The organism is Variovorax sp. PDC80, assembly GCF_900115375.1.
GTDB lineage: Bacteria > Pseudomonadota > Gammaproteobacteria > Burkholderiales > Burkholderiaceae_C > Variovorax.
In genome coordinates this window covers 168,235-225,742 of the sequence record NZ_FOWG01000014.1, presented here as the reverse complement: position 1 = coordinate 225,742, position 57,508 = coordinate 168,235, and the positions used below count along the sequence as shown (strand labels likewise).

The 57,508-nt window shown below is 71.6% G+C and carries 46 protein-coding genes (2 of these 46 running past the window's edge); 32 read left to right on the top strand and 14 right to left on the bottom strand.

What is annotated here, in order from left to right:
* From BM109_RS33150 to BM109_RS33140, 3 genes are all read left to right on the top strand, one after another.
* A protein-coding gene (locus BM109_RS33150; protein ID WP_093352623.1) for an RNA polymerase sigma factor crosses the window boundary here: on the top strand, positions 1 to 65 show its end. Its footprint begins 454 nt before the window's first position; 65 of the gene's 519 nt are visible here — the last part of the coding sequence; its start codon lies off the left edge, out of view; it ends in the stop codon at positions 63 to 65.
* A gap of 55 nt (positions 66 to 120) precedes the next feature.
* Entirely contained in the window at positions 121 to 1,155 is a 1,035-nt protein-coding gene (locus tag BM109_RS33145) for a FecR family protein (protein WP_093352620.1), read from the top strand.
* 163 nt (positions 1,156 to 1,318) lie between these two features.
* Complete coding sequence (locus BM109_RS33140; protein WP_093352618.1) at positions 1,319 to 12,715, top strand: filamentous haemagglutinin family protein; 11,397 nt, start codon at positions 1,319 to 1,321, stop codon at positions 12,713 to 12,715.
* A gap of 16 nt (positions 12,716 to 12,731) precedes the next feature.
* Here the strand turns inward: BM109_RS33140 and BM109_RS33135 are convergent, their stop codons facing one another.
* Genes BM109_RS33135 through BM109_RS33120 form a run of 4 tightly spaced genes read right to left on the bottom strand, consistent with a single transcriptional unit; the run spans position 12,732 to position 17,719 of the window.
* Positions 12,732 to 15,044 carry a molybdopterin guanine dinucleotide-containing S/N-oxide reductase gene (locus BM109_RS33135; RefSeq protein WP_093352615.1) on the bottom strand — a complete coding sequence of 771 codons (2,313 nt, stop codon included), beginning with the start codon at positions 15,042 to 15,044 and terminating at the stop codon, positions 12,732 to 12,734.
* A 22-nt stretch (positions 15,045 to 15,066) separates the two neighbouring features.
* Complete coding sequence (locus tag BM109_RS33130; RefSeq protein WP_093352613.1) at positions 15,067 to 16,074, bottom strand: NrtA/SsuA/CpmA family ABC transporter substrate-binding protein; 1,008 nt, start codon at positions 16,072 to 16,074, stop codon at positions 15,067 to 15,069.
* Positions 16,075 to 16,115: 41 nt separating this feature from the next.
* On the bottom strand, positions 16,116 to 16,850 hold the full coding sequence (locus tag BM109_RS33125; RefSeq protein WP_057591211.1) for an ABC transporter ATP-binding protein: 735 nt from the start codon (positions 16,848 to 16,850) through the stop codon (positions 16,116 to 16,118).
* Positions 16,847 to 17,719, bottom strand: coding sequence for an ABC transporter permease subunit (locus BM109_RS33120; RefSeq protein ID WP_093352702.1), 873 nt, complete (start codon positions 17,717 to 17,719; stop codon positions 16,847 to 16,849). Before BM109_RS33120 ends, BM109_RS33125 begins: the two co-directional genes overlap by 4 nt.
* Before the next feature lie 215 nt (positions 17,720 to 17,934).
* Here BM109_RS33120 and BM109_RS33115 point away from each other — a divergent pair, with 215 nt between their 5' ends.
* The 5 genes from BM109_RS33115 to BM109_RS33095 all read left to right on the top strand — a co-directional run bounded on the left by BM109_RS33115 (position 17,935) and on the right by BM109_RS33095 (position 24,961).
* Positions 17,935 to 19,617, top strand: a complete 1,683-nt coding sequence (locus BM109_RS33115) for a M14 family metallopeptidase (RefSeq protein ID WP_093352610.1) — start codon at positions 17,935 to 17,937, stop codon at positions 19,615 to 19,617.
* 218 nt (positions 19,618 to 19,835) lie between these two features.
* Positions 19,836 to 21,479, top strand: coding sequence for an ABC transporter substrate-binding protein (locus tag BM109_RS33110; RefSeq protein WP_093352608.1), 1,644 nt, complete (start codon positions 19,836 to 19,838; stop codon positions 21,477 to 21,479).
* A 7-nt stretch (positions 21,480 to 21,486) separates the two neighbouring features.
* Positions 21,487 to 22,404, top strand: a complete 918-nt coding sequence (locus BM109_RS33105) for an ABC transporter permease (protein WP_093352605.1) — start codon at positions 21,487 to 21,489, stop codon at positions 22,402 to 22,404.
* On the top strand, positions 22,401 to 23,276 hold the full coding sequence (locus tag BM109_RS33100) for an ABC transporter permease (RefSeq protein WP_093352603.1): 876 nt from the start codon (positions 22,401 to 22,403) through the stop codon (positions 23,274 to 23,276). The genes BM109_RS33105 and BM109_RS33100 overlap by 4 nt, the downstream gene beginning before the upstream one ends.
* Positions 23,273 to 24,961 (top strand): dipeptide ABC transporter ATP-binding protein, encoded by a 1,689-nt coding sequence (locus BM109_RS33095; protein WP_093352600.1) that lies wholly within the window; start codon positions 23,273 to 23,275, stop codon positions 24,959 to 24,961. Before BM109_RS33100 ends, BM109_RS33095 begins: the two co-directional genes overlap by 4 nt.
* A gap of 9 nt (positions 24,962 to 24,970) precedes the next feature.
* Here the strand turns inward: BM109_RS33095 and BM109_RS33090 are convergent, their stop codons facing one another.
* On the bottom strand, positions 24,971 to 25,996 hold the full coding sequence (locus BM109_RS33090) for an ABC transporter substrate-binding protein (protein ID WP_093352598.1): 1,026 nt from the start codon (positions 25,994 to 25,996) through the stop codon (positions 24,971 to 24,973).
* Between the two features lie 231 nt (positions 25,997 to 26,227).
* Between BM109_RS33090 and BM109_RS33085 the strand changes: the two genes are divergently transcribed.
* The 4 genes from BM109_RS33085 to BM109_RS33070 all read left to right on the top strand — a co-directional run bounded on the left by BM109_RS33085 (position 26,228) and on the right by BM109_RS33070 (position 30,176).
* Entirely contained in the window at positions 26,228 to 27,046 is an 819-nt protein-coding gene (locus tag BM109_RS33085) for a MetQ/NlpA family ABC transporter substrate-binding protein (RefSeq protein WP_093352595.1), read from the top strand.
* Positions 27,043 to 28,155: a methionine ABC transporter ATP-binding protein gene (locus tag BM109_RS33080; RefSeq protein WP_093352700.1), complete on the top strand. Its 1,113-nt coding sequence runs from the start codon at positions 27,043 to 27,045 to the stop codon at positions 28,153 to 28,155. Before BM109_RS33085 ends, BM109_RS33080 begins: the two co-directional genes overlap by 4 nt.
* Entirely contained in the window at positions 28,136 to 28,792 is a 657-nt protein-coding gene (locus BM109_RS33075) for a methionine ABC transporter permease (RefSeq protein ID WP_093352592.1), read from the top strand. Before BM109_RS33080 ends, BM109_RS33075 begins: the two co-directional genes overlap by 20 nt.
* Before the next feature lie 160 nt (positions 28,793 to 28,952).
* A complete protein-coding gene (locus BM109_RS33070) occupies positions 28,953 to 30,176 on the top strand; it encodes an acyl-CoA dehydrogenase family protein (RefSeq protein WP_256222926.1) in 1,224 nt (407 codons plus the stop codon).
* Between the two features lie 27 nt (positions 30,177 to 30,203).
* Here the strand turns inward: BM109_RS33070 and BM109_RS33065 are convergent, their stop codons facing one another.
* Positions 30,204 to 31,445: an acyl-CoA dehydrogenase family protein gene (locus tag BM109_RS33065; protein WP_093352590.1), complete on the bottom strand. Its 1,242-nt coding sequence runs from the start codon at positions 31,443 to 31,445 to the stop codon at positions 30,204 to 30,206.
* 273 nt (positions 31,446 to 31,718) lie between these two features.
* Here BM109_RS33065 and msuE point away from each other — a divergent pair, with 273 nt between their 5' ends.
* Positions 31,719 to 32,315: an FMN reductase gene (msuE, locus tag BM109_RS33060; protein WP_093352586.1), complete on the top strand. Its 597-nt coding sequence runs from the start codon at positions 31,719 to 31,721 to the stop codon at positions 32,313 to 32,315.
* A 24-nt stretch (positions 32,316 to 32,339) separates the two neighbouring features.
* Here msuE and BM109_RS33055 read toward each other — a convergent pair whose 3' ends face one another.
* Positions 32,340 to 32,684 (bottom strand): DUF3088 domain-containing protein, encoded by a 345-nt coding sequence (locus BM109_RS33055; RefSeq protein ID WP_057591200.1) that lies wholly within the window; start codon positions 32,682 to 32,684, stop codon positions 32,340 to 32,342.
* A gap of 131 nt (positions 32,685 to 32,815) precedes the next feature.
* Here BM109_RS33055 and BM109_RS33050 point away from each other — a divergent pair, with 131 nt between their 5' ends.
* From BM109_RS33050 to BM109_RS33025, 6 genes are all read left to right on the top strand, one after another.
* On the top strand, positions 32,816 to 33,889 hold the full coding sequence (locus BM109_RS33050; protein WP_093352584.1) for an LLM class flavin-dependent oxidoreductase: 1,074 nt from the start codon (positions 32,816 to 32,818) through the stop codon (positions 33,887 to 33,889).
* Between the two features lie 15 nt (positions 33,890 to 33,904).
* Positions 33,905 to 35,014 carry an LLM class flavin-dependent oxidoreductase gene (locus BM109_RS33045; RefSeq protein ID WP_093352581.1) on the top strand — a complete coding sequence of 370 codons (1,110 nt, stop codon included), beginning with the start codon at positions 33,905 to 33,907 and terminating at the stop codon, positions 35,012 to 35,014.
* A gap of 31 nt (positions 35,015 to 35,045) precedes the next feature.
* A complete protein-coding gene (locus tag BM109_RS33040; RefSeq protein WP_093352694.1) occupies positions 35,046 to 35,921 on the top strand; it encodes a class I SAM-dependent methyltransferase in 876 nt (291 codons plus the stop codon).
* A gap of 95 nt (positions 35,922 to 36,016) precedes the next feature.
* Positions 36,017 to 37,009 carry a sulfonate ABC transporter substrate-binding protein gene (locus tag BM109_RS33035; RefSeq protein ID WP_256222924.1) on the top strand — a complete coding sequence of 331 codons (993 nt, stop codon included), beginning with the start codon at positions 36,017 to 36,019 and terminating at the stop codon, positions 37,007 to 37,009.
* 102 nt (positions 37,010 to 37,111) lie between these two features.
* Positions 37,112 to 37,531, top strand: coding sequence for a hypothetical protein (locus BM109_RS33030; protein WP_143129304.1), 420 nt, complete (start codon positions 37,112 to 37,114; stop codon positions 37,529 to 37,531).
* 180 nt (positions 37,532 to 37,711) lie between these two features.
* Entirely contained in the window at positions 37,712 to 38,068 is a 357-nt protein-coding gene (locus tag BM109_RS33025; protein WP_093352576.1) for a hypothetical protein, read from the top strand.
* Positions 38,069 to 38,153: 85 nt separating this feature from the next.
* Here the strand turns inward: BM109_RS33025 and BM109_RS33020 are convergent, their stop codons facing one another.
* A complete protein-coding gene (locus BM109_RS33020) occupies positions 38,154 to 38,597 on the bottom strand; it encodes a MarR family winged helix-turn-helix transcriptional regulator (protein WP_256222923.1) in 444 nt (147 codons plus the stop codon).
* 71 nt (positions 38,598 to 38,668) lie between these two features.
* Here BM109_RS33020 and BM109_RS33015 point away from each other — a divergent pair, with 71 nt between their 5' ends.
* Positions 38,669 to 39,808, top strand: coding sequence for an FAD-dependent oxidoreductase (locus tag BM109_RS33015; protein ID WP_177239524.1), 1,140 nt, complete (start codon positions 38,669 to 38,671; stop codon positions 39,806 to 39,808).
* 25 nt (positions 39,809 to 39,833) lie between these two features.
* Here BM109_RS33015 and BM109_RS33010 read toward each other — a convergent pair whose 3' ends face one another.
* Complete coding sequence (locus BM109_RS33010; RefSeq protein WP_093352571.1) at positions 39,834 to 40,214, bottom strand: RidA family protein; 381 nt, start codon at positions 40,212 to 40,214, stop codon at positions 39,834 to 39,836.
* A gap of 162 nt (positions 40,215 to 40,376) precedes the next feature.
* On the opposite strand from BM109_RS33010, the gene BM109_RS33005 reads away from it, so the two are divergent.
* From BM109_RS33005 to BM109_RS32970, 8 genes are all read left to right on the top strand, one after another.
* Entirely contained in the window at positions 40,377 to 40,886 is a 510-nt protein-coding gene (locus tag BM109_RS33005; RefSeq protein WP_093352567.1) for a sigma-70 family RNA polymerase sigma factor, read from the top strand.
* Complete coding sequence (locus BM109_RS33000; RefSeq protein ID WP_256222922.1) at positions 40,879 to 41,868, top strand: FecR domain-containing protein; 990 nt, start codon at positions 40,879 to 40,881, stop codon at positions 41,866 to 41,868. Before BM109_RS33005 ends, BM109_RS33000 begins: the two co-directional genes overlap by 8 nt.
* Positions 41,869 to 42,064: 196 nt before the next feature.
* Positions 42,065 to 44,548: a TonB-dependent siderophore receptor gene (locus tag BM109_RS32995; protein ID WP_093352565.1), complete on the top strand. Its 2,484-nt coding sequence runs from the start codon at positions 42,065 to 42,067 to the stop codon at positions 44,546 to 44,548.
* On the top strand, positions 44,548 to 44,826 hold the full coding sequence (locus BM109_RS32990; protein WP_093352562.1) for a hypothetical protein: 279 nt from the start codon (positions 44,548 to 44,550) through the stop codon (positions 44,824 to 44,826). The genes BM109_RS32995 and BM109_RS32990 overlap by 1 nt, the downstream gene beginning before the upstream one ends.
* The gene (locus BM109_RS32985) at positions 44,813 to 45,109 is read left to right on the top strand and encodes a hypothetical protein (protein ID WP_093352560.1); all 297 of its coding nucleotides are present in this window, start codon (positions 44,813 to 44,815) and stop codon (positions 45,107 to 45,109) included. The genes BM109_RS32990 and BM109_RS32985 overlap by 14 nt, the downstream gene beginning before the upstream one ends.
* A gap of 3 nt (positions 45,110 to 45,112) precedes the next feature.
* Positions 45,113 to 46,699: a PepSY-associated TM helix domain-containing protein gene (locus BM109_RS32980; protein WP_093352557.1), complete on the top strand. Its 1,587-nt coding sequence runs from the start codon at positions 45,113 to 45,115 to the stop codon at positions 46,697 to 46,699.
* 180 nt (positions 46,700 to 46,879) lie between these two features.
* Positions 46,880 to 47,335 carry a surface-adhesin E family protein gene (locus tag BM109_RS32975; RefSeq protein ID WP_256222920.1) on the top strand — a complete coding sequence of 152 codons (456 nt, stop codon included), beginning with the start codon at positions 46,880 to 46,882 and terminating at the stop codon, positions 47,333 to 47,335.
* A gap of 115 nt (positions 47,336 to 47,450) precedes the next feature.
* Entirely contained in the window at positions 47,451 to 47,789 is a 339-nt protein-coding gene (locus tag BM109_RS32970; protein WP_143129302.1) for a hypothetical protein, read from the top strand.
* A 165-nt stretch (positions 47,790 to 47,954) separates the two neighbouring features.
* Here the strand turns inward: BM109_RS32970 and BM109_RS32965 are convergent, their stop codons facing one another.
* Positions 47,955 to 49,466 carry a CoA-acylating methylmalonate-semialdehyde dehydrogenase gene (locus tag BM109_RS32965; protein WP_093352553.1) on the bottom strand — a complete coding sequence of 504 codons (1,512 nt, stop codon included), beginning with the start codon at positions 49,464 to 49,466 and terminating at the stop codon, positions 47,955 to 47,957.
* Positions 49,467 to 49,602: 136 nt separating this feature from the next.
* Between BM109_RS32965 and BM109_RS32960 the strand changes: the two genes are divergently transcribed.
* From BM109_RS32960 to BM109_RS40960, 3 genes are read left to right on the top strand one after another with little or no spacing between them, the layout of a single operon-like run.
* Positions 49,603 to 50,547, top strand: coding sequence for a LysR family transcriptional regulator (locus BM109_RS32960; protein ID WP_057592669.1), 945 nt, complete (start codon positions 49,603 to 49,605; stop codon positions 50,545 to 50,547).
* A 58-nt stretch (positions 50,548 to 50,605) separates the two neighbouring features.
* Positions 50,606 to 51,739: a metallophosphoesterase family protein gene (locus BM109_RS32955; protein ID WP_093352550.1), complete on the top strand. Its 1,134-nt coding sequence runs from the start codon at positions 50,606 to 50,608 to the stop codon at positions 51,737 to 51,739.
* Entirely contained in the window at positions 51,736 to 54,396 is a 2,661-nt protein-coding gene (locus BM109_RS40960; RefSeq protein ID WP_143129301.1) for an AAA family ATPase, read from the top strand. The genes BM109_RS32955 and BM109_RS40960 overlap by 4 nt, the downstream gene beginning before the upstream one ends.
* Positions 54,397 to 54,415: 19 nt before the next feature.
* Here the strand turns inward: BM109_RS40960 and BM109_RS32945 are convergent, their stop codons facing one another.
* The 4 genes from BM109_RS32945 to BM109_RS32930 form a co-directional block, all read right to left on the bottom strand.
* The gene (locus BM109_RS32945; RefSeq protein ID WP_143129300.1) at positions 54,416 to 54,643 is read right to left on the bottom strand and encodes a hypothetical protein; all 228 of its coding nucleotides are present in this window, start codon (positions 54,641 to 54,643) and stop codon (positions 54,416 to 54,418) included.
* A 116-nt stretch (positions 54,644 to 54,759) separates the two neighbouring features.
* The gene (locus BM109_RS32940; protein WP_093352546.1) at positions 54,760 to 55,080 is read right to left on the bottom strand and encodes a DMT family transporter; all 321 of its coding nucleotides are present in this window, start codon (positions 55,078 to 55,080) and stop codon (positions 54,760 to 54,762) included.
* 2 nt (positions 55,081 to 55,082) lie between these two features.
* Positions 55,083 to 55,547, bottom strand: a complete 465-nt coding sequence (locus tag BM109_RS32935) for a carboxymuconolactone decarboxylase family protein (protein WP_093352544.1) — start codon at positions 55,545 to 55,547, stop codon at positions 55,083 to 55,085.
* A 119-nt stretch (positions 55,548 to 55,666) separates the two neighbouring features.
* On the bottom strand, positions 55,667 to 57,088 hold the full coding sequence (locus BM109_RS32930) for a MocR-like pyridoxine biosynthesis transcription factor PdxR (RefSeq protein ID WP_093352541.1): 1,422 nt from the start codon (positions 57,086 to 57,088) through the stop codon (positions 55,667 to 55,669).
* A 144-nt stretch (positions 57,089 to 57,232) separates the two neighbouring features.
* Here BM109_RS32930 and BM109_RS32925 point away from each other — a divergent pair, with 144 nt between their 5' ends.
* Positions 57,233 to 57,508 carry the 5' end (the start) of an FMN-dependent NADH-azoreductase gene (locus BM109_RS32925; RefSeq protein ID WP_093352538.1) on the top strand. Its footprint extends 330 nt past the window's final position, so 276 of the gene's 606 nt are visible here — the first part of the coding sequence; the start codon lies at positions 57,233 to 57,235; the stop codon falls past the right edge of the window.

Below are 57,508 nucleotides of genomic sequence, written 5' to 3'. Positions count from 1 at the left end.
TCGGCCTGGAGCTCAAGCGTGCGCACGAGCACTGCATGGCGCACGGGAACAGGGAAAAAAAATGAAAAGCGTGCCGATTCCGTTCGCGCCGGCGGTCTAGTGGGTGAAGCCTTGCCGAACATGACACATCCCGGATCGATGCCCCCGCGCGAAACGACCGACGCCATCGAGCGCCAGGCGATCGCCTGGATGAGCCAGGTCGCGGCCGGTCGCATGACGCAGGCCGATGGCGCGGCGATGCGGCGCTGGTGCGAGGCCGACCCCGCGCACCGGACCGCGCTGGCCGCGGCGCGCCGCCAATGGACGCTGTTGGGTGCCGCGGGGCAACTGGTGGCGGCCCGCGCGCCGTCCGCGTCGCAGCCGTCGACGATCCAGTGCGCGCAGCGCGAACCGCGCTTCGCCCCGGGCCGGCGCGCGCTGTTCGGCGGTGCACTGGGCTTCACGGCCGTGGCGGCCGCGGCCATGGTGCATCCGCCGCTGGGCCTGTGGCCTTCGCTGGGCGAGCTGCGCGCCGACCACCGCACGGGCATCGGCGAACGCCGCAAGGTGGCGCTCGCCGAGGGCGTGACGGTCGAGCTCAACACGCGCTCGGGCATCGTGGTGCGCGAAGGCCGCGTGCCGCTGCAGGAGATCGAGCTGATCGCCGGCGAGGCGGCCATCGAGGTGCGGGACGCGCGCATCCGCACCGTGGTCGAAGCGGGGGCGGGCCGGCTCACGGCCCGGCCCGGCCCGCTGGGCCCGCATGCGCTGTTCGCGCTGCGGCGCCAGGGCGCGCGCGTGGTCGTGGTCTGCCTCGAAGGTCGGCTCGAGGTGGCGCATGCCGCGGGCGGCGTGCTGCTCGAGGCGCAGCAGCAATTGGACTGGGACGAGCGCGCGCACGGACCGGTCGCGACGCTCGCGGGCGCCGAGCTCGCGCGGCGCGTGGCCTGGCGCGAGGGCTACCTGCGCTTCGTCGACACGCCGCTGGGCGAAGTGATCGACGAGATCAACCGCTACCGCCCCGGCCAGGTCGTGCTGCTCGACGGGCAGCTGGCGGCGCGCCAGATGACGGGGCGCTTCCAGATCGGCGGGCTGGACCTGGCCATCGTGCAGATGAAGCAGTCGCTGGGCCTGAAGGTGCGTTCGCTGCCCGGTGGCGTGGTGCTGCTGGGCTGAAGCGGCGACGCGACGAGGGCCCGCCGCGCTGTCACGAAAGCTTCAAAAGAAAAGCTTGCCGATCGCGCGCTGCCCGGCGGTCTAGTCAAGGAGCGCTGTCGACCTGGAGGTCGCGGCGCGCAGGACTCGAACTGCGGCATTCACCTGACTGGATCGGCATCACATGAACACGCGTATTTCTCTCGGCGGCCAGCGTGCGGGCGCTCCCACTTTCTCGCTGCGGCTGAAGCCGTTGGCGCATGCGCTCGCGGCGATGCTCGCCGCGGGCGGCGTCATGCAGGGCGCGCACGCGCAGCGCGCCTTCGGGCCGGCCTGGTTCGCCAGCAAGAACGTGGCGCAGAGCATGGCCGCGGCCACGGGACGCATGCCCGACGGCACGCCCGCCGCGTCGCTGACGAACCCGCTCGCGCTGCAGCAGCGCGACAACGCCCAGCTGCGGCGCTCGATGGACAACCTGAACCTGGCCGCGCGCGGCATCGCGGCGCAGCAGGCGGCCCAGGACGCGGCGCGCCAGGCGGCGCTCGACGGCGGCTCGGACATTCCCGAGGGCCTGGCCGATGGCGGCCTGAAGGTCGACACCAACAGCCTCACGGCCGGCTGGCTCAACGCGCGCGCGCCGGTGCAGACCGTGGCGGGCGGACGCACCGTGGTCGGCATCGAGCAGACCGACGAGAAGGCGATATTGAACTGGGAGAGCTTCAACGTCGGCCGCAACACCACGGTGCAGTTCGACCAGAAGGGCGGGGCGAAGCCCGACGGCAGCAATGCATGGATCGCGCTGAACCGCATCAACGACCCGAGCGGCCGGCCGAGCCGGATCGCGGGCCAGATCCAGGCCGACGGGTCGGTCTACCTGATCAACCGCAACGGCATCGTCTTCACCGGCTCGAGCCAGGTCAACACGCGCACGCTGGTGGCCTCGAGCCTGGCGCTGTCGGACAAGCAGTTCAACCTCGGCATCAACAACGCGCAGGTGTTCAAGGACGCCACGGGCCAGGCCAACGACTTCGCGATCCCGCAGTTCGGTGCCTTCGCCTCGGCCGCGCCCGATATCTACGGCAGCTACGTGCCCGGCAACGGCACGGCGCCCGACCGGCTCGGCGGCGTCGATCGCTTCGACCCGGGCGCGGCGCCCGGCGCGGTGCAGGTGCAGGCCGGCGCTCGGCTCGAGGTGGCGAGCGGCGGCAAGGTGATGCTGTTCGCGCCGAAGGTCCACAACGCCGGGCGCATCTCGGCGCCCGACGGGCAGGTGATCCTCGCGGCCGGCGAGAACGTCTTCCTCAACACGGTCCGGAACACCACCGCCAACGGTTCCATCGATGCCAACGCCATCCGCGGCCTCGACGTGGCCGCCGCGGCCGCGCCGGGCTGGGCCATGCCGTGGGCCTTCGTGAGCAGCGCCATGCGCACCGGCACCGATCCGTTCAACCCCGGCTTCGTCGAGGCCATCGCCCAGCACGTGCTGCCCGAGATGGCGGCGCGCGCCGAGGCGGTCGGCTACGACGTGACCAACAGCGGCATCGTGCAGTCCGAGCGCGGCAACATCACGCTGCAGGCGCGCGACGTGCATCAGAACGGCGTGGCGCTGGCGACCACCGCGCTCAACAACCGCAGCGGCTCGATCCTGCTGCGCGCCTGGGGCCAGGGCACGCACATCTACGTCAACGACGACCCCAGCAACATCCTGCTGAGCTGGCAGGCCGGCACGCTGACGCTGGGCCAGGGCAGCGTCACGCGCATCCTGCCCGACGCCTCCGACACCAGCGAGATCGAGACCACCGCGCTGGCCACGCGCTACAAGCCGGGCGCCATCGGGCTGTACGGCCGGCTGATCGACGTGCAGGCGGGCGCGGGCGTGCTCGTGCCCTCGGGCACGATCAGCGTGGAGTCGGCGGCCAACCCGCTGCCGACCCAGTTGCCGGGCTACCGGCCCGACAGCCTGGGCGACGGCAGCCGCATCTACATCGACAGCGGTGCCTACCTGAGCGTGGCCGGCCTGCAGGGCGCGGCGGTGCCGATGGCGCGCAACTTCATCGAGGCCGAGCTGCGCATCAACGAGCTGCGCGACTCGCCGCTGCTGCTGAACGCATGGGTGCGCGGCAAGAAGGTGATCGTCGATCGCCGCGCCAGCGGCGTGTTCGAGGACGGCCCGATGGCCGGCGTGCTGTGGGTCAAGGACGCGGCAGGCAACTACCTGCCCGGCAGCTGGGCCGGCACGCCGCTGGGCGACGTGACCGGCTGGGTCGGCGTGGGCATGACCGACCTGAACGAGCTGTCGACCGATGCCGGCAAGATCACGATGCGCGCGGGCGGCTCGGTCATCACCCGCGCGGGCTCGCTGCTCGACGTGTCGGGCGGCTCGGTGCGCTACACCGACGGCCTGAACACGGCGACCAAGCTCATGGGCGCCGACGGCCGGGTCTACACCATGGACCGCGCGCTGCCCGACGGCAGCTACACCGGCATCGCCGGGCGCTACACCGACGGCCATGCGCGCTGGGGCGTGTCCGACAGCTGGAGCAGCGCGGTGATCGGGCGCGACAGCGTCGAGGCCGGCTACACCGAGGGTCGCAAGGCCGGCGCGGTGCAGATCTTCGCGGGCAGCGCGATGGTGCTCGAAGGCGACTACGCGGGCGGCGTGGTGGTGGGCGATCGGCAGCAGAAGCAGCCGACGAAGAACGCGGGCGGCGAACTGCAACTGGGTGGCGGCAGCGTCGAGGACCGGCCGTGGTCGCCGAACCGCATCGTGATCGCCCGCGACCCGCACCGGCTCGACGCTGCCTTCCAGGCCGGCTCGACGCTGGACAGCGCCTACGAGGCCCAGCCCGATCCCGAGGCAGCCAACCAGGCGATCGGCAAGGTCACCTTCCTGTCGGACGAGGTGCTCAGCCGCTCGGGCATGGGCCGCATCGTGCTCAACATCTCGGGCGACTACGGCTTCGTGCTGGAGTCCGGCGCCTCGCTCGACCTGTCGCCGGGCGCCACCTTCATCGCCAGCGGCGGCGACCGCTCGACCAACCCGATGCGCATCGACGGCGCCATCCGCGCACCGGGCGGCAGCATCGTGCTCGGCACCATGGACGGCCCGCTGACCCTGGGCGCCGAGGCCCGGCTCGACGTCGGCGGCCAGTGGATCAACGCCTGGCGCGACGGCATGGCGCCCGCGCGCTGGGCCATGGACGGCGGCGCCATCGCGCTGCAGGTGGGTGAGCTGCGGGTCGATCCGGCCGCGGTGCTCGACGTGTCGGGCGGCGGCCGCGTCGACCGCGCGAAGAACGGCCTGCCGGGGCTGCGCGTGGGCAATGCCGGCTCGCTCACGCTGAGCGGGCTGACGGACAAGACCGACCTGTCGACCTTTGACATCCGCGCCTATGCCGCGGGCTCGGCCGGACGGCTGGTGCTCGAAACCAAGGCCAATGTGCAGATCGGCGGCACGGCGCCCGTGCCGGTCGAACCCGCCGAGCCTGCCGCGCCCGATGCCCCGACCGCGCCGGGCGTGCTGGTGCTTCCCGCCACGCTGTATGCCGACCGCGGCTTCGGCGACGTCACGGTGCGGGTGACCGCGGCCGAGGGCGGCCGCATCGCCGTGCCCGAGGACATCGGCGTGTCGCAGTCCGTGAAGGGCATCGACCTCAGCGCCTTCGCCTACCGCGAGCTGGAGACCGGTGCGCGGCTGGCCAGCCTGGCGCCGGTGGGCGAGCTGCGGCTCGAGGAGCGCCTGCAGCGCGCGCCCGCCTCGCTGAGGCTCGTGGTCGACAGCGGCTCGATCGACGTCGGCGCCGGTGCCGTGCTGCGCACCGATGTCGGCGGCGCGCTGACGCTGTCCGCCGTGGCCGGCGCGCTCACGGTGAACGGCACGCTGGAGGCGCCCGCGGGGCGCATCGAACTCAACGGCAAGTCGATCGCGCTGGCCTCGGGCGCGCAGCTGCTGGCGCGCGGCGTGCCGGTGATCCGGCCCGATGCGCGCGGCTGGCGCACGGGCGAGGTGCTGCCGGGCGGCGACATCGTGCTGAGCAACGGCGTGACGGGCGCGGCCCTGGCGCTGGACCCGGGCGCGCGCATCGACGTCTCGGGCGCCAGCGGCGAGTTCGACGAGCCGACCTACCGGCGTTTCGGCGGTGCCGAGGTGCGCAGCGTGGTGCGCGACAGCGACGGCGGCAGCATCCGCCTGTTCGGCGCCGGCGTGGTGGGTTCGGCGATGGTCGGCAAGGCCGGCGGCCCCACGGCCGTGGGCGGTTCGCTGTCGATCGTCGATGCCGGCGGTGAATCGGGCGGCGACCCGGTCGTGCTGCCGGGGCGCTCCTACTACTGGCGCGACCCCGTGACGGGCGCGATCAAGAGCTCGGCCTCCTACGCCAGCATTCCCGACCTCGACCTGTTCGACGAGTACGGCACCGAGCCGCTCAAGCTGACGGCCGCGATGCGCCTGGCCATCCTGGGCCTCAAGACCCAGGTGCAGACGGGCATGGAGGTGGTGGTGGACCTCGATGCGCCCGGCTCGGGCGGCATGAAGAACCCGTCCGAGGTGAACCCCGCCATCAGCGCCGCGGTGGTCAGCCTGCTCAACCGCTACTTCTATTCCGACGCGGCGGCCAGCAAGCACATCGTGATTCCCGACATCCAGGTCGAGCCGACCATCCGCATCGCGGCCGGCTCGCTGGGCGCGGGCGGCTTCGACACGGTCTCGCTGCAGTCGGGCACGATCACGCTGGGCAACGGCGTGGACCTCGGCGTGCGCGGCGCGCTGAACCTCATGGGCACGCTGACCAACGGCGCCACGGGCGGCAGCGCGCGGCTGTCGGCACCGCGCATCACGCTCGAAGCGCGCGCGCCCTACACCGCCGCGCAGTGGACCGACGCGGCGAAGCTGGGCGGGCAACTGACGCTCGAGGCCCGCCTGCTCGAGGTGGGGCGCGATGCGCTGGACGGCGCGGCTGGCACGCGCATCGCGGGCTTCGCGAACACGCTGCTGCAGGCCGACGAGATCCGCCTGGGCGCCGAGGTGCCGAGCCAGATCAACACCACCGACAGCCTGCGTGTGGGCCTCGACGTCGACGGCCGGCTGGTGCTGCGGGCCGGCCAGGTCTATCCGGCCACCGCCACCACGGCGGTCATCCGCGCGGGCCAGTCGATTGCCGTCGAGCGCCTGGGCGACGCGGGCGCGCCCACGCTCTCGGCCGGCGGCACGCTGCGGCTGGAGGCGCCGGTGATCGACCAGAACGGCGTGCTGCGCGCGCCCTTCGGCGCCATCGCGCTCGAGGCGAGCGAACGCCTGACCCTGGGCACCGACAGCCTGACCTCCGTGTCGGGCCGGGGCCTGGTGGTGCCCTACGGCACGCTGTCCAACGACGAGCACTGGCAGGACCCGACGCAGCGGCTGAACACCGCGCTGCCCTCCGACAGCGCGCTGGTCGCGCCGCCCGAGAAGCGCATCGCGATGAAGGCGCCCAACGTCGACCTCGCCAAGGGTGCGGTGGTCGACATCGCCGGCGGCGGCGACCTGTACGCCTGGGAGTTCGTGCCGGGCCCCGGCGGCTCGCACGACGTGCTGGCCACGCCGGGCATGTACGCGGTGCTGCCGGGCTACGGCAGCACCGCGCCGCCCAGCGGCACGGCGGCCGGCGAGCGCGTGTGGCTCGCGGGCGGCGGCGGCCTGGCGGCCGGCTGGTACACGCTGCTGCCCGCGCGCTACGCCATGCTGCCCGGCGCCTTCGCCGTGCAGACCACGGGCACGCCGTGGGCCGGCCCGGTGGCGGCCGGCGCGGTCGCGCCCGACGGCAGCATCCTCATGCAGGGCAAGGGCGGCAACGCGCTCGGCGGCAGGCAGGACAGCGTGGCCTCCGCATGGCGCGTGATGTCGGGCGCCACGCTGCGCCAGTACACCGAGTACAACGAGGCCTTCGCCAACGACTTCTTCGCGTCCGACGCCTTCAAGCTGACGCAGTACCGCCTGAGCGGGCAGGACGTCGTCACGCCGCGGCTGCCGCGCGACGGTGGCGCGGTGGTGTTCGATGCCACGCAGCGCCTGACGCTGGACGGCACGCTGCGCTCGTCCCCCGACGCCGGCGGGCGCGGCGGGCTGGTCGACATCGCGGGCAGCCGCATCGCCATCGTCGGCGCGGCGCAGGACGCGGGCACGCTGCGCGCCGACGGCTACCTGGTGATCGACGCGGCCAGCCTGTCGGGCTTCGGTGCCGGCAGCCTGCTGGTGGGCGGCACGCGCACCGGCGACCCGCTGGGCACGCGCGTCGACGTGACAGCCACCGACATCGTGCTGCGCAACGGCGCGGACTCGGCGCTCGCGGGCCCCGAGATCATCCTGGCGGCCACCGACCGGGTGGCGATCGACGCGGGCAGCGTGCTGCGCGCCGTGGGCAATGCCGGCAGCGGCACCAGCGACCTCGTGATGACGCCGCGGCAGGCCGCGGTCTACGACACCAAGGGCACGCCGGGCGTGGGCGACGACGTGCTGCTGACGCCCTCGCGCGACTGGGGCGCGCTGGTGCGCGTGGCCAACGGCGAGGCCATCGCGGTGCGGCGCGAGAACGTCGACATCGGCACCGGCGGGCTGGTCGGCATCGGCGCGGGGGCCGTGCTCGAGGGCGGCGCGGCGCTGCTGATCGATGCCACGCGCACCACCGAGCTGGCGAGTTCGGCGCGCATCGCCGGGCGCGCGCTGTCGGTGTCCTCGGGCCGCGTCGGCTTCGGCGGCGGCACCGAGGGGCTGGTGCTCGACGCGGCGGCGCTGGCGCAACTGGCCAACTCCGAGCGCCTCACGCTGCGCAGCTATTCGAACTTCGACTTCTACCGTTCCGTCGACCTGGGCGCGTCGGGCCTGCGCGCATTGACGCTCGACGGCGCGGGCTTCGCTGGCCACGGCAACGGCGACATCGTGATCCGCGGCGACGCGATCGCGCTGGTCAACACGCTGGGCGCCGCCACGGCGGGCGGCATGGGCGGCGGCAGCTTCATGCTCGACGCCGGCACGCTGACCCTGGGCGCGGGCCAGAAGACCGTCTCGGGCTTCGCCGACGTGACGCTGGCGGGGCGCGGCCAGATCGTGGCCGAGGGCACGGGCGGCATCGACGTCGGCGCCAGCGCGCTCACCCTGCGCACGCCGCTGCTCACGGGGCGCGGCGGCGCGGCGCAATCGATCGTCACCACCGGCGCGTTGCAGGCACTGGAAGGCGAGGGCGCGCCGGACGATCGCTCCGCGCAGAGCCTGCAGGCCAGCCTGGGCTCGCGCCTGAGCCTCAGCGGCGGCAGCGTGCGCTTCGCCACCCGCGCGGTGGCGCTCGGCGGCAGCGTCGACATGACGGCCACGGCCGGCGACGTGGTGCTGGCCGAGGGCGCGCGGGTCGACGTGGGCGGCTTCGCGAAGCAGTTCTTCGACATGGCGGAATACGCGGACGCGGGCCGCATCGGCCTGTCGGCGGTGGGCGGCGACGTGCGCCTGGAGACCGGCAGCCGCCTCGACCTCGCGGCGCATGCCGCCGGCGGCAGCGCCGGCACGCTGACGCTGGCCGCCTCGGGCGGCGGCACCGTCGTGCTCGACGGCGCCATCGCCGCGCAGGCCGGCACCGGCGGCCATGCGGGCGCGTTCTCGCTCGACATCGCCGCGCTGCCCGATTTCGCGGGCTTCAGCCAGCGCCTGAACGAGGCCGGCTTCAACCGCTCGCGCCAGTTCCGCATCCGCCAGGGCGACGTGGTGCTCGCGGGCACGACCACGGTGGAGGACTTCGGCCTCACCACCGACCAGGGCCGCATCGACATCGTCGGCACGGTCGACGCGCGCGCCGCCTACGGGGGCGCGATCCGCATCACCGGCGGCAACGGCGTGGCGATGCAACAGGGCGCGCGCCTGCTCGCGGGCGCCACCACCGAGCTGGGCAGCGGCCGCGTCACGCTCGAGGCCGCGGGCGGCCAGCTCGACCTGCGCGGCGGCGCGATCGACGTGGCCGGCGGCGACGCCGGCGCGGTGCGGCTGCGTGCGCAACGCAACGCCGCCAACACCGACCTGGCCGTGACCCGGCTGGCGCTCGAGGTGACCGGTGCGCGATCGAGCGTGCTTGAGGGCGTGCGCAGCTACGACAGCGACCGCGTCGATGCCGTCAAGGCCGAGGCCGTCGCCGATGCCAATGCCTTCGCGGCCGGTGCCGACGCCGTGCGCGCGCGCCTGGGCACCGGCATGGCCGTGATGCCCGGCATCGAGATCCGCAGCGCGGGCGACCTCGTGCTCGGCAGCGACTGGAACCTGATGAGCGACTTCGCCGGCGCGCGCGAAGGCAGCCTCACGCTGCGCGCGGGCGGCAACCTGATCGTCGGCGGCCACCTGAGCGACGGCTTCGACCGGGCCGACCGCGGCGGCGTGCTGCAGGCACCGGCCTCGTGGAACCTGCGCCTGGTCGCGGGCGGCGACCTCGACTCGGCCAACGGGCTCGCGCTCAAGCCGCTGGCGGCGCTGGCCGCGGGGCAGGGCAACATCGTGGTGGGCAGCGCCAACACCAGCACCGACCCGGCCGTCGACAACGGCGCGGGCAAGCTGATCCGCACCGGCAGCGGCGACATCGAGGTGCGCGCCGGGCGCGACCTGACGCTGGCGCACAAGGACTCGGTGATCTACACCGCGGGCCGCAGGGACACCACGGCCTGGAGCGACTTCACCACCGCCCGTGCCGACGCGAGCTACGGCGTGGGCGGCGGCAACCTCGACATCGACGCGCGCGGCAGCATCAGCGCGCAGCTGTCGGGCCAGCGCTTCACCCAGTGGCTCAACCGGCAGGGCAACCTCGACCGCAACCTGGCGTTCGGCCCATACAGCCTGGAGAACGGCTACGTCGACGGCCAGCCTGTTCCGATCATGGAGCGCGCGCAGCAGTCGAGCTGGTGGATCAACTACGGCGAATTCCAGCAGGGCGTGGCCGCCTTCGGCGGCGGCAACGTCAAGGTGCGCGCGGGCGGCGACCTCGGCAACCTGGTGGTCGCGCTGACCAGCAACATGCGCATGCGCGGCGGCCGCACGCCGGGCGAGGCGATGCACATGGAGGTGCGCAACGGCGGCGCGATGACGGTGGATGCCGGCGGCGCCATCCGCGGCGGCCAGTACTACGTGGCGCGCGGCGCGGGCGAGATCACGGCCGGCGAGACCGCGGTCGGCTTCGACGTGACGGTCGCCAGGTCGGGCGCGCAGACCCAGGTGTTCCCGATCGCGCCGGTGCTCGCGCTCGGCGATGCGACGCTGAGCCTGCGCACCGCCGGCGACCTGCGCCTGCAGTCGGTGATCGATCCGCTGCTGGTGCGCTATGGCGACGGCTACGTGCCCGACAGCCCCAGTGGCCGGATGCGCGACTACGGCGCCTACATGAGCGGCTACACCGAGCGCAGCGCGCTCAGCCTGGCCTCGGCCGGCGGCGACGTGACGCTGGTCAACCAGGCCGTGTTCGCCTTCCGCGACCTGGTGCTGACCGATGCGACCACGCCCGCGGACGGCCTGGTCGGCATGGGCGCCAACCGCTACCCCGCGCTGACGCACGCGGTGGCGATGAACGGCTCGCTCGATCTGCAGGGCCCGATGTACGTGATGCCCGGCAGCACCAACGACGTGCGCCTGATGGCGCAGAAGGACGTGCGCTTCGACAACCGCAACTTCAGCGCGCTGATGGCCGTGGGGCGGGCCGAGTTCAACAGCACCTACCAGAACGAGCCGTACGCCGAGGTGGTGATGGCGCGCGCCACGCCCGCCACCATCCCGACGGCCTTCGCGCCGCTGGGCGGCCTGTACGGCGTGCAGATGGAGGCCCTGCTGCGCAACGACATCGGCGCCTACTTCCAGGGCACCCGGCAGGATTTCTATCAGAAGGAGGGCAACCCCGATCGCCTGGCGCTGGCGGGCGACTACGAGCCCAGCCGCATCTACGCGGCCGGCGGTTCGATCCTGGGCGCCGACGTGATGGCCAGCGAGCAGACCTGGCTGCGCGCCGGCACCGACATCCGCGGCGTGCGCCTGAGCGCGCGCAACGTGCATGCGAGCGACACCACCCTGCTGGAGGCCGGCAACGACATCCTGGCGATGACCTATGTGCGCACCCCCTATGCCTTCACCGACAACACCGGCAACGTGTCGGTGCAGGGCGCCGGCGCGCTGGTGCTGTCGGCCGGGCGCGACGTGTATGCCGACGACCTGAAGATCCAGACCCTGGGCAACCAGCGCTACGACGGCGCCAACCGCCCGGCCTTGCTGACGCAGGTCAACGGCCTGCCCGAGCAGGGCGCTTCCATCACTGTGATGGCGGGCATGAACCGGCCCGCGGCCTACGAGGCCTTCAGCGCCGCCTACCTCGATCCGTCGAAGGTGGCGTCCATGCCCGAGTACCTGAAGGTGCGCGGCGACGACGGCAGCGTGCTGCCGCTGTACCTGAGCGACCTGGCCGAGACCCGCGCCGGCGGCCAGCAGAAGGTGGTGCGGCGCGGCCTGGTGTCGTACATGCTCGACATGACCGGCGAGAAGCTCGCGCCGCTCGAGGCCTGGACCCGCTTCCAGGCCCTGCCCGAACTGGCGCGCCAGCAGTTCCTGCGCCAGGTCTACCTGCTCGAGCTGCGCGAGGCGGGGCGCGACCAGAACGAGCCCGGCGTGGAAGGCCTGCCGCGCAACGGCGGCTACAACCGCGGCTACGCGGCCATCGCCACGCTGTTCCCGGGCAGCGACTGGCAGGGCAACGTGGCGGCCAACAAGCTGATGCTGCGCACCATGGCCGGTGGCGACATCGACGTGCTCACGCCCGGCGGCGGGCTGCAGGTGGCGGCGCTCGGCGCGACCGTGCCCGACGGCTACGGCCTGGTGACGCTGGCCTCGGGCCACATCGGCATCTTCGCGAAGGACGACGTCACGGTGAACCGCTCGCGCATCCTGTCCTTCGTGCCCGCAGCGACCGACCGCGGCAGCGACCAGATCCTCTGGTCGAGCGTGGGCGACATCGACGCCGGCAAGGGCTCGAAGACCGTGCGCGTGCCCTCGGCCGCCGAGGTCGTCACCGACCTCGACGGCGTGACCGTGGTGCGCGAGAAGTCCGACATGAGCGGCAGCGGCATCGGCACCGTGGGCGATGGCGACGTCGACCTGGTGGCGCCGAAGGGCACCGTCAACGCCGGCGATGCCGGGGTGCGCGTGGCGGGCAACCTCAACATCGCGGCGCTGCAGGTGCTCAATGCCGACAACATCCAGGTCAAGGGCGAATCCAGGGGCCTGCCGGTGGTCGTGGCCGTGAACATCGGCGCGCTCACGAGCGCGAGCGCCGCGGCGTCGCAGGCCGCCATGGCCGCGCAGGACGTGGTGCAGCGCGAGCGCGCCGCCGGCCGCCAGGCCTTGCCCTCGGTCTTCACCGTGCGGGTGCTCGGCTTCGGCAACGAGCCCCTGCCCGCGAACGAAGCCCCGCGGCGCGACGACAAGGCGGCCGGCGACGGCGGACGCGGTGCCTTGCAGGTGGTCGGGCAGATGGCGCTGGACGCCGCTCAGCTGGAGCAACTGACGCCGGTCGAGCGGCGCAACCTGATGCGGCGTTGAGGATGGGGCGCGGCGCTCAGGGCGCGCCGCGCGGCGCCGGCTCGAACGCCGGCGGATCGAAGGCCGTGATCGCCGGCACCTCGCCGCGCCACAACGCCACCTCCACGCGCGCGCTCTGCGCCGCGCACCCTTGCGCCAGCTTCGAGCTGCCGACATCGGGCGTCACCACGTTCGGATTGCCGTGCTTCTCGAGGCTGCCCGGTGCCTGCGTGTCGAGCGGGTCGTACCACGCACCGGTGGCGATCTGCGCCACGCCGGGCCGCACGTCGTCGGACAGCACGGCGCCCGCGAGGAAGGCGCCGCGCGCGTTGAAGACGCGCACCACGTCGCCGGCCGCGATGCCGCGCTCGCGTGCGTCCCGCGCATTGAGCGTGATCGGTTCGCGGCCCGCGATCTTCGAGGCGCGGCTCAGCGCGCCATGGTCGTACTGGCTGTGCAGGCGCGTCGCGGGCTGGTTCGACAGCAGCTGGATCGGCCCCTCCGGCGCCTCGGGTTCGAACCAGTGGGCATGGCCCGGGCAATCGTCGTAGCCGAAGCCCGCGATGCGCTCGGAGTACAGCTCGATGCGGCCCGAGGGCGTAGGCAGGGCATGCGCGATGGGGTCGGCGCGAAAGGGCGCGAGCAGCACCACCGGTTCGTTCGCCACCGCGTTCGTGCGGCCGATGTCGATGCGGCCGATCTCCCAGAAGGCATCGAACGCAGGCAGCGCCAGCCCGGCGGCCTCGGCACGCGGCCGCGCGACTTCGTACAAATGCCGCAGCCATTCGCGTGCATCGCGGCCCTCGGTGTAGGCCGGCGCAATGTCCAGCCGCTCGGCCAGTTGCGAGAGGATCGTGTAGTCGTCGCGCGCCTCGCCCACGGGCGCGATCGCCGCATGCATCGCGACCATGAAGCGCTCGCTGCCCGCGCTGCCGATGTCGTCGCGCTCCAGCGTGGTGGTGGCGGGCAGCACGATGTCGGAATGCCGGGCCTGCGCGGTCCAGTATTGCTCGTGCGTGATCACGGTCTCGGGCCGGCGCCAGGCCTCGAGGGTGCGGTTGAGGTCCTGGTGGTGGTGGAACACGTTGCCGCCGGCCCAGTACACGAGGCGGATGTCGGGGTAGTGGTGCCGGCCGCCGTTGTAGTCGAAGGGCGCGCCGGGGTTCAGCAGCATGTCGGCGATGCGCGCGACCGGAATGAAGTCGGCCACCGGGTTCACGCCCTGCGGCAGGCGCGCGCCCGAGAAGCTGCCGTGGCCGCTGCCGATGTAGTTCATGCAGCCGTAGCCCAGGCCGAAGCCGCCGCCCGGCAGGCCGATCTGCCCGAGCAGGGTGGCCAGGGTGACGTTCATCCAGAACGGCTGCTCGCCGTGCCGTGCGCGCTGCAGCGAATAGGTGCAGTTCACCAGCGTGCGGCTGCGCGCCATGCGGCGCGCGAGCGTGGCGATGGCTTCGGCCGCGATGCCGCAGCGCTCGGCGGCCCAGGCCGGTGTCTTGGGCACGCCGTCGGCTCGGCCCAGGATGTAGTCGCGCACCTGGTCGAAGCCCACCGCATGGCTGCGGCAGAAGGCCTCGTCGTGCAGGCCCTCGTCGATCAGCACGAAGGCCAGGCCCAGCATCAGCGCGGTGTCGGTGCCGGGGCGCAGCGGCAGCCATTCGGCAGCGGGCACGGCATCGAGATCGGCGCGCACCGGGCTGACGTTGACGAAGCGCGTGCGGCCCGAGGCCGCCATGCGCCGCAGCGCCGGTGCCACGCCATGGTCGCTCGCGCCGCCGGGGCTCACCTGCGTGTTGCGCAGCGGCAGGCCGCCGAAGGCCACGAACAGTTCGCAGTGCTGTTCGAGCACGTCCCAGCTCGTGTGGTTCTGCAGCAGCGCGTCCATGCCGTCGACGATGTGCGGCAGCAGCACGCGGCCGGCGCCGAGGCTGTAGCTGTCCTTGCTGTACACGTAGCCGCCGAAGGCGTTGAGGAAGCGGTGCAGCTGGCTCTGCGCATGGTGGAAGCGGCCCGCGCTCGACCAGCCGTAGCTGCCGCCGTAGATGGCCCGGTTGCCATGCGCCTGCTTCACGCGTTGCAGCTCCTGCGTCACCAGGTCGAGCGCTTCGTCCCACGGCAGCTCGACGAAGGCCTCGCGTCCGCGCCGGTCGCCGCTGCGGTGCCGCGTGGCGGCATCGAGGAAACCGCGGCGCACCGCGGGACGCCGCACGCGCGTGGGCGAATCGACCGCGCCGACCATCGAGGCGCCGATGGGCGAGGGCGCCGCGTCCCATTCGGCCGGACGCATGGCCACGAGGCGGCCGTGCTCGACCACGGGGCGGTACACGCCCCAATGGGTGGATGTCAGCGGCATGGGCCCGGACTCCGCGCGGGCCTCACAGCCGCGCGAGGTAGTCCGTGACCTTGGCCTTCTGCGGCAGGATCTTGCGCTCCGACAGCCAGTCGGAGGCCTTCTGGAATTCCTGAAGGAACTTCGCGTCCTGCACGCCGCGCACGTCCCAGCGGCGCTTGAGCTTGACCAGCGTGTCGCGCACCGCGTCACTGTAGCCCGCGTCCTGCTGGTTCAAGGTCTCGGCCTCCACCGGATGCTCGCTGATCCACTTCGCCTCGGCCGCGTAGGCCGCGTTCACGGCGCGCACGATGGCCACGTTCTCCTCGGCGAACTTGCGGTGCGTGACGTAGGAGTTGAAGTCGATCAGGAAGTCGAGGTCGCGGCCCTCGAAGAAGACGTCGTGCGCCTTGTACTCGGTGCGCGCGATGTCCACGCCCGGGCTCCACATCGACCAGGCGTCGATCTTGCCCTGCGCGAAGGCCGGGCCGGCGTCGGGCGGATTGAGGTAGACGAACTTGACCTTGCTGCGGTCGATGTTGTGCTTCTCGAGCGCGGCCACCAGCAGGAACTCGCCGAGGCCCGAGCGGTTGACCGCGACCGACTTGCCCACCAAGTCCTGCACCTTGTCGATGCCCGAGCCGTCCTTGGCGATGATCGCGGTGCTGCGCGGCTCGACGATGGCGAACTGCGTGAACACCAGCGGCGATCCCGCGAGCATGGCGGCCAGCGCGGGCGTGGTGCTGCCGCCGAAGCCGAAGTCGGCGCTGCCGCCGGTCACGGCCTGCAGCGAGGGCGCATGGTTGGGGAAGGGGCCGATCCACTGCACCTTGATGCCGTCCCTGGCGAGCAGCTTCTCGAACTCGCCGCGGTTCTTGGCCAGCGCGGGCAGGCCGCCGCGGCCCCAGGTGAGGCGCACGGTGTCGGTGTTGCGCGTGGCCTTGGCCGGGGCTACGGCCTGCGCCTGGGCCAGGCCCGTGGCCAGGGCGCCGGCGCCGACGACGGCGGTCTGCAGGAAGCTGCGGCGCGAGGCCGGGGAGAACGAGGAGGTCATGAAGGGAAGAGGCCGGTGAAGAAAGGAAAACGAAAAGAGGGTCAGGCGGGCACGCTGTCGGCCGCCACGCCGAGCTCGGCCAGCAGCGCTTCGCGCAGCGCCGTCGCATCGGGATGGGTGCGCCTGGCATTGGCCTCGGGCGACACGGCGTACTCGCTCGCGATCGCGCCGTCGCGCATCACGAGCACGCGGTCGGCCAGCGCCACCGCCTCGTCGACGTCGTGCGTGACCAGCAGCACGCCGGGCCGGTGGCGGCGCACCAGCTCCTTCACCAGGCCATGCATGCGGATGCGCGTGAGCGCGTCGAGCGCGGCGAAGGGTTCGTCGAGCAGCAGCAGCCGGGGCTCGCGCACCAGCGCGCGCGCCAGCGCCACGCGCTGCGCCTGGCCGCCTGAGAGGTTGCGCGGCCAGTCGTCGAGCCGGTCGCCGAGGCCGACCTCGGCCAGCGCAGCTTGAGCGAGCGCCTTGCCGGTGGCCTCGTCGAGGCCCAGCGAGACGTTGCGCCAGAGCGAGTCCCACGGCAGCAGCCGGTGCTCCTGGAACACCACCGCGGGCTGGCGCGGTCCGTCGATGCGCCCGCCGTCGATGGCATCGAGGCCGGCGAGCGCGCGCAGCAGGGTGGTCTTGCCGCAGCCGCTCTCGCCGAGCAGCGCGACGAATTCGCCGCGCGCGATGCGCAGGTCGAGCCCGCCGATCACGGTGCGCTCGCCATAGCGGCGCTGCAGGCCGTGCACGACGACGGCGGGTGCCTCGGGTTGCGATGGCTGCGCGCTCATCGCCGCTCCCCCGCCGCATAGTTGGGATGCCAGGCCAGCAGCCGGCGTTCGAGCAGCCGGGCCACCGCATCCGAGGCCACGCCGATGGTGGCGTAGACCACGATGGTCAGCACGATCACGTCGGTGCGCAGGAACTCGCGCGCATCCATCGCGAGGTAGCCGATGCCCGAGCTGGTGGCGATGGTCTCGGCGATCACCAGCGCGAGCCAGGCCACCGCGAGCGCATAGCGCACGCCCGCGAGGATCGAGGGCAGGGCGCCCGGCAGCACGATGCGCCGGATCAGCGTGGCATTGCTCAGGCCGGTCACGCGGCCGAGCTCGAGCAGCTTGGGGTCGACCTGCCGGATGCCCAGCACGGTGTTGATGTAGATCGGGAACATCACGCCCAGCGACACCAGGAAGATCTTGCCGCCCTCGTCCACGCCGAACCAGACGATCACCAGCGGCAACATGGCGAGGAAGGGAATGGCGCGGATCATCTGGATGCTGCGGTCGAACAGCGCCTCGGCCAGCCGCGAGAAGCCCACCACCGTGCCGAGCGCGAAGCCGATCGAGCCGCCGATCACGAAGCCGGTGGCCGCGCGCAGCAGGCTGGTGCCCATGTCGCTGATCAGCCGTCCTTCCTGGATCAGGCCCCAGGCCGTGGCCGCCACCTTGCTGGGCGCGGGCAGCACGTGGATCGAGAGGTAGCCGGCGCGCGCCGCCAGCTCCCACACCACCAGCACCAGGGCCGGCACCAGCCAGGAGATCAGCAGCAATTGGTGGCGCGACAGCAGGCGCGGCGCGCGGCGGGGCGGCGGTGGCTTGGCGGCCGGCACGGCAGCAGCAGGTGCCGTGGGCAGCGGGAGGTTGTCGAAGACGTGAGACATCGAGGCGAGGCTTTCCATGAGGGTCCCCGTGAGTCGGGAGCCGGCGCAGGCTAGCGTGCGCCCACCTGCGGGCCAAAGAACAAAAACGGATCAACGTATGCGGATTCCGTGCTTGCATTGCGCGCCCGAGGGCCAAGACTGGGGGCGCCCGTCCCCGGGGCAGCGCGTCTGCCCGTTGGTAACCCCACGCCGCGAGGCGGTTTATTCTTCCCGCCATGACCCTGCTGCTCGACACCACCTTTCCCCGCACGCTGGTGCAACTGGTCGAACGCTTCGGCGCTCACCCGGTCACGCGCATCGAAGCCTGGCTGTTCGAGGACGCGCCGATGCGCCGCGCCGCCGAGCAGGCGCTCGCAGCGGCAGGCGTGCAGGCCGTGCTGCGCAGCGCCTACAAGCCGCTGGTGCATTTCTTTCTCGAAGAGTTCGAGAGCGATGGGGCGACGTCGATCGAGGTCCGCACGCCCGCGGGCCAGGGCCAGCGCTTTCGCCTCGAGGCCTATCCGCTGGCCGGCCTGCTCGGCGAGGACGTCGCGCTGCGTTTCGCCGAAGGCGAGCTGCCCGGCGAGCACCTCGTGACGGCCGGCGCGCGGCAGTGGCGCGTGTTCGCGCCCAACGATGCCACCGCCTCGCCATGCGGCTGGCTGCGCGTCTGGGACGGTGATGCGCTGGTGCACGACGCCGCGCTGCCCACCGAGTTCGAGGCCGCCTGCGCGGCCGCGCTCGACGCGGTGCGCGGCCATGCCTGGCCCGAAACGCTGCCGCTGTTCGACACGCTCGAGATCGCGATCGCCACCACCGGCATCGAACGCCGGCTGCCCTTCGGCGAGGAGACGATCGACACCTTCGAGGCGCTGCACGAGGACTGCTACTACGGCGCGCTCGAGTTCTTCAAGGCGCGCGCCGGCCTCGACGATGCCGACCGCACGCTGCAGCCCGGCCACATCGTGCCGCTGATCTCGCGCAGCGAGGACGACACGCGGGTCACGGTGCGGCTGGCCGCGCATCGACGTGTCGACCCGCCCGTCGACGCCGCCCTGGTGCTCGACAGCGCCGACCGCTCGCTGGCCCCGGTAGAGGTCGAGGCCGCGATGGCGCGCCTGCCCGGCGAGCGCTTCGGCGTGACCTCGTTCCAGGGCCGCCCGGTGTCGGGCCTGCATGTGCGCGGCACGCTGCCGGGCCTGGTGGTCACGGCCGGCCAGCATGCGAACGAGAGCTCGGGCGTGGTCGGCGCCTTGCGCGCGGCGCCACTGCTCAATGCGCTGCCCGGCGCGCACTATGCGCTGGTCGCGCTCGAGAACCCCGACGGCGCGGCGCTGCATCACCGGCTTCAAGAGACCGACCCCACGCACATGGCGCATGCCGCGCGCTACACCGCGCTGGGCGACGACCTCGAGGCACGCATGAAGCCACCCTTCGGCGAAAAGGCGCCGCGGCTCGAGGCGATCGCGCGCACCGGCGCGCGCCTGCACCTGAGCCTGCATGGCTACCCGGCGCACGAATGGACGCGCCCGCGCACCGGCTACGTGCCGCGCGGCAGCGAGCTGTGGACGGTGCCCAAGGGCTTCTTCCTGATCCTGCGTCAGCACCGCGGCCATGACGGCCTGCGCTTCCTCGATGCGCTCACGAAGGAACTGCTCGCGGGCTCGGCCGAGCTGGCCGCGTTCAACGCGCTCCAGCAGCGCATGTGGCATGCCCACGTCGGCGAGCTGCCGTTCGCGCCCATCAACGGCATCCCCTGCATGGTGATCACCGACGAGCGCTCGACCGTGCCGTTCACGCTGATCAGCGAGTTCCCCGACGAGACCGTGCGCGGCGCGGCCTTCCGGCTCGCGCACACGACGCAGATGCGGACCGTGCTGGCGGCGGCGCGGCTCTACTGGGACGGGCTGCTGGATTGAGCGGATGAAAGGCGCGGGAGCGCTCCATGCGCGCTGAGCGAGATAGCTTCTGCGAAAACTTTCGTTAGCCGCGAAGCCCTGAGCTTCGAAGATCGGCGCTGCCCGTGCACGGGCGTTCGCCCGGGCCTGCACGGCCGGCGCCGCGCGCGCCGACTCCTTGTCCTTTCCTCCTGGCGCGGATTCGTCCGCGCGGCTTTCCCACGTTCCTTTCCGTCGTCATGAAGATCTCCCTTGCCCTTGCTTCCCCGCGGCGCGCATTGCCGCGCATCCTCCAGGCCAGCCTGCTCGCGGCCTGCGGCATGAACCTCGCGCTGGCCGCCGACACGCCGCGCCAGGGCGGCGAGGTGGTCTTCGGCGTCACCACCGATCCGATCTGCTTCAACCCGCATCGCTCGACGCAGCAGAACTCCTACATCCTGATCCGCAACTACATCGACTCGCTGGTCGCCAAGGGCAAGGGCGGCAAGTTCCTGCCCTGGCTGGCGCAGGAGTGGAGCGTCTCGCCCGACGGCAAGACCTACGCCTTCAAGCTCAAGCCGGGCCTGCAGTTCCACGACGGCACGCCGCTCGACGCGGCGGCCGTGAAGTTCAACTTCGACTTCGTGCGCGACACGAAGAACACCAATGCCGCCGGCGAGCTGCTCAAGGCGGTGGAGCGCGTGCAGGTGGTGTCGGCCAGCGAGGTGCGGCTGCAGCTGGCCCGGCCCGACTCGGGCCTGCTCGAATCGATCGCCAGCGTGCGGCTGGGCCTGATCTCGCCGAAGTCGCTGCAGTCGGGCGACGACCTCTGCGGCGGCGGCCCGGCCATCGCGGGCAGCGGCCCCTTCCTGTTCCAGAACTACGTGCGCGGCCAGTCGGCCGGCTTCGCGCGCAACCCGCGCTACCAGTGGGCGCCCGGCTATGCGGCGCACCAGGGCCCGGCCTGGCTGGACCGCGTGACGGTGCGCTTCCTGCCCGAGTACGCGGTGCGCGCGGGCGCGCTGAGCTCGGGCCAGGTCGACGTGATCGAGGGCGTGCAGCCCACCGACGTGGGCCTGTTCAAGGACCAGCCGGGCTTCCAGTTCCTGGTCGGACCCGCGGGCGCGCAGACCTCGTTCACCCTCAACGTCAACTACACGATCCCGCCGGCCACCGACGTGCGCGTGCGACGCGCGCTGCGCGACGGCGCCGACATCGATGCGCTGGTCAAGAGCGTCTACCGCGGCACCTACCGCCGCGCCTGGTCGAACATCGGACCCGACAGCTTCTTCTACAACAAGGCGCTAGAAGGCAGCTGGGGCAACAACCCGGCCGCGGCCAACAAGCTGCTCGACGAAGCGGGCTGGACCGGCCGCGACGCCGAGGGCTTCCGCACCAAGGACGGCCAGCGCCTGACCATCGAGGTCGGCTATCCGCAGCCCTTCGTGCGCGACAACCGCGACGTGCTGATCCAGGGCCTGCAGGCGCAGCTGCGCAAGAACCTGGGCTTCGACCTGCGGCTGCGCTTCGTCACCGGCGGCGAATGGGCGCAGCAACTGCAGAAGGGCTCGTGGAGCATCTATCCCAACACCTACCTGCCGGCCGACGCGGCGCAGGAGCTGCAGGGCAACATCGGCGAGAGCGGCTTCATCCGCGCGGTGGCCGACAAGGGCGACAAGACGCTGTTCGGCTACATCAACGACGCGCTGGCTTCCACGAATCTCGAGGAGAAGAAGAAGCTGGTCGACGCCGCGCAGCGCCACGCGGTGGACCAGGGCATCATCGTGCCGCTGTTCTCGGCCAACTACCAGCTCGCGGCCAAGAGCCGGGTGCGCGGCCTGTCGTTCGAGACGCAGCTCGATTCGCCATCGAACTTCCACGACGTGTGGCTGTCGGAGCGCTGAGCCCGTCATGTGGCGACTGGTGATCTCGCGGCTGGGCGCCGGCCTGCTGGTGGCGTGGGGCAGCGCCACCGCGGCCTTCCTGGCCCTGCATGCGCTGCCGGGCCGGGTCGAGGACATCCTGGCCGGCGACCTCGACTACCCGGGCCTGCGCGAGGCCATCGCGGCCGAGTGGGGGCTGGACCGACCGCTGTGGGAGCAGTACCTGGGCTTCCTGGCGCGCATCGCCAGCGGCGACTTCGGCACCTCGTACGAGCTGCGCCAGCCGGTGGCGCGCGTGGTGATGGCGCAGCTGTGGCCCACGGTCGAGCTCGCGCTCGCGGCCGGCGTGCTGGCGCTGCTGTTCGCGGTGGTGGTGGCCACGCTGACCTCGGGCCGCGGACGCTTCGCGCGCGCGGCGGCCTCCACGCTGGAGCTGGTGTTCGCCTCCACGCCGGTGTTCTGGCTCGGCATCCTGTTGCTGATGGCCTTCTCGTTCACGCTGCGCTGGTTCCCGGTCTCGGGCGCGGCCGACTGGCGCGCGCTGGTGCTGCCGGCGACCGCGCTGGCGCTGCCGACCGCGGGCCTGCTGGCGCAGGTGCTGCGCGAGGCGATGGAGCGCGCGCTCGAGCAGCCCTTCGTGGTCACGGTGCGCGCGCGCGGCCTGGGCGAGCTGCGGCTGCGCCTGCGGCACGTGCTGCGGCATGCGGCGCTGCCGGTGGTCACGCTCGGCGGCTGGATCATCGGCGGCCTGCTCGGCGGCGCCGTCATCACCGAGAAGGTGTTCGGCCGTCCCGGCCTGGGCACCGTCACGCTCAACGCGGTGCTGAGCCAGGACGCGCCCGTGGTGCTCGCGGTGGTGCTGCTGGCGGCCTTCATCCACGTCGCGGCGTCCACCCTGCTGGACCTGCTCTATGCACTGATCGACCCGAGGCTCAAGGCATCATGACTTCCGCATCCGAGACCGTCGCGCTGCCCGCGGGTGGCGCACCCGCGTCGAGCGCACCGCGCCGGCGCCTGCCGCCGCTCGCGGTGCTCCTGTCGGCGCTGTTCGTCGCGCTGCTGGTGATCGCCACTGCCGCGCCGCGCTGGCTGGCGCCGCTCGATCCGCTCGAGGGCGACTTCCTCGCGGTGCTGCAGCCGCCGGGCGCCGAGCATCCCTTCGGCACCGACCGGCTCGGCCGCGACGTGCTGTCGCGCACCGTGCATGGCGCGCGCTACTCGCTGTTCATCGGCATCGGCGGCACCGCGATCTCGGTGCTGGCCGGCGTGTTGCTGGGCCTGGTGGCGGGCCAGAAGCAGTGGCTGCTCGACGAGGGGCTGTCGCGGCTGTTCGACGTGATCTCGTCCTTTCCGGGCGTGCTGCTGGCGATGCTGGTGGTGGTGTTCCTCGGCCCGGGGCTGGCCAACATCGCGCTCGCGGTCGGCATCGCGGGCATTCCGAAGTTCGCGCGCGTGGTGCGCGCGCAGACGCGCATCGTGCGCCAGGCCGACTACGTGACCCATGCCTACATCTACGGCCGCAGCCGCGCCCAGGTGTTCTTCGGCCATCTGCTGCCCAACGTGCTGGTAGCGGTGCCCGTGACCGCCACCGTCTACGTGGGATCGACCGTGCTGGCTGCCTCGGGGCTGAGCTTCCTCGGCCTCGGCCCGCAGCCGCCCACGCCCGAGTGGGGCGTGATGCTGGCCGAGAGCCGCGACGTGCTGCGCGTGGCCTGGTGGCCCGGCGTGTTCCCGGGCGCGGCCATCACGCTCACGGTGATCTCGTTCACCGTGCTTGGCCACCATCTGCAGCGGCGCTTCGAGGGGAGGCTGGCATGAGCGAAGTGCCGCTGGTCGACGTCGAGGGCCTCACGGTCCGCTTCGACACGCCCGCGGGCGAGCGCACCGTGGTCGAGGCGCTCGACCTGCGCATCGCGCGCGGCGAATGCGTGGCGCTGGTCGGCGAGTCGGGCTCGGGCAAGAGCGTGACCGCGCGCAGCCTGCTCGCGCTCGCGGGGCCGGGCGCGCGCGCGAACGCGCGCAAATTCCTGATCGACGGGCGCGACGCGAACCGCTTCGATGCCACCGACTGGCGCCGCCTGCGCGGCACCTTCGCGGGGCTGGTGATGCAGGACGCGCTGGTGTCGCTCGATCCGCTGCGCCCCATCGGCCGCGAGGTCGGCGAGGTGCTCGAGCACCATGGCTTGCTGCGCGGCCGCACGGCGGTGCGCCGGCGCGTGCTGGAAACGCTCGCGCGCGTGGGCATGCCCGATCCCGAACGCCGCATCGGCCAGTACGCGCACCAGCTCTCGGGCGGGTTGCGCCAGCGCGCGCTGATCGCGGCCGCCATCGCGGGCCTGCCGCCGCTGATCGTGGCCGACGAGCCCACCACCGCGCTCGACGCGGCGCTGCAGAAGCAGGTGATCGAGGTGCTGGCGCGGCGCGTGCGCGACGAAGGCAGCGGCCTGCTGCTGATCAGCCACGACCTGTCGGCGGTGGCGGGCATCGCCGACCGCGTGCTGGTGATGCGGTACGGCCGCGTGCTCGAGCAAGGCCCGGTGCGCGACGTGCTGTCGAGCCCGCGCCATGGCTACACCCGGCAGCTGATCGCGGCCGTGCCCTCGACCTCCTCGCGCGGCAGCCGGCTGTCATCGGCGCGTTTCGAGGCGGCGGGCGAGGGCCCCGAGGCGCGGCTGCGCATCGTGCGCGAGCCGCTGCCGCCGCGCACGCCCGTGCCGGCCGCGCAGGCGCCGGTGCTCGAGGTCCAGGGCATCGGCAAGCGCTTCGCGGTGCAGCGCGGGCTGGGTCCGCGCGAGGACTTCGTGGCGCTCGAGGACCTGTCGTTCTCGATCGCGGCCGGCGAGGTGCTCGGCCTGGTCGGCGAATCGGGCTCGGGCAAGTCCACCTGCGCCAAGATCGTGCTCGGCCTGCTCGAGCCCGACGCGGGCGCGGTGCGGCTGCTGGGCCAGCCTTGGTCGGGCATTTCCGAGGCTGTGCGCCGGCCGCTGCGGCCGCGGCTGCAGTACATCCCGCAGGATCCGCTGAGCAGCTTCGATCCGCGCTACCGCGTGTCGCAGGTGATCGCCGAGAACCTGCAGGGCCTGCCGCGCGCCGAGGTGGGCGCGCGCATCGCGGCGCTGCTGCAGCAGGTGGGCCTGGCGCCCGAGCTGGCCGAGCGCTTTCCGCGTTCGCTCTCGGGCGGCCAGCGCCAGCGCGTGGCGATCGCGCGCGCGCTCGCGGCGCAGCCCGCGCTGATCGTCTGCGACGAACCGGTGTCGGCGCTCGACGTCTCGGTGCAGGCCCAGGTCATCGATCTGATCGCCGAGCTGCAGTCGCGGCTGGGCACGGCGCTGCTGTTCATCTCGCACGACATCAACCTCGTGCGCCACGTGGCCGACCGGGTGCTGGTGCTCAACCGCGGCCGGCTGGTCGAGCAGGGGCCGGTGGAGGAGGTGCTGTCGCGGCCCGCGCATGAGTACACGCGTTCGCTGCTGGCGGCGGTGCCCGAGCCGCTGGCGGCCTGAAGCAGGCGCTCAGGCCAGCACATCCACCGTCAGGAATTTCGCGAACCGCGCTGGATCGGTGCTTTTCTTGAGCACCCCCACCTGCTTGAGATCGACCGCATAGCTCTCGATCTCCTTCGCGAGGTCGAAGCGCCTGGCGTGGTGCGTGTAGCCGATGGTCGAGAGGATGCTGCCGAGGTCCTGCTGCGCCACCTTCGGGAACAGCTTGCTCACCGCGCGCCCGGCCTCGTTGGGGTTCTCGGCGATGAAATCCGCCGCCTGGTGCAGCGAGCGCACCACGGCCGCCACCTGTTGCGGATTGCGCTTCACCAGTTCGCCGCGCGCCGCGACGATGCAGCACAGCCGGTCCTTGAAGTCGCCCTTGAGGATGTTGGCGATCTCGAGGTAGGCGCCGGGATTGCGCTTCTCGATCAGGTAGAGGTTCGGGTCCGAGTCGGCGATGACGTCGATCTCGCCCTTCTTCTGCGCGATGTCGAGCTGGTCGGCCGGGAACACGCGCCACTGCACGTCCTGGTCGGGGTTCACGCCGCGCCGCGCCAGCGCGGTCGAGAAGAACTGGCGCCCATAGCCCGCGGGACTCGAGACGCCGATGGTCTTGCCCTTCACGGCCTCGATGCTCGCGATGCCCGAGGTTTTGGGCGCGAGCACGCGGATGCAGCCCGCATGCGCGGTGCCGACCACCTTCACGTCGAAGCCCGCTTCCAGCGGCTTGAGCCAGGCATGGATCAGGCCCAGCGAGATGTCGGCCTTGCCGGTGGCGATCGATTCGAGCACCTGGTCGACCGCGCCCGCGAAATTGATGATCTCCACCTTCACGTTGTTCCTGGTGAAGTAACCAAGCTCGTTGGCGACCACGATTGGGCTCAGGCACAGGCCGGTGCCGGTCCACGACAGCGTGATCGGCTTGTCGTTGTCGGCGCCCCAGGCGCGGCGGCCCAGCAGGCCGAGGCCGGCGGCGCCGAGCGCGGCGGCGGCACCGCGCACCAGCGTGCGGCGGCTCGGCGGAAGCGGGAGGGAAGGCAGCGAAGCGGTCATCGAAGGAACTCCAGGCAAGGTGGCATGCGAAGCCGTCGACCGTATCGGCGGCCTCGCGCCACGGCAACTTCGGAATGCGCATGTGCAAGCGCGCCGCCAGTGCGCGGCGTGGATCGATCCGCGCCTTCGTCGCGCAGCGAGATTGCTTGTGCGAAAACTTTCCTTTTCCGCCATGGCGGGGCCTTCGAAGATCGGCCGCAGCAAAAAACCGGCAACCGAAAAGAGAAAGCCATGCACACACGCAGTGTTCTTCGCGCCCTCGGCGCACTCGTTCTCGCCTCGACCGCGCTCTGGTCGCAGACCGTGGCCCTTGCCCAATCGCCGACCCTGCGCGTGGGCGTGCGCGGCGGTGTCGACGAGGAGATCTGGGAAGTGGTCACCAAGGTCGCCAGGCGCAACGGCCTCGAGGTCAAACCCGTGGTCATCACCGGCTCGGCCAGCCCCAACGAGGCGCTCAACAACGGCGACCTCGAGGCCAACTCGTTCCAGCACATCCCCTTCCTCAACGACCAGGTCAAGCAGCGCGGCTACAAGCTGGTCAGCGTGGGCAACACCTACATCTCGCCGATCGCCTTCTATTCGAAGAAGCACAAGGCCTTCAAGGACCTGCCCGACGGCGCCAAGCTCGGCATCCCCGACGACCCGAGCAACCAGACGCGCGCGCTGGTGGTGCTGCGCGACCAGGGCGTGCTCACCCTGCGCGAGGGCTTCGATCCCTTCAAGGGCACCGCCACGCTGGCCGACATCACCGGCTACAGGAAAAAGGTGCAGCTGGTGGAGGCCGCCTCGGTGGTGCTCGCGCGCTCGCTCGAGGACGTGGACGCCTCGGCCATCGTCAACACCTTCGCCTACCAGGCCGGCCTGATCGCCACGCGCGACGGCCTCGCGGTCGAGAAGAAGGAGAACAACCCCTACGTCAACATCATCGTGGTGCGCGAGAAGGACAAGAACGCGGCCTGGGTCAAGCCGCTGGTCCAGGCCTACCAGTCGGAGGAAGTGCGCCAGTTCATCCAGACGCGGTACCAGGGTTCGGTACTGCCCGTGTTCTGAGCGCCGCGGCAACGCCGGCATCGGCGCCGGCGCCGGCGCCGGCCCACATCGTCTTCGAGCAGGTCTCCAAGAGTTACGCGGGCGCGGCCGGCACGGTGGCGGCGCTCGAGGCGGTCTCGTTCGCCGTCGAGCGCGGCGAGGTCTTCGGCATCATCGGGCGCAGCGGCGCGGGCAAGTCCACGCTGCTGCGCACCATCAATGCGCTCGAGGCCGCGAGCGGCGGCACGGTGCGTGTCGACGGCGTGGACGTGGGCGGCCTCGACGAGGACGGCCTGGTCGCGCTGCGCCGGCGCATCGGCATGATCTTCCAGCACTTCAACCTGCTGTCGGCCAAGACCGTGCGCGACAACGTCGCGCTGCCGCTCAAGGTGGCGGGCGTGGAACCGAGGCGCGTCCGCGAGCGCGTGGACGAGCTGCTCGAGCTCGTGGGCCTGGCCGACAAGGCCGATGCCTGGCCGGCGCAGCTCTCGGGCGGGCAGAAGCAGCGCGTGGGCATCGCGCGCGCGCTGGTGCACCGGCCGCAGATCCTGCTGTGCGACGAGGCGACCTCGGCGCTCGATCCCGAGACCACGCAATCGATCCTCGCGCTGCTGCGCGACATCAACCGGCGCTTCGGCCTCACGGTGGTGCTGATCACGCACGACATGGCGGTGATCCGCGAGGTCTGCGACCGCGTGCTGGTGCTCGACCGCGGCCGCCTCGTCGAGCTCGGCGAAGTGTGGCGCGTGTTCGGCAAGCCGCGGGCCGAGGCCACGCGCGCGCTGCTGCAACCGCTGCTGCACGACCTGCCGGGCGACCTCGCGGCGGCGCTGGTGCCCGACGTCGAAGGCCTCGGAGGCATCCCGGGCCGGTCGGCCCTGCGGGTGCTGAGCCTGGGCTTCGACGGCGCCGCGCGGCCGCGGGGCCTGCCCTTCGAGGCACTGGCCGCGCTCGGCCCGGGCGCGACCTGGCTGCACGGTGGGCTCGACCGCATCCGCGGCCATGCGCAGGGCCGGCTGCTGGTGGCCGTGCCGGTGGGCGCGGACCCTTCTTTCGACATCGATGCCGCGCGCCAGGCGCTCGCGGCCGACCGCATCGAGGTCCTGGGCTATGTCCACGCCGCAGATTGACAAGTACGTCCAGGCCTTCTTCCAGACGCTGCTGATGGTGGGCATCTCGGCCTTCATCGCGATCGCGCTGGGGCTGGTGCTCGCGGTGGTGCTCACGGTGACGGCGCCGCGCAACCTCTATCCGCGGCCGCGCTTCCACCGGGCGCTGTCGATCGCGGTGAACGTCTGTCGCGCGATCCCGTTCATCATCCTGCTGATCGCGCTGCTGCCGGTCACGCGCTTCCTGGTCGGCACCACGCTCGGCACTTGGGCCGCGGTGGTGCCGCTGGCGGCCAACCTGATCCCGTTCTATGCGCGCATCGCGCAGGTCAGCCTCAACGACGTCGACGCCGGCCTGGTCGAGGCCGCGAGGGCCATGGGCTGCCGGCGCTGGCACATCGTGCGCCACGTGCTGCTGCCCGAGGCGCTGCCCGGGATCATCGGCGGCATGACGGTCAGCGTGATCGCGATGGTCAATGCCTCGGCCATGGCGGGCGCGGTGGGCGCGGGCGGCCTCGGCGACCTGGCGATCCGCTACGGTTACGAGCGCTACGAGACGCGCGTGATGTTCGAGGTGATCGTGATCCTGATCGCGCTGGTGTCGGTGATCCAGTTCGTCGGCGAGTGGCTGGCGCGGCGCGTCGACCATCGGCGCTGAACGCGCGGCGCATATCCATGCTCCGGAATGTTCTAAGCGAACGGGGCCCGGCTCGGCATCATGCGTGCAGCCGCCGCGGCAGGCGTCGCCGTTCTCCGATCCCGCGTTCCGGCCCGCCCCCGCTTTCCGCTTCCTCTTCTCCACCGCAGGCCGCCATCCCGTGTCCTCCTCTTCTGCTCCCCAGGGCACGCCATCGGCGGCCGATCCCTTCGCCGAGGATTTCGGCATCTTCACCGAGCCGGTGCTCGCGCTCGCGAACACCCTGGCCGCCAGCGCCGCCGAGCGCGACCGCGCGGGCGGCACGGCGCTGGCCGAACGCGCGCTGCTGCGCCGCAGCGGCCTGCTCACGCTCGCGATCCCCGCGGCCCATGGCGGCCAGCAGGCGGCCTGGCCGCTGATCTTCCGCATCCTGCGCCGGCTCGCGCAGGCCGACAGTTCGCTCGCGCACCTGTTCGGCTTCCAGCACCTGCAGGTGGCGAGCGTGCTGCTGTTCGGTTCCGAGGCGCAGCAGGCGCGCTTCCTCGGCGAGGCGGTGGAGAAGCGCTGGTTCTGGGGCAATGCGGTGAATGCGCGCGACACCCGGCTGCAGGCGGCGCGCACCGACGACGGCATCGAGATCGACGGCGTGAAGGGCTTCTGCTCGGGCGCCCCGGACTCCGACGTGCTCAATGTCTCGGTGGTGCTCGGCCCCGAGCCGACCGACCGGCTGTTCGCCGTGGTGCCGACCTCGCGCGCGGGCATCACGGTGCTCGGCGACTGGGACAACATGGGCCAGCGACAGACCGACAGCGGCAACGTCGAGTTCCGGCGCGTGCGCATCGCGCACGACGAGATCCTCGGCCCACCCGGCGTGGCCTCGAGCCCGCGCGCCACCCTGCGCAACCTGATCGGCCAGATCGTGCTGACCGAGATCTACCTCGGCAATGCCTTCGGCGCGTTGCGCGCCGCCATCGAGCACCTGCGCGCCCACACCCAGCCCTGGCCCATGGCCGGCGTGGAGCGCGCCGAGGACGACCGGCTGCTGCAGCTGCGCGCGGGCGAGATGTGGTCCGCGCTGCAGGCCGCCACGGCGCTGTCGAACCAGACCAACGAGCGCTTCCAGCAGGCCTGGGAGCAAGGCTTCGCGCTCACGGCCGACAGCCGCGGGGCGCTCGCGATCGACGTGGCCGCCGCGCGCACGCAGGCCGCGCGCACGGCGCTGCACGTCACCTCGCAGATCTTCGAGCTGGTGGGCGCGCGCGGCACCGCCTCGAAGCACAACCTCGACCGCTACTGGCGCAACGTGCGCGTGCACACGCTGCACGACCCGCTCGACTACCGGCACCAGGGCATCGGCGCCTGGCTGCTCGCGGGGGACGTGCCCAATCCCTATGGCTATGGTTGAAGCCGGGCGGCGGGCTGCCCGCCGCGTTCAGCTCTTGCCGACGCGGTAGAAGGTCGGCGGCGGCGTGCCGTTGACCGCGAAGGCGCCGACCTGGCGCTCGCGGTAGACGCGCGGGTTGTGCGAGGAGATGGTGCGCGCGTTGCGCCAGTAGCGGTCCAGCCCGTGGGTGCGCAGCGTGGCCGAGGCGCCGAGCGCGTCGAACAGCTCGGTGCTCGCGTCGAGCACCAGCCGCGTGACGACCGAGACCGCCTGGTCCACCTCCACGTGCGCGGCGGCCGCGGCGGCGGCGCGCGCCTCGTCGGGCAGCGCGCCGTCGAGGTGCGCATCGTGCGCGCGCTGCAGCGCGCCGGCCGCCTGCAGCACGATCGCGCTCGCGCCATAGGCCGCGCTGCGGCCGCGGCCCACCACCTGCAGGATCTGCGGATCGTCGGACACGCGCGCGGCATTGCCGTGGCTGTAGCTGCGGTCGCGCTCGCGCACGCGCTGCGCGAGGTCGTCACTCGAGGCGCGCGCGATGCCGGCCAGCGAGGCCAGGTGCACGGTCTGGAAGTAGGGCGAGGCGTAGGGAAAGCGCAGCTTGCTCGGGTTGACCCACAGCGGATCGATCGCCACGTCCTCGAAGGTGGCGGTGCCGCTCGCGGTGAGCGCCTGGCCGAAGCCGTCCCAGTCGTCCAGCACCTGCACGCCCGCGGCCTGGCGCGGCACCGAGATCATCGTGGGCTGGCCTTCGTCGTCGTCGGCCACGGCGTTGATCCAGTCGGCGAACAGCGAACCGGTGGTGTAGAACTTGCGCCCGTCGAGCCGCAGCCCGCGCGGCGTGGCGCGCAGCCGGGTCGAGAAGGCGCCGACCTTGGCGTCGCCGGTCTCCGAGAAGCCCGAGCCCACGAGCTCGCCCGCGGCGAGCCGCTCGAGCCAGTGCGTGCGCCACGGCGACTCGGGCGCGAGCAGCACGTCCTCGGTGAAGCCGAAGTGCGCGCGCAGGGCGTTGACCACGTTGGTGTCGGCCGCGCCGAGCTCGGTCAGCAGCGCGAACAGCTCGACCAGGCTGGCGTCGGCGCCGCCGCGTTCGACCGGCAGGCGCAGCCGCGCGAAGCCGGCTTCGCGCAGCCAGCCGATCTCCTCGTGCGGCAGCTGGTGCGCGAGATCGCGCGCCACCGCGCCCTCGCGGATGCGCGCGAACACGGCGCGGAACGGCTGCGCGAGTTCGTCGTAGCGCGCGCTGGGCGGTGCGCCCCAGGGATGGTCGATGGCGGAGGTGGGGAGCGTCATGCGGGGGAAGAGAGAAGAGGGGGAGGGGGAAGGCCGGCGCGATTCTGGGACGCGCATCGGCCGCGCGGAACGAACGATTGCGCACATCCATATGCGGCCCTTCCCATGGCCGCCGCGCATGCCTGCCATGCGCGCGGCGCACCCCGTACGGCGCATAGACGAAGTTCGCAGAAGCACATGCGAAAGTCGAGGTTCACGCGCCGCGCACGGCGCGCAGAATGGCCGCAGCCCTAGTCTGCACACGCGCAGCCCGCCGGCCGCGCCATCCATCCCATGCCCCAAACCCCCCTCAAGATCGTCGCCCTGTCCGGCGGCCTGCAACGCCCCTCGCGCACCCTGGTGCTGGTCGAGGAGCTGATCGAAGGCATCGCCCAGGCGATCCCGGTCGAGAGCCGCGTGATCGAGATCGGCAACCTGGTGCCGCAGTTCGGCGCGGTGCTCTACCGCCCGCAACTGCCGGCCGCGGTCGAGGAAGCCCTCGTGGCCCTCGAGTCGGCCGACCTGGTGATCGCCGCCAGCCCCGTGTTCCGCGGCGCCTACAGCGGCCTGTTCAAGCACTTCCTCGACTTCGTGCACCACGATGCGCTGATCGACAAGCCGGTGCTGCTGGCCGCGACCGGCGGCAGCGAGCGCCATGCGCTGGTGATCGATCACCAACTGCGGCCGCTGTTCAGCTTCTTCCAGTCGCACACGTTGCCGATCGGCGTCTACGCCACCGACCGCGATTTCGAGAACTACCAGGTGCGCAGCGAACTGCTGCGCGCGCGCATCGCGCTGGCGGTCTCGCGCGCGCTGCCGGTGCTGCGGCAATTGCAGCCGCAGGCCGAGCGCGCCGCCGCGCCGCGGCCGCAGCTGCACGCGGTGGCCTGAAGCCGGGCCGCGCCCGGTCGGGGGTCAATGCACCTTCGGAAAGCCGTGGCGCTCGGCCAGCAGCGCGAGGATGCGGCGCGTGTCGGTCACGAAGCGCAAGGCGCCGAGCGACTGCGCGTCGGCCGGTGCCGGCGGCTCGTCGCCGAACACCAGCACCGGCAGGCTCTGGTGCGCCTCGTCGAGCACCGCCACCACGGCCGCGCGCGGGCGCGGGAACGGCAGCCGGTGCACCTCGAGGCGCGCGGCCTGTTCGGGCGCCGAGGCCAGCAGCCCCTCGATGGGCAGGCCGTCGGGGCAGACGAAGGCGTCGCCCGGGTGCTTGTCGTCGGTGAAGCCTGCCTCGAGCAGGAAGAGTCGGTCGCGGCTCATGCGAGAAATCCTTTGGAAGTCGGTGAAATGAAGAACCCAACAATGGAGCGAAGCCGCTCGCGGGCGAACGAAGAAAAGCACATGTGCATATCCGCATCGCGCGCTTGCGTTGCGGTGGTGGAGGCACGGCGATGAGCGAATCCACCGAATTCCTCTGGTACGTCCCCAACCAGGTCGTGGCCGGCCATCGCGGCGATGCCGCCGTCGAGGGCCACAACAGCCTCGACACGCTGACCCGCCATGCCCTGGCGCTCGAGGCGCACGGCTGGAAGGGCGCGCTGCTCGGCGCCGGCTGGGGCCGGCCCGACACCTTCACGGTGGCGACCGCGCTGGCCGCACGCACCACCACCTTCGAGCCGCTGATCGCGATCCGCCCCGGCTACTGGCGGCCCGCCCAGTTCGCATCGGCCGCGGCCACGCTCGACCATCTGAGCGGCGGCCGGGTGCGCATCAACATCGTCTCGGGCAAGGACCAGCTTGCGGCCTATGACGACAGCGAGGGCGACCCCGAGCAGCGCTATGCGCGCACGCGCGAGTTCATCCACCTGGTGCGCCGGCTCTGGACCGAGGAGGGCGTGACGTACCGCGGCGAGCACTTCGGCGTGGAGAACGCCACCGTGCAGCCGCGCATCGAGGTGCGTGGCTCGCGGCGCCATCCGACGATCTATTTCGGCGGCGCCTCCGAGGCGGCCGAGCGGGTGTCGGCGACCGAGGCCGACGTGCAGTTGTTCTGGGGCGAGCCGCGCGACGGCATCCAGGAACGCATCGAGCGGCTGAAGGCGTTGAGCCGCAGCCTCGACCGCGATCTTCCGCCGCTGCGCTTCGGCCTGCGGGTCACGACGCTGGTGCGCGACACCACCGAGGAGGCCTGGGCCGATGCCGAGGCCAAGGTGGCGCAGATGGCGCGCGGCGCGGCGCCCGGCGAGCCCGATCGCGCGCAGGCCGTGGGCCAGCGCCGGCTGCTGCAGCTGCACGAGCGCGGCGAGGTGCTCGACGACAACCTCTACACCACGCCCGGCAAGTACGGCGGCGGCGGTGCCGCCACCACCTGGCTCGTGGGCTCGGCGCAGGACGTCGCGCGCTCGCTGCGCAAGTACCAGGCGCTGGGCATCACGCACTTCGTGCTGTCCGACACGCCCTACCTCCACGAGATCCGCCGGCAGGGCGAGCAACTGCTGCCGCTGCTGCGCGATGCCGCCGCATAACCCTTCCTCATCGCCATGACCTCTACTTCTTCCAGCGGGCCCGGCCCGCGCTTCGGCATCTGGGCGCTGGTGCACGGCAGCCGTGCCGCGCTGCAGGATCCCGACGAACCCTACGACGCCTCCTGGCGGCGCAACCGCGCGCTGGTGCTCGAGGCCGAGCGGCTCGGTTTCGACTCGGTGCTGGTGGCGCAGCACACGGTCAATCCGCACGATGGCGAGAGCGCGCAGCTCGAGGCCTGGACGGCGGCCGCGGCGCTGGCCGCGCTGACCTCGCGCATCGAGATCATCGCGGCCATCAAGCCTTACCTCTATCACCCCGCGGTGCTCGCGAAGATGGCGCTGGGCATCGAGGAGATCAGCGGCGGGCGCTTCGCGATCAACCTCGTCAATGCCTGGAACCGGCCCGAGCTCGAGCGCGCCGGCATTCCCTTCGCCGAGCACGATGCGCGCTATGCCTATGGCCGCGAATGGATCGAGGTGGTGGAGTCGCTGTTGCGCGGCGAGCGCACGCGCTTCGCGGGCGAGCACTTCAAGCTCGACGACTACCGGCTGAGCCCGGCGGGCCTGCACCGCGCGAGGCCACGCATCTACGTGGGCGGCGAGTCGGAGCCGGCGCGCGCGCTGGTGGCCGATCGCGGCGACACCTGGTTCATCAACGGCCAGCCGCTGGCCGACGTGCAGGCGCTGATCGCCGACCTGCGGCGCCGCGAGCGCCCGGCCGGCTGGGCGCCGCTGCAGTTCGGACTCTCGGCCTTCGTGGTCGCGCGCGAGACCGACGAGGAGGCGCGCGCCGAGCATGCGCGCCTGCTCGCGCTCGCGGCGCTCGACGCGCCGCTGCGCGCGGCCAACAAACCCAACATCGATCCCAAGGCCGTGATGTTCCAGACCGCGCAGAAGTCGCCGCGCGTGGGCTCGAACGGCGGCACCGCGGCCGAGCTCGTGGGCAGCTACGACAGCGTGGCGCGCCGCATCGAGGCCTTCCATGCGGCCGGCATCGAGCTGTTCATGCTGCAGTTCCAGCCCTTCGAAGCGGAGATGCGACGCTTCGCCGATCATGTGCTGCCGCGCGTGGCCGGCGCGGCCGCGCGATCGCTCGAAGCACGCGCGGACGCCGCCCTGGCCTGAGAGCGTCCATTTCGAGAAAGAGAAGCGTCCCATGTCCATCGCATCCCTTGTCGCCATTCCCGGCCGTCACTCGGACCGGCGCCGCGCGCTGCTGCTGGGCCTGGCCTCGGCCGCCGTCGCGCCCGCTGCCGTGGGCGCCGCCGATCCCGCGCTCGCTGCGCTGCAGTCGGCGATCGACGGCCCGCAGCGCAGCGCGGCCAACCGCGCGCGCGATGGTGCGCGGCATCCGCTCGAGACGCTGTCCTTCTTCGGCCTGCGGCCCGACTGGTCGGTGGTCGAGATCGCACCGGGCGGCGGCTGGTACACCGAGATCCTCGCGCCCTTCCTGAAAGCCCGCGGCCGCCTCTACGCGGCCCATGCGCCGGCCGACGGCACGCCCGAGCAGCAACGTGCCCGCGCGGCCTTCGCGAAGAAGCTCGCGGACGATCCCGCCCACTACGGCCGCGTGGTGCTCGGCACTTTGCCTACCGACCGCTTCACCGACATCCATCCGCCCGGTGGTGCCGACGCGGTGCTGACCTTCCGCAACATCCACAACTGGATCGCCGACGGCCATTTCGACGAGACCTTGCGCGCCTTCTTCGACGTGCTCAAGCCCGGTGGCGTGCTCGGCGTGGAGGAGCACCGCGCGCTGCCCGGCACGTCGTTGGCACGGACCATCGACAGCGGCTACGTGGCGCAGGACTTCGTGATCGCGCGCGCCCGCGCGGCCGGCTTCGTGTTCGACGGCGAGAGCGAGATCAACGCCAATCCGCGCGACACGCACGACCATGCGAACGGCGTCTGGGCGTTGCCGCCGACCCTGCGCGGGGGCGACGTCGATCGCGCGAAGTACCTCGCCATCGGCGAATCGGACCGCATGACGCTGCGCTTCGTGAGGCCGCGGCGCGGGCCGGCGCGCACATAGGAAAAGCGCATAAGCAAGCGCGCGCAGCGCATTCGACAAGCGGCGGGCCGCGGTTCAGCATCGCGGCCTCTACCGACTTGCTTCGAGGTGTGCTCTTGTCTTCCGGATCCGATTTCTCCCTGCGCCGCCGCCAGGTCGTGCCCACGCTGCTGGCGCTGGCCGCCGCGCTTTCGCTGCCCGCCAGATCCTGGGCGCAGACCGCCTTGCCCAAGGAGGTGAAGATCGGCTTCCAGAAGGGCTCGGCCGTGCTGGTGCTGGTGCTGGCGCGCAAGCAGCAGGTGGTGGAGAAGCGCCTCAAAGCGCTGGGCGTAGGCAGCGTCAAGTGGGTCGAGTTCCAGTTCGGCCCGCCGATGCTCGAGGCGCTGGGCGCGGGCGTCATCGACCTGGGCTCGGTCGGCGACACGCCGCCGGTGTTCGCGCAGGCCGGCGGCTCCGACCTCGTCTATGCGGCCGCCACGCCCTCGGCGCAGCATGCGGTGCTGGTGCCGAAGAACTCGCCGATCCGTACGCTGGCGGACTTGAAGGGCAAGAAGGTCGCCTTCGGCAAGGGCTCGAGCGCGCAGAACGTGACGATCAAGGCGCTGGCCACCGCGGGCCTGGGCTTCCAGGACATCCAGCCCACCTACCTGTCGCCGGCCGATGCCACCGCCGCCTTCAATGGCGGCAACATCGACGCCTGGGTGGTCTGGGATCCCTACTACGCGATCGCCGAGGAGCGCTATGGCGCCCGCGTCGTCGCCGACACCACCGACAAGCGGCTCACCAGCGCCTCGTACTACATGGCCGGCCGCGACTTCGCCACGCGCCATCCCGCGGTGCTGGCGGCCGTGCTCGACGAACTGCGCCTGCTCACCGTCTGGTCGGGCCAGCACCGCGACGAACTGGCCGCCATCGCGGCCGAGGCCACGGGCATCGACGTCAAGCCCTGGTCGGCCGCTTTCGCGCGCGCGGAGTTCTCGCTCGGGCCCGTGACCGAGGCGCACATCGCGCAACAGCAGCAACTGGCCGATGCCTTCCTGGCGCTGGGGATCATTCCGCGGCGGATCCATGTGCGGGAGATCGTCTGGCGGGCGCCTGGGGTGTTCTGACGGGGCCTGCGGATTCGCAGGGGCCCGCCGCACGCATGACGTGCGTACCATGTCGTTCCCGATGCGCATCGCGAGCGCTCGTCGTGACACATGGAGGTGCGGATGGAAGCAGGCTGGTTGGCTGGCGCGCTTTGGGACCCGATCGCATTGGCCGTGCTCGCGGCCGTCCTGCTGGTTTCGAGCATTCCCCGAGAAAGATACTGGAGCGCGCTGCTGGCGGAGTTCTCGACCCTCTGGGTCCTGCTGAGCTACGGTGTTCTAGTCGGCATGGCGCTCATCGGCGTACCCGTGCTGTTCGCGATGGCACGCCGGGGTTGGGGAACCGTTCCGGGGCTGATGGCGATCTCGGTTCCGATCTCGCTGCTCTTTCTTGTCGCATTGACGGCCCTGTCCCGGCGGCTTGTCCTCGATGCGGCGTTGACCATCCTGGCCATGCACCTCGTGCTGTCACTTGGATTCGGGGTCGCGGCCGGACTTCCCTGGCGGCGGAAGACGCCTCCATCGCGGATGAGCGATTCCTGATCTGGCCCGTGGCCGTTGTGGGTGCCGGTGACTTCCTCGCGCATGTCACCGGCGCAGGGCACGGCACCTGACGTATCGCCTTGCAGTACCGCGTGGGTTTCATTCCGAGGGAGGGCGCGGCGGGGCATAGATTGGCCGTCTGCTGCCGACGACATCGACGCTCCTCACCCGCCACAGCCCATGGAAGCGCTACCGATCCTCATCTTCATCGTTGGCCCGCCTCTGGCGACCTTCCTGGTGAGCGTGATCTATTTTCGAGCGGCGGAGCACTACTCGCCCGGTACGCGGCTGTTGGTTTCGCTGCACGGCGTGGCGCTCACGTGCTGGTTCATCGTGGCGATCTGCATGAACGTCCTGGGGTTCACTGGCGCGAAGTTCCAGTTTGTTTTCTACGCGGCGCTGTTCATTCCGTCGGCCTTGGCGCTGTATTCGATCTTCAGGTTCGAGGGCGGTGCCATTCACCTGCTGCAGATCGTCAACCTTGTGTGCGCGCTTGCCATGATGATCTTGGCTCCGTTGATCGTCGGGGGCCTGTGAACAGGTCGTTGCGACTCGCGGCTCGCCGTCGTCCTCGGTCGGCTTGACGCGCGCGTCAGATGCAGGTTGAGGCGATCGCTGCGGCTCAGCGGTCAGCCTCTCCGGCCCCTTCGGCAATCTTGTAGAGCAGCCGCAGAAACGTCTCCCGATCCTCCGCGCCGAGGCCGGCGCACACCTCTTCGTCGATCGAGCGCAAGACCTCCCGACCCGGTTCGAGCAGTGCCTCGGCATGGGCGGTCAGCATGACGAGGCTGCTGCGCCAGTTGTCGGGCGAAGGCTCTCGCCGTATCAACCCGTCGCGCTCCATGCGCGCCAGCAACTGCGCCATGGTCGGCTGCTCGACGCCGGCGCTCACGGCCAGTTCCTTCTGCGTGAGCTTCGCGCCGTCCTTCAAGGCGACGAGCACCGGCAACTGCGCCGTCTTGATGCCGAGCGGCGACAGCCGCAGCTCGACCAGGCGATGGATCATCCGCGCGACTCGACTGAGCGCCAGCGTCGGCATGGCCCGCGGTTGCCACGCTTCAGTCATCGATGGCACCTCTTGACATAGCATCCTATCTCTTTAACATAGGAGGCTATGTTATCAACGAAATCGATCCCATGAAAGCGCCACGCATTGCCATCGTCGGTGCCGGCCCGGGCGGGCTTTGCGCAGCAAACCTGCTGCATCGCGCGGGGTGGCCGGTCACGGTCTTCGAAGGGGATGCGGCGTTCGATGCGCGCGACCAGGGCGGCACGCTCGATCTTCATCCCGACGGCGGGCAACTGGCCTTGGCCAAGGCCGGCCTGCTCGAGGATTTCCTTGCGGTGGCGCGCCATGAGGACCAGGGGCAGCGGGTGCTCGACCACGCGACCGGCGCGGTGCTGCGCGAGGAGATTCCCGAGGAGGGCACCGGAGACCGACCCGAGATCGATCGCGTGCTGCTGCGCCAATTGCTGTTGCGGCCGCTGGGCGAGGGCGTGGTGCGATGGGGCGAACCCGTCGACGCAGTGCTGAGCGATGACAGCGGCGCCCATTTCCTGCGGCTGCGCGACGAGGTCGCGGGTCCCTTCGACCTCGTGATCGGTGCCGATGGCGCCTGGTCGCGGGTGCGCTCGGCGCTGGCCGAGCAGCAGCCCACCTACACGGGCGTCACCTTCGTGGAGCTGTGGTTCTCCCAGGTGGACGAGCGACATGCGGCGCTGAGCGAGCGGGTCGGGCGTGGATCCGTGTTCTCGCTGCACGACGGCGCGGGCCTCTTCGCGCAGCGCAATGGCGGTGGTGCGATCCGCGTCTACGCCGCCTTCCGCAGTCGTGAGTCGGACACCGATCGTCCGGACAAGGCGCTTGCCGGCATCACCCTGGCCGAGCTGCGCACGCGCTTCGAAGGATGGTCGCCTGCCTTGCTCGATCTCATCGACAAGGCCGACCGGATCGCCGCCATCCGTCCGATCGTCGCGCTGCCGGTCGACTTCCGCTGGACGCACAAGCCCGGGCTCACGCTGCTCGGCGATGCGGCGCACGTGATGCCGCCGATGGGGGAGGGCGTGAACCTCGCGATGCTCGACGCCGCGGAACTGGCCGAGTCGCTGATCGGCGCCGCCGATTGGCGCCAAGCGACCGCAGCGTACGAACTCGCCATGCTGGAGCGAAGCAACAGGATCGCGAGCGAAACCCGCGAGGCCTTCGCGCAGTGGTTCTCCGCCGAGGGCGCACAGAGCCTGCTGGCGCACATGGACCAAAGGCGCGCGGGGGAGTGAGAGAGACCCCGCGCGCAAGCGCGCCTCAGGTGCGCAGCGCCGTCACCTCGATCTCGATCTTCATGCGCGGATCGGCCAGCCCCGCCGAGATCATCATCGCCGCGGGGCGCACCTCGCCGAAGTACTTGCGCAGCACCGGCCAGCAGGCCTCGAACTCGGCGCCGTCGGGCAGTACGTAGGTCACGCGCACCACGTCGCGCAGGTTGGCGCCGGCCTCCTGCAGCGCCGCCTCGATGTTCTTCAGGCATTGCTCCGCCTGTTCGACCACGTCGTCCGAGATGGTCATGGTGCGGTAGTCGAAGCCCGTGGTGCCCGAGACGAACACCCAGTCGCCCGCGACGACGGCGCGCGAGTAGCCGATCTGTTGTTCGAAGGTGGAGCCGGAGCTGATGAGCTTTCTGGTCATGGGGGCCTTTGCGAAATTGGTGGGTGGGGGCCGGGGACGGCGGCTCGACTCTACCGGCCGGGGGCCAGGCCCGTTTTCCGCCGGGCTCGTCATCCTCTAAAATGAGAACCATTCTTATTAATCCGATGCCCCCGTTCCCCGGGGCACCGGCCAGAGGTCCTCTTGGCGTTCACCGAAGCCGCATCCGCTCAGCCCGTCGAAGTCCTGTACAGCGACCACCATGGTTGGCTGCGCGGCTGGCTGCGCAAGCGCTTGGGCAATGCCTTCGATGCGGCCGACATCGCGCACGACACCTACCTGCGCATCCTCTCGACCGGCCGCGTGCCGCAGCCCGAGGAGTCGCGCCGCCACCTGACGCAGATCGCCAATGGCCTGGTGATCGACCTGTACCGGCGCCGGCAGATCGAGGCCGCCTACCTCGAGGCCATCGCCTGCATGCCCGCGGCGCTGGCGCCCTCGGAGGAGGAGCGCGCGCTCGCGGTCGAGGCGCTGGTCGAGGTCGACACCATCCTGCACGGCCTGCCGGCCAAGGCGCGCACGGCCTTGCTGCTGTGCAGGCTCGAGGGGCTGAGCTACCGCGAGATCGCGCAGCGGCTGAATGTCAGCGTCTCCTCGGTCGAGAAGTACGTCGCGGCCGGCCTGCAGGCCTGCTACCGGGTGATGCATGGCTGACGTGCGCATGAACCCGAGCCCCGCGCTGCCGGGTCCGCTCGATCCCGCCGTGGTGCGGCGCGCGGCCGAATGGATGGCGCGGCTCTGGTCGGGCGAGGCCAGCGACCAGGACCGTGCGGCCTGCGAACGCTGGCGCGCCCAGCATCCCGACCATGAACGCGCCTGGAACCGGCTGCAGTCCTTCGAGGACAAGCTCCATGCCCTGCCGCGCGAAGCCGCGCGCCACGCGCTGCGCGAGCCGGTGCGCACGGGCCGGCGCCGCGCGCTGCAATTGCTGGGGCTGACGGCCGCCGTCGGTGGCATCGCCGCGGCCCTGCGCGGCACCGAGGCCTGGCAGCTCGCCGCGTCCGACCACAGCACGCGCACCGGCGAGATCCGCGAGATCGCGCTGCCCGACGGCACGCGCGTGGTGCTGGGCACGGCCACCGCCATCGACCTGCGCTTCGACGCGCACGAACGCCGACTGGTGCTGCGCGCCGGCGAGATCCTGGTGACCACCGCCCCCGATCCCGCCAGCGCGCACCGCCCGTTCCGCGTCCACAGCCGGCAGGGCAGCGTGGAGGCGCTGGGCACGCGCTTCATCGTGCGGCAGGAGGCCGAGGCCTCGCGCGTGGCCGTGTTCGAGGGCGCGGTGGCGGTGCGGCCGGCGCGAGCGCCCGAGGCCGTGGTGCGCGTGGGCGCGGGGCAGGGCACCGTGTTCTTCGCCGACCGTGCGCAGGCGCCCGATGCCGTGGCCGACAGCGCGGCCGCCTGGACCCGCGGCGTGCTGGTGGCCGAGGACATGCGCGTCGCCGATTTCGTCGCCGAGCTGGCGCGCTACCGGCCCGGCGTGCTGCGCTGCGATCCCGAGGTGGCCGAGCTGCGCGTGACCGGCGTGTTCTCGCTGCGCGACACCGACCGCGCGCTCGAGAACCTCGCGCTCGCGCTGCCGGTGTCGGCGGCCTACCGCACGCGCTACTGGGTCACCGTGCGGGCCCGGTAGGCGGGCCGACGCCGGTGCCTGCGAACGGCGGCTGAAACTTTTTTCGTTTTTTTTGCGTTGCCGCTTGAGGTTCCGCCTTTCTCGTCCGGAAGACATGGGAGCACCAGACATCTTCCGAACTGAAAGGACCCCCGTCATGGCGAAACGCCTCCCGCAGCGCCCCCTCCCTCCACGCAGTCCGAGGCGCGCCGTCCCGATGACCGCGCCGAGCCGCCTCGCGGCCGCGCTCTGGATGGGGCTCGCGCTCGGCGCGACGACCGTCGGCCTCGCGCAGGCCCAGCCCGCGGGCCAGGCCGCGGCCGATGCCAGGCGCGGCTTCAACATTCCCGCCGGCCCGCTCGATCGCGCGCTCGGCAGTTTCGCGAGCGCCGCGGGCGTCGAGCTGTCGGTCGATGCCAGCCTGCTGCGTGGCCGCAGCAGCGCCGGCCTGGCGGGCAGCTTCACGGTGCGCGAAGGCTTCACCGAGCTGCTGCGTGGCCATGGCCTGCAGGCCGTGCGCCAGGCCAATGGCAGCTTCACGCTCGATGTGGCACCCCCGCCGCCAGCGCCGACCGACGCGGGCGAGGTGCAGGCCGGCCACGGCATGCTGCCCGAGGTGCGCGTGCACGACAGCGCGCCACCCGAGACCGCCACCGGCCCGGTGGTCGGCTATGTCGCGAAGCGCAGCGCCAGCGGCACCAAGACCGATGCCTCGCTGCTGGAGACGCCGCAGCTCGTGAACGTGGTGACGCGCACGCAGATGGACGACCAGGGCGCGCGCACCGTGGCCGAGGCGCTGCGCTACACGGCCGGCGTGCTGGCCGAGCCCAACGGCTTCGACGTGCGCTACGACTGGAACTACATCCGCGGCTTCAACACCTTCGGCACCCAGTGGCTCGACGGCCTGCCGCTGCCCGGCGATCCGGCCAGCTATGCGGTGCCGCGCATTCCGGGCTATGCGCTCGAGCGTGTCGAAGTGGTCAAGGGGCCGGCCTCGGTGCTCTACGGCAAGGCCATTCCCGGTGGCCTGGTGAACCAGGTGACGAAGCGGCCGCAGGCGGTCGCGCAGCGCGAGGTGCGGCTGTCGGCCACCCACTTCGGCGGCGCCGAGCTCGCCACCGACCTCACGGGTCCGCTCGACGAGGACGGCAAATTCCTCTACCGGCTGATCGCGCTGCGGCGCGATGCGCACACGCAGGTCGACCTGGAGCGCGACCGCCAGACCATGATCGCGCCCAGCCTCACGTGGCGACCGTCGGCCGACACCTCGCTCACCGTGCAGGCTCACTACCAGAAGGACGATCCGCGCATGAGCCCGCGCTTCTACCCGGTGGTGGGCTCGCATGTGCCGAGCCCTCTGTTCGGCTACATCCCGCGCAGCCTGTACCTGGGCGAGCCGTCGACCGACAGCTTCAACCGCAGCTACAAGTCACTGGGCTACAGCTTCGAGCACCGCTTCAACGACACGGTCTCGGTGCGCCAGAACCTGCGCTACGGCCATGCCGCGCAGGACATGTTCCTGGTGCGCGTGCATCCCTTCAATGCCTACCGGCCCGACGGCCACACGCTCAACCGCGTCTCGGCGATCTCCGACGACGACATCCGCTCGCTCTCCGTCGACACCCAGCTCGAGGCGCGCCTGCGCACCGGCCCGCTCGCGCACACGCTGCTGGCCGGCGTCGACCACCTGCGCGGCAAGCTGTCCTTCAACTTCGCCAACAGCGCCATCGGCGTGCCGCCGCTCGACGTGCTGAACCCGGTCTATGGCCTGCCGGTCACGCGGCCGACCAGCTACACCAACTCGACCTTCCAGGCGGTGCGCCAGACCGGGCTGTACCTGCAGGACCAGATCCGCTGGGGCCGCGCCATCGCCACGCTGGGCCTGCGCCACGACCGCTCGTCCATAGACACCACCAACCGCATGCTGGCCGCGCGACCGGTGGTGCCGACCGAGGACTCGGCCACCACCGGCCGCATCGGCCTGGGCTACGTGTTCGACAACGGCGTCGCGCCCTATGCGAGCTATTCCACCTCGTTCCTGCCGGTCACCGGCGTGGACCGCTACAACCAGCCGTTCCGCGCGCAGAAGGGCCGGCAGTTCGAGCTCGGCCTGAAGTACGAGCCGACCGGCGGCTGGGGCTTCATGACCGCGTCGCTCTACCAGAACGACCTCGAGAACAGCCTCACGCCCGACCCGATGGACTCGCAGCGCTCGGTGCAGTCGGGCCGCCAGCGCCTGCGCGGCCTCGAGCTCGAGGCCAAGGCCGAGCTCACGAAGCGGCTCAGCATGATCGCGGCCTACTCGTACACCGACTCCGAAGTGCGCAGCAGCAACGACCGCAACCAGCTCGGCCGCCCCACGCTGCGCACGCCGCGGCACCAGGCCTCGGCCTGGCTCGATTACCGCTTCGAGAGCGTGCCCGGCCTGCAGGCCGGCATCGGCGCGCGCTACATGTCGGCCTACGACACCGCCGGCACCTACGACCCCTACCTGCGCGTGCCCGCGCTGTTCCTGTGGGACCTCGGCGCCTCCTACGACCTCGGCCTGCTCGGCGATGCCTGGAAGGGCGCGCGGCTGCGGCTGACGGTGGCCAACGTGTCGGACCGGCGCTATGTCTCGCACTGCCTGATGCTGGCCGGCTCGCCCTGCAACTACGGCGCGCGCCGCACCGCCACCGCCACGCTCTCGTACGCCTGGTGATGGCGGCGCTCGCGGGTATTTGCACGCTGCTCGGCGCGCTGTGCGTGTACCGGGCCGCGCCGCATCAGCGGCTTGGCGGCGCCGTGTCGAAGCCGCGCGCGTGGCGCGGCATCGGTGGCGTGCTGGTCGCGCTCGGTGCGTGGCTGTTCTGCCGCGCGCTGCAGCCGGCGGCCGGCCTCTTCAGCGCGCTCACGCTCGTGATGTGCGCGTGGATCGCGCTGCCGTACGCCACCGCGCTGCGGCGCTCGCCGAGCGAGGACCGCCGTGGCGCGCGCTGAGGACCGGAGCGGCGCGACCTGGTGCGGGCTCGCGTTCGCGGGCGCGCTGCCCGGCTTCGCGCTCGCGATCGCGCTGTCGGGCCTGTTCGCCTGGCTCGGGCCGGGCGGCATGGCGCCGCTCAACAAGTACCAGTTCAACATGTGGATCGTGCCGCCGCTGTGGCTGGGCATCTGCTCGGCGGCGTTCATGTTCCGCTCGGCCCTGCGTGCCTGGGCCTGGCTGGGTGGCGCCACCGCCGTGGCGGGCGCGATGCTGTTCGCCGTGCGCCATCTCTCGGGCTGAGCCATGCGCGCCGACACCCTTCGCACCTACAAGACGGTCCACACCTGGACCGGCATCGTCGCGGGCCTTGCGCTCTTCATCGCCTTCTATGCCGGCGCCCTGACCATGTTCAAGGGCCCGCTCGACCGCTGGGCCACGCCGCCCGCCGTGGCGGCGGCGCCGTCGCCGGGCGCCGATGAACTGATCGCGCAGACGCTGGCCGCGCGGCCCGATGCGCGCGCGGATTTCACCTTGCATCGGGCGCGCCACGGCGCGCCCGAGCGCATCGAGTGGAAGGCGCGCGGCGAGGAGAGCGGCTGGCGCGCCAGCTTCGCGCCCGACGGCACGCTGCGCATCGCACCTGACGCGCCAGCTGGCCTCGGCCAGTTCATCGACGTGGTGCACCGCACCGTCGCGCTGCCGGTAGACCTCGAGACCGGCACGCTGGTCATGGCCATCGTCAGCGCGCTCTATGCGCTGGCGATCGTCTCGGGCGTGGTCGTGCTGTGGCCGACGCTGGTGAAGGACTTCTTCGCCTTGCGCGTCGGGCGCAACCTCAAGCGCATGTGGCTCGACGCGCACAACGTGATCGGCATCGTGAGCCTGCCGTTCCATCTGGTCATGGCGCTGAGCGCGGTGGTGTTCGGCATGCACGACCTGATCTACGACGCGCAGAAGGCCGCGGTCTACGGCGAGCCACGCTTCGAGCAGATCTGGAAGGCCAGCGGCCCCTTCAGCGCGATCCGCCCCGATCCCGCGCCGGCCGCGCTGCTGCCGCTGCCCGCGCTCGAGGCGCGCGTGCGTGCGCAGGCCGAGGGCTTCGTGCCGCACACGTTGCGCTTCCGTGGTGCCGGCACGGCCGGTGCCGCGGTCTGGATCGCGGGCGACATGCCGTGCTGCATGACGCGCCAGGCGCAGGGTTCGTTCGTGCTGGCGAGCGCGGTCGACGGCCGGCTGCTGCACACCGAGTACCTGGCGGGGCAGCAATCGGGCTGGATGGCCTCGGTCTCGGCCTTCTTCGCGCTGCATTTCGGCGCCTATGGCGGCGGCACGGTGCGCTGGGGCTACTTCTTCCTCGGGCTGGCCGGGGCCTTTCTCTTCTATTCGGGCAACCTGCTGTGGGTGGAGTCGCGCCGGCGGGCCGAGCGCGGCGGGGTGCCCGTCGAGCAACGCCGCTCGAGTCGGTGGATGGCCGCGGGCACGGTCGGCGTGTCGCTGGGCTGCATGGCCGCGCTGTCGCTCACGGTGGCGGCCGAGAAGTGGCTGTGGGCCTGGCAGGGCGAGGTGCTGGCGCCGTGGCGCGAGCAGGTCTATCACGCGGTGTTCCTGGGCAGCGTGGCCTGGGCCCTCCTGCGCGGCGCTTCGCGGGGCGCCGTCGAGCTGCTCTGGCTGGCCGCGGCCGCGACCTTGGCGGTGCCGCTGACCAGCATCGCCGGGTGGCTGCTGCCGTCCTCGGGGTCGTGGCTGCGCGCCGATACGCTGGGCGTGGACGCCATCGCGCTGCTCGGCGCCGGTGCCTTTGCCTGGATGGCGCTGCGCACGGCGCGCCGCATGCGCGAGGGGCCGGCGGACAGCGTCTGGGCGGCGCCTGCACCTCGGCCGGCAGGCTGAGCCCGGAACGCGCTCGCGCCGGGCGCGGCAACGGCGCGCTTTCCGCAGGCCCGCCACGCCGCTGTCCGACAAGCCCGGGATGTCCCCAAACTGTAAATTCCTGTGTCAGCGAACCGGATTCTTCGGTTATTTTCCCTGCCGACCCGGCGGGGCCCGGTCGCAACAACGAGGAGCAAACGCGTGAGGCATTGGTGGCTGGCGGCGGGTCTTTCAGTGGCGGGCAGCCTGGCGTGGGCGCAGCCCGCATGGTTCACCGTGGTCGGCGATCCGCTCGACAAGGCGGCCGACACGGTGCAGGTCGACCCCAACCGCATCGCGGCACCGCCGCCCGCGGAAGGCGAGGCCGCGCCCGAGAAGCCGCTGATCGAGATGAATGTGCGCGTGAACCGCTCGGGCCCGCGCTTCAACTGGGACCGCGTCCCCTACCGCTCGTACGAATCGCGCGTGGTCTTCGACTGCCACGCGAAGAGCGCGACCTATGTGCAGGCGCGCTTCTATGCCGAGCCGCTGTGGCGCGGCGAGCCGCACCAGATCGCCGACTACAGCGCGGCGCCGAAGCCGATGCGTTTTCTCGACATGACGCCGAATCCGACGGCGCGGATCGTGCGGGCGGCTTGCCGGATGCGGGCGAGCTGAGCAGTGCGGGTTGCCGACCGACCGGCATGATTTGTCAACGTAAGCTATTGATGGGATTGAAGTTTCGAGTATTTCTTGGGTAAGGTGATAAAAAGGAAGCGACACCAAGGCACCCATGAAACTCGAGGATCGCATGCACCCGCCATCGCGCGCGCACGAGGGGCGCACTTGCTGCGATCTGGTGTTGCCCACCACCGGTGTAGCGACCTTCATCCGCGACCTCGCGCTCAAGTTCGGTGTGAGTTACACCATCACCCCCACGGATCGATGGGCAGAGACGGCCACGCTGCTGGCGGGTGACGAGGCCCGCTCTGGCGAGGTCCAGGATCTGCTGATCTCACTGAAGCGGGCGGGCAAGCTCTCCACCCAGGACATGGCTACCTTGCTGGTCAACCATCTGCGCGAGCAGAAGCTGCGTGTTCGATCCGTTGAGGATGTTGCCAAGCGAGGATGATCGGTAACGGGACTACCGCATCGACCCCGACGTATGAAGCAGTCCCCATTCCGTCGTCGGCCCGTGCCATGACCGCCAATGCACGCAGCCGCCAACGGGTTTCCCCGCGGCGGCTGCATTGCCCCTCGAGGGGGCGCTCAATCAGCGAACGAAACGTCGAGCCGCTTACTTCGCCGTAGGCATCACGAACTCCGCCCCCTTCGGCGTGCTCTCGGGCCAGCGCTGCATGATCGACTTCTGCTTGGTATAGAAGCGCACGCCTTCCTCGCCATAGGCGTGCATATCGCCGAACAGCGAGCGCTTCCAGCCGCCGAAACCGTGCCAGGCCATCGGCACCGGGATCGGCACGTTGATGCCGACCATGCCGACCTGGATGCGGCGGCCGAATTCGCGGGCCACGTTGCCGTCGCGGGTGAAGCAGCTCACGCCGTTGCCGAATTCGTGGTCATTGACGAGGTCGACGGCGTCCTTGAAGTTGGCGACGCGCACGCACGACAGCACCGGGCCGAAGATCTCTTCCTTGTAGATGCGCATCTCGGGCGTGACGTGGTCGAACAGGGTGCCGCCCATCCAGAAGCCGTCGTCGCAGCCCTTGCCGGCCTTGGCGCCGTCGAACTGGCGGCCATCGACCAGCAGCTTCGCGCCTTCCTTCTCGCCCTGGGCGATGTAGCCGGTGATGCGCTCGTGCGCGGCGCGCGTGACGATCGGGCCCATCTCGGCCTCGAGGTTCTCGCCGTCGAGCACCTTCAGGGTCTTGGTGCGCTCGATCAGCTTCGGCATGATCTTCTCGGCCGCGTCGCCCACCAGCACCGCCACGCTGATCGCCATGCAGCGCTCGCCGGCCGAGCCGTAGCCCGCGCCGATCAGCGCGTCGACCGCCTGGTCGATGTCGGCGTCGGGCATGACCACCATGTGGTTCTTGGCGCCGCCCAGGGCCTGCACGCGCTTGCCGTGGCGCGCGCCGGTCTCGTAGATGTAGTTGGCGATCGGGGTCGAGCCCACGAAGCTCACGGCCTTGACGTCGGGATGCTCGAGCAGCGCGTCGACCGCGGCCTTGTCGCCCTGCACCACGTTGAACACGCCGTCGGGCAGGCCGGCCTGCTTGAGCAGCTCGGCGATGCGCAGCGAGGGGCTCGGGTCGGTCGGGCTGGGCTTGAGGATGAAAGTGTTGCCCGCGGCGATCGCCACCGGGAACATCCACATCGGCACCATCACCGGGAAGTTGAAGGGCGTGATGCCCGCGACCACGCCCAGCGGCTGGCGCAGGGTCCAGTTGTCGATGCCGGTCGAGACCTGGTCGGTGAAGTCGCCCTTGAGCAGCTGCGGAATGCCGCAGGCGAACTCGACGATGTCGATGCCGCGGCTGACCTCGCCCTGCGCGTCGGTGAACACCTTGCCGTGCTCGGCGGTGATCAGGTGGGCCAGTTCGTCCTTGTGTTCGTTGAGCAGCTGCAGGAACTTGAACATCACGCGTGCGCGGCGGATCGGCGGCGTGTCGGCCCAGGCCGGGAAGGCGGCCTGCGCGGCGGCCACGGCGGCGGCGACCTGGCTGGCGTCGGCCAGGCCGGCGCGGCCGGTGACGGCGCCGGTGGCGGGGTTGGTCACGTCCTGCGTGCGGCCCGAGGTGTTGGCGACGGCCTGGCCGGCGATGTAGTGATCGATGGACTGGATGGGCATGGTGCGTGTCTCTCGTGTGGAAGGAGGCGGGGATGCGAAGGAATGCGGGGGGTCGAGGGCCAGTTTAGGCAGCGCGGTCGTCCTCGCCTAGACGCGAAGCTTGAACTTATTGTTTGCGATAGTGAACAATGGATCCATGAAGACCCAAAATATCGAGTCGCTCTGGACCCACCTGCACTGGCTCACGGTGCTGGCGCAGCAGGGCAGCTTCACGGCGGCGGCGCTGCGGCTCAACGTGAGCAAGGCGGCCATGAGCCAGCGCATCGCCGAGCTCGAGCGCGCGGCCGGCGCCTCGCTGGTGCAGCGCACCACGCGCAGCGTGCGGCTCACCGAGGCCGGCCAGCGGCTGGTGGAAGACATGCGCGGGCCCTTCGAGCAGATCGCCCACAGCTTCGAGGGCGTGCGCGACCTGGCCGGCGTGCCGCGCGGGCTGGTGCGCGTCACGGCGCCGGTGGCGCTGGCGCGCCAGCAACTGGTGCCGCGGCTTGCGGCCTTCCTGCGCGCGCAGCCCGAGGTGCGCATCGAACTCGACATGTCGGACCGCCTGAGCTCGCTCGCGATGGAGGGCTTCGACCTCGCGATCCGCCACACGGCCGCGCCGCCCGACACCCACGTCGCCTGGACCCTGTGCGACACCCGCTCGGTGCTGGTCGCGAGCCGCGCCTACCTGCGCCGCCGCGGCACGCCGCGCGAACCGCAGGCGCTGGCCGAGCACGACTGCCTGCACTACCCGCGCGCGCAGGAAACGCCGACCTGGCATTTCGAGGCGCGTGCCGCGGCCTCGAAGGCGGCGGTGCAGCGCATCACGGTGCCGGTGTCGGGGCCGCTGGTGGCCAACAACAGCGAGGCGCTGCGCGACGCGGCCGTGAGCGGCCTGGGCATCGCGCTGGTGCCCGACTTCAGCGCCCAGTCGGCGCTGCAGTCGGGCAAGCTGCAGGAGGTGCTGCCGCAATGGCGCTCGGTCGGGGCCTTCGGCGAGAAGCTCTATGCGATCCGTCCCTATGCCACCCATGTGCCGCGCGCCGTGGCCGTGTTCGTGGCCTGGCTGCGCGAGACGCTGGCCGAGGGCTTCGACGCGTGAGCGAAGCACCGACAATGCAACGCCACGGCGCGAGCGCGCCGCACCCTCCCATCCTTTCATGACACGTTTTCTCCACACGGCCGACTGGCAGATCGGCCGCCAGTTCGCGAGCTTCGACCCCGAGCACGCGCCGATCCTGGCCGAGGCGCGCATCGCCGTGGTCGAACGCCTCGCCGCGCTCGCGCTCGAGCACCGGGTCGACGCTGTGCTGGTCGCGGGCGACGTGTTCGATGCCCAGACCGTGTCCGAGCGCACGCTGCGCCGGCTGTTCAATGCGCTCGCCGCCTATCCCGGCCCCTGGCTGCTGATCCCCGGCAACCACGACGCCGCGCTGGCCGAGAGCGTGTGGACGCGCGCGCAGCGCCTGGGCGCGGTGCCGTCCCACGTGCACCTGCTGCTCGCGCCCGAGCTGCGCCTGTTCGAGGCCCAGGGCTTCGCGGTGCTGCCCGCGCCGCTCGCGCAGCGTCACACCTACAACGACCTCACGGCCTGGTTCGACGAGGCCGACACGCCCGCGGGCCTGCTGCGCATCGGCCTCGCGCACGGCAGCGTGCAGGGCCTGCTGTCGGAGGACATCGATTCGGCCAACCCGATCGCGCCCGAGCGCGCGGCGAGCGCGCGGCTCGACTACCTCGCGCTCGGCGACTGGCACGGTTGCAAGCGCATCGACGCGCGCACCTGGTACGCGGGCACGCCCGAGCCCGACCGCTTCAAGGACAACGGCTCGGGCCAGGCGCTGCTGGTCGAGATCGACGCGCCCGGTGCCGAGCCGCGCGTCACGCAGCTGCAGGTCGGCCGCTTCCGCTGGCAGGCCATCGCCGGCGTGCTGCAGGTCGCGACCGACGCCGATGCGCTCGAAGCGCAGCTCGAGGGGCTCGATGCGCACGACGTGGTCGACCTGCGCGTGCAGGGCCGCATCGACCTCGCGGGGCTGCAGCGGCTGCAGGCCGCGATCGGCCGCGCGGAGGCGCGTGCACGCCACCTGCAGGCCGACCTGTCGGCGCTGCGGCTCGAGCCCACCGACGAGGACATCGCCGGCCTGCGCGCCGACGGCTACCTCGGCGAGGTGATGCAGGAGCTGCGCGAGGCCCAGGCCGGCGCGGACCCGGCGCAGGCGCGCATCGCGCAGGACGCGCTGGCGCTGCTCGCGGCCGAACTCGCACGCGGCGCGGCGGAGGGGGCCCGGCCATGAAGCTGCAGATCACCCGCTTGCGCGTCGAGCAGCTGCGGCGCTTTCGCGCGCCGTTCGAACTCGACGGCTTCGAGCCCGGCCTCAATATCGTCGCGGCCGCCAACGAGGCCGGCAAGAGCACGCTGGTGCGCGCCATCCGCGCGGCCTTCTTCGAGCGCCACCGTTCCACCCAGGTCGAGGACCTGCGCCCCTGGGGCGAGGGCACGGGCGCCGCGCCGCAGGTCGAGCTCGACTTCCTGCTCGACGGCCAGCCGCACCGGCTCATGAAGAGCTTCCTCGCGAAGAAGCGCTGCGTGCTCGATGCCGGCGCGCGCAGCCTCGAGGGCACCGAGGCCGAGGACCACCTGGCGCAGCTGTTCGGTTTCTCGTTCGCGGCCAAGGGCGCGAGCCGGCCCGAGAACTGGGGCATTCCGGGTCTGCTGTGGGTGGAGCAGGGACGCGGCCAGGAGCTCGACGTGAGCCATGCGCGCGACCACCTGCACGATGCGCTGCGCGACCCGGCCGGCGATGCCGCGGCGCCGCTGGCCGCGAGCGGCGGCGATGCGCTGCTCGACAGTCTGCGCGCGCAGCGCGACGAGCTGCTGACCTCGACCGGCAAGCCGCGCGCCGCCTATGCCGAGGTCATCGAGCAGGCCGCCGCGCTGCAGGCGCAGCGGGCCGCGCTCGATGCGCAGATCACCACCTACCGCGAGCAGGTCGACCAGCTCGCGCTGATGCGCCAGCAGCACCAGGCCGACGAGACGGCCCGGCCCTGGGACGCGCTGCGCGCGGAACTGCAGGCCGCGCAGACGCGCAACGAGTCACTGCAGGCCGGCCAGGCGCAATTGCTTGGCGACCGCGCGCGGCTGCGGCAGCTGCAGGAAACGCGCGACCTGCTCGCCAAGGCGCTCGAAGGCCTGGCGCAACAGCAGGCGACCGCGCAGGCGCGCGAGCGGGCCGCCGAGGAGGCGGAGCGCCAACTGCGCGAGAGCGATGAGGCCGTGGCCCAGGCGCGCACGCAGGCCGACGCGGCGCAACGGCGCGTCGATGCCGCGCGCGAGGCCTGGCGCGCGGCGAGCCAGGAAGCGCAGCGGCGCGGCCTGCAGCAGCAACTGCAGCAGGCGCAGGCCGAAGTCGCGCGCCATGCCGAGAACCTCGCGCGCGCCGAGGAAGCGCAGGAGCGGCTCGCGGCCCTGCGCGCCACGGCCGCGTCCACACCGGCAATCCAGCCGGCCGAACTCGATCGGCTGCTCAAGCTCGAGCGCGCCGAGCGCGATGCCGACCTGCGCCGCCAGGCTGTCGCCACGCGATTGCAGTTCGTGCTGCCCGAAGGCCAGGCGCTGCGCCTGCAGGCGCGCGGCGAAAGCCACGAGCTGCGCGCCGAGGGCGAACGGCTCGTCGACGCGCCCGCCACGCTGCACCTGCCCGGTGGCGGCCAATTGATCATCACGCCCGGCGGCAACGATCTCGCGGTCCTGGCGCGACAGCATGCCGATGCGCGCGAGGCGCTGCAGGCTGCGCTGCGCTCGCTCGGCGTCGACGAGGTCGCGCAGGCCCAGGCGCGGCAGCGCGCCGCGGCCGACCTCGAGGCCCAGACCCGGCTCGCGCAGCAGGCGCTGGCGATCGTCGCGCCGCGCGGCATCGACACGCTGCGCGGCGAGCATGCCCAGGCGCAGGCCCGCCATGCGGGCGCGCAGGTCGCGCTCGAGCGGCTGCCCGCACCGCCCGAGGGCGAGTTGCCCTCGATGGAAGAGGCCGAGGCCGCGCAGGAAGCCGCCGTGGCGGCCGAGCAGGCGCTGCGCAAGACCCTGGGCGAGGCGCAGCGCCGCCAGTCGGCCGCGCAGGGCGCGAGCGAGGCGGCACGGCGCGAACTGGCCGCGGCGCAGGCCACGCTGGCCGACCCGGGCCGTCAGCAGCGTCAGGCGCAGGCGAACCAGCAACTGCTGGCCGCGAGCGCCGAGGCCGATGCCCTGGCCGCGCGCATCGATCTCACCGAGACCGAATTGCAGGCCGCGCGACCCGACATCGTGCTGCAGGACATCGAGCGGCTGCGGCGCAGCATCGAGCAACTGATGCGCGGCCACCAGCAACGGCGCGAACAGCTGCTGGTGCTCGAGAGCGGCTTGCAGCAGGCCGGCGCCCAGGGCCTCGAGGAACAGCGCGAGGCGCTGGCCGGCCAGCTCGCGCAGGCGCAGCGCCGGCAGGCCGACCTGCAGCGCCGTGCCGAGGCACTGTCGCTGCTGTGCCGCAAGTTGGAGCAGAAGCGGCAGGCCACGCTGACCCGGCTGCAGGCACCGCTGCAGGCGCGCATGCAGCACTACCTGCCGTTGCTGATGCCCGGCGCCACGGTGGAGATGGATGCGGGACTCGCGCCCGCCATGCTCACGCGCGCGCGCCTGGGCGGCGCGGTGGAGAGCGGGCAGTTGCAGGAGTTGAGCTTCGGCGCGCGCGAGCAACTGCGGCTCATCAGCCGCTTCGCCTATGCCGACCTGTTGCAGGAGGCGGGCCGTCCGACCCTGCTGATCCTCGACGACGCGCTGGTGCACAGCGATGCGCCGCGGCTGGCGCAGATGAAGCGCGTGCTGTTCGATGCGGCGCAGCGGCACCAGGTGCTGCTGTTCACCTGTCACCCCGAAGACTGGCGCGACATGGGCGTGGCGCTGCGGCCACTCGCCTGAAGAGCTTCGTGAGCGGGCCTTACTTGGCCAGCCCGACCGGCATGCTCGCCAGCGAAATCTCTTCGGGTTGCGTCTGCACCGAAACCGGTGCCTGCGCCACGGCCGCCCGCTCGCGCTGCACCGCGAGGTAGAGGCAGGCCATCGTGACGACGACGACCAGCAGCGACACGAGCACGGTCCATGTGGCGAGCGATGCCTCCTTGTGGCCGCCGCCATCCGCCATCCAGTTCTTTTGCGCCACAGCCATTTTGGGAACCTCCAGGAATATGGCCGCAATGATCGCGAGGGGCGCCGGGGGAGGCACGTCGGACGGCGCCGATGGCGCATGTAACTGAATGCCTCCTGCGCCTGGCGGCGGCCTGCTCAGTCGGCCGCGACCAGCTTGAGCCCGATCACGCCCGCGAGGATCAGCGCGATGCACAGCAGCCGCAGCGGCGCCGCCGAATCGCCGAGCGCGAGCACGCCGACGATCGCGGTGCCCGCCGCGCCGATGCCGGTCCAGACCGCGTAGCCGGTGCCCATGGGCAGGGTGCGCATCGAGAACGACAGCAGCACCACGCTCGACAGCCCCGTGGCGACCGTGAACAGGGCCGGCACCAGCCGCGTGAAGCCCTCGGAGGACTTCATCGCGAAGGCGAAGGCGATCTCCAGCAGCCCGGCGATGCCGAGCAGGGTCCAGGCCACGCTCAGGCCTTGGCGGCGGCCGCGGCTGCCGCCGGCGTGGCGCGGAAGGTCACGCCGAGGCGGTTGAAGGCATTCATCAGGCCGATGGCATAGGTCAGGTCGACCAGTTCCTTCTCGCTGAATTCGGCGCTGGCGGCCTGGTAGTCGGCATCGGGCACGCCGGTGTCGGCTACGCGGGTCACCGATTCCGACCAGGCCAGCGCGGCGCGTTCGCGCGCGCTGAACACGGCGCCGGCCTCGTGCCACACAGGCACCAGCACCAGCTTGTCGACGGCGAGGCCGCCCTTGAGCAGGTCGCGCGAATGCATGTCGATGCAGTAGGCGCAGCCGTTGATCTGCGAGACGCGCAGGTAGACGAGGTCGACCAGTTCCTTGGGCAGGCCGCTCTTCTGGAGCGCGGCGTACACCCCGCCGAAGGCCTTGTAGCCTTCGGGCGAAACCTTGGCGTAGTCGATGCGATGGGTCATGACGGATCCTCTGGAAGCAATGTGCGTTGAATGAAGAACCGTATGGTGCCGCGGCTTGGTCTACTTCAGAAGAGCCATGATCGGCCTTGCGTTCTAGGCCATGATCCGGCCGCGGCGCTTCACATCAGCGGCAGGATCCGCCGTGCGAGCCGCTCGGCCGTGGCGGTGGAATCGACGTTCGTGAAGGCCACCATCAGCGCGGGCGCGATGTCCCGGTCGACGGCCCAGTCGCTCAGCGCCTCCGCGAACAGGCCCTCTTCGCGCATGCGCGCGACCAGCCGGCGGTCGGAGCGCCGGCCCTGCAGCCGCAGGATCAGGTGCATGCCGCCCGGCTGTTCGTCGATGCGCACCTTGGCGCCGAGCACGCGCTCGAGGCCGATGCGGGTCGCGTCGCGGCGCTCGGCATAGAGCCTGCGCATGCGCTGGATGTGGCGCGCGAAATGCCCTTCGGCGATGAAGTCGGCGACGATGGCCTGCGTGAGCTGCGGGCTGCCGCCCGCGAACATCGCCTGGGTCCGTTCGAAGCGCTCGACCTGCGCCTCGGGCACGACGAGGTAGGCCAGCCGCAGGCTCGGAAAGAGCACCTTGCTGAAGGTGCCGGCATAGATCACGCGGCCGTCGCGGTCCAGGCTCTTGAGCGCGGGCAGCGGACGGCTGGCATAGCGGTACTCGCCGTCATAGTCGTCCTCGACGATCCAAGATTGGTTGCGCCGGGCCCAGTCGAGCAGCGCGAGCCGGCGCGGCAGCGACAGCGAGACGCACAGCGGGCTCTGGTGCGCGGGCGTGACCACCGCGGCACGCGCCTTCGGGGCGAGTCGCAGGCCCTCGGCCACCACCAGGCCCTCGGCATCCACCGGCACGGCCACGCCCGCGAGCCGCATCGCGGCCAGCAGTTCACGCGTGGGCGGATAGCCGGGGTTCTCGAACCACACGCGGTCCGCGGGCTTGAGCAGCGCCTGCGCGATCAGCTCGAGCGTGTGGCGGTAGCCCGAGGTAAGAAAGACCTGCGAAGGCGCGCAGTCGATGCCGCGCGACACATGCAGGTAGGCGGCGATCCCGGCGCGCAGCGCGGGCAGGCCCGGCACGGCCGGGTGCGTCATGTCGATCGGCTGCATCGCGCGCGCGGCGCGCGCGCCGAGCCGTGCCCAGATCTTGCGCGGGAACACGTCGAGCGCGGGCAGGCCCATCTGGAACGGCAGGATCGAATCGGGCCGGAAGCTCGGCGTGTAGGGGCGGGCCGCGGGCGCCGGTTGCTCGCGCGCGACCGGCATGCGCGGCCGCAGGCTCGGCGACACCACCGTGCCCGCCTGCCCGCGCGCCTGGATGTAGCCCTCGGCCGCGAGCAGGCCGTAGGCGGCATCGATGGTGCCGCGCGCCAGGCCCAGCTCCTGCGTGAGCGCGCGCGCCGAGGGGATGCGGTCGCCGGGGTTCAGCGTGCCGCTCGCGATCGCGTTGCGAAAGCGTCCGTAGATCTGCCGGTAGTAGGGCTCCGGCGACTTCGGGTCCAGCGGCGAGAGATGGGTGAGGGTCCCTGCGGCCATGGCGTGCTCGAGGAGAGAAGAAGGTGCGCGGGATCGTAGCACCGGGCCATCGATCATGGTCCATTCGAGATGTCGATTCATGGCTCTTCATGGCAGGCCATGCGATTCCTAGAATCGCCGCCATCACATCATGGGGAGCGAACGATGAACATCCTGCACCTGGACTGCAGCCCGCGCGGGCAAGACTCGGAGAGCCGCCGGCTCTCGCACAAGATCGTCGAGCACCTTCGCGGGCAGGCGCCAGCGGCGCTGCTCGTGCGGCGCGCGATCGGCGACGGTGGCCTCGCGCACATCGATGCCAACTACGCGCTCGGGCAGCACTCGGCCACGGCCGAGGTCGCGCCGCGGGGCGCGGTCGCGACTTCCGATGCCCTGATCGAGGAACTCGAGAAGGCCGACGTCGTGGTCATCGGCACGCCG

Bases quoted from the DNA above. Each gene is read 5' to 3' on its own strand.
- BM109_RS32960 (WP_057592669.1), top strand. From the start codon at position 49,603: ATGAAGACCCAAAATATCGAGTCGCTCTGGACCCACCTGCACTGGCTC.
- BM109_RS33100 (WP_093352603.1), top strand. From the start codon at position 22,401: ATGACTTCCGCATCCGAGACCGTCGCGCTGCCCGCGGGTGGCGCACCC.
- BM109_RS32990 (WP_093352562.1), top strand. From the start codon at position 44,548: ATGGCGGCGCTCGCGGGTATTTGCACGCTGCTCGGCGCGCTGTGCGTG.
- BM109_RS33145 (WP_093352620.1), top strand. From the start codon at position 121: ATGACACATCCCGGATCGATGCCCCCGCGCGAAACGACCGACGCCATC.
- BM109_RS33030 (WP_143129304.1), top strand. From the start codon at position 37,112: ATGGAAGCAGGCTGGTTGGCTGGCGCGCTTTGGGACCCGATCGCATTG.
- BM109_RS33015 (WP_177239524.1), top strand. From the start codon at position 38,669: ATGAAAGCGCCACGCATTGCCATCGTCGGTGCCGGCCCGGGCGGGCTT.
- BM109_RS32970 (WP_143129302.1), top strand. From the start codon at position 47,451: ATGAAACTCGAGGATCGCATGCACCCGCCATCGCGCGCGCACGAGGGG.
- BM109_RS33050 (WP_093352584.1), top strand. From the start codon at position 32,816: ATGAGCGAATCCACCGAATTCCTCTGGTACGTCCCCAACCAGGTCGTG.
- BM109_RS33095 (WP_093352600.1), top strand. From the start codon at position 23,273: ATGAGCGAAGTGCCGCTGGTCGACGTCGAGGGCCTCACGGTCCGCTTC.
- BM109_RS33135 (WP_093352615.1), bottom strand. From the start codon at position 15,044: ATGCCGCTGACATCCACCCATTGGGGCGTGTACCGCCCCGTGGTCGAG.
- BM109_RS32965 (WP_093352553.1), bottom strand. From the start codon at position 49,466: ATGCCCATCCAGTCCATCGATCACTACATCGCCGGCCAGGCCGTCGCC.
- BM109_RS40960 (WP_143129301.1), top strand. From the start codon at position 51,736: ATGAAGCTGCAGATCACCCGCTTGCGCGTCGAGCAGCTGCGGCGCTTT.
- msuE (WP_093352586.1), top strand. From the start codon at position 31,719: ATGCCCCAAACCCCCCTCAAGATCGTCGCCCTGTCCGGCGGCCTGCAA.
- BM109_RS33140 (WP_093352618.1), top strand. From the start codon at position 1,319: ATGAACACGCGTATTTCTCTCGGCGGCCAGCGTGCGGGCGCTCCCACT.
- BM109_RS33105 (WP_093352605.1), top strand. From the start codon at position 21,487: ATGTGGCGACTGGTGATCTCGCGGCTGGGCGCCGGCCTGCTGGTGGCG.
- BM109_RS33125 (WP_057591211.1), bottom strand. From the start codon at position 16,850: ATGAGCGCGCAGCCATCGCAACCCGAGGCACCCGCCGTCGTCGTGCAC.
- BM109_RS33000 (WP_256222922.1), top strand. From the start codon at position 40,879: ATGGCTGACGTGCGCATGAACCCGAGCCCCGCGCTGCCGGGTCCGCTC.
- BM109_RS33020 (WP_256222923.1), bottom strand. From the start codon at position 38,597: ATGACTGAAGCGTGGCAACCGCGGGCCATGCCGACGCTGGCGCTCAGT.
- BM109_RS32945 (WP_143129300.1), bottom strand. From the start codon at position 54,643: ATGGCTGTGGCGCAAAAGAACTGGATGGCGGATGGCGGCGGCCACAAG.
- BM109_RS33130 (WP_093352613.1), bottom strand. From the start codon at position 16,074: ATGACCTCCTCGTTCTCCCCGGCCTCGCGCCGCAGCTTCCTGCAGACC.
- BM109_RS33065 (WP_093352590.1), bottom strand. From the start codon at position 31,445: ATGACGCTCCCCACCTCCGCCATCGACCATCCCTGGGGCGCACCGCCC.
- BM109_RS32980 (WP_093352557.1), top strand. From the start codon at position 45,113: ATGCGCGCCGACACCCTTCGCACCTACAAGACGGTCCACACCTGGACC.
- BM109_RS32955 (WP_093352550.1), top strand. From the start codon at position 50,606: ATGACACGTTTTCTCCACACGGCCGACTGGCAGATCGGCCGCCAGTTC.
- BM109_RS33055 (WP_057591200.1), bottom strand. From the start codon at position 32,684: ATGAGCCGCGACCGACTCTTCCTGCTCGAGGCAGGCTTCACCGACGAC.
- BM109_RS32930 (WP_093352541.1), bottom strand. From the start codon at position 57,088: ATGGCCGCAGGGACCCTCACCCATCTCTCGCCGCTGGACCCGAAGTCG.
- BM109_RS32935 (WP_093352544.1), bottom strand. From the start codon at position 55,547: ATGACCCATCGCATCGACTACGCCAAGGTTTCGCCCGAAGGCTACAAG.
- BM109_RS32995 (WP_093352565.1), top strand. From the start codon at position 42,065: ATGACCGCGCCGAGCCGCCTCGCGGCCGCGCTCTGGATGGGGCTCGCG.
- BM109_RS33090 (WP_093352598.1), bottom strand. From the start codon at position 25,996: ATGACCGCTTCGCTGCCTTCCCTCCCGCTTCCGCCGAGCCGCCGCACG.
- BM109_RS33010 (WP_093352571.1), bottom strand. From the start codon at position 40,214: ATGACCAGAAAGCTCATCAGCTCCGGCTCCACCTTCGAACAACAGATC.
- BM109_RS33115 (WP_093352610.1), top strand. From the start codon at position 17,935: ATGACCCTGCTGCTCGACACCACCTTTCCCCGCACGCTGGTGCAACTG.
- BM109_RS33045 (WP_093352581.1), top strand. From the start codon at position 33,905: ATGACCTCTACTTCTTCCAGCGGGCCCGGCCCGCGCTTCGGCATCTGG.
- BM109_RS33040 (WP_093352694.1), top strand. From the start codon at position 35,046: ATGTCCATCGCATCCCTTGTCGCCATTCCCGGCCGTCACTCGGACCGG.
- BM109_RS33120 (WP_093352702.1), bottom strand. From the start codon at position 17,719: ATGTCTCACGTCTTCGACAACCTCCCGCTGCCCACGGCACCTGCTGCT.
- BM109_RS33110 (WP_093352608.1), top strand. From the start codon at position 19,836: ATGAAGATCTCCCTTGCCCTTGCTTCCCCGCGGCGCGCATTGCCGCGC.
- BM109_RS33025 (WP_093352576.1), top strand. From the start codon at position 37,712: ATGGAAGCGCTACCGATCCTCATCTTCATCGTTGGCCCGCCTCTGGCG.
- BM109_RS33085 (WP_093352595.1), top strand. From the start codon at position 26,228: ATGCACACACGCAGTGTTCTTCGCGCCCTCGGCGCACTCGTTCTCGCC.
- BM109_RS33075 (WP_093352592.1), top strand. From the start codon at position 28,136: ATGTCCACGCCGCAGATTGACAAGTACGTCCAGGCCTTCTTCCAGACG.